The organism is Brevundimonas sp. GW822-FHT03E11 (assembly GCF_058801445.1).
On sequence record NZ_JBXANG010000002.1, the window covers coordinates 331,182 to 386,248 of the forward strand.

Consider the following 55,067-nt stretch of genomic DNA (forward strand, 5'->3'; position numbering starts at 1 on the left):
CCGCCACCGGCAACAAGGATGTGATCACCGTCGATCACATGCGCCGGATGCGCAACAACGCCATCGTCTGCAACATCGGCCACTTCGACTCCGAGATTCAGGTCGCGGGCCTGAAGAATTTCAAGTGGGACGAGATCAAGCCCCAGGTCCACCACGTGGAGTTCCCGAACGGCAACAAGATCATCCTGCTGTCGGAAGGCCGTCTGGTGAATCTTGGCAACGCCACGGGCCACCCCTCCTTCGTGATGTCGGCCTCCTTCACCAACCAGACCCTGGCCCAGATCGAACTCTGGACCAACAAGTCGGCCTATGAGACCAAGGTCTACACCCTGCCCAAGCACCTGGACGAAAAGGTCGCCGCCCTGCACCTGGGCAAGCTGGGCGCCAAGCTGACCGTGCTGAACAAGGAACAGGCCGATTACATCTCCGTGCCGGTCGAAGGGCCGTTCAAGCCCGAACACTACCGCTACTAAGAACCGCCTTCCGGAGCCGGTCTCGTGAGCCGGGCGTCGTTCGACGTCCTGGTGGTCGGGGCCGGCGCCGCCGGCATGATGTGCGCCGCCGAGGCCGGGCGGCGCGGCCGTCGGGTCCTGGTCGTCGATCACGCGGCCCATCCCGGCGAGAAGATCCGCATCTCCGGCGGCGGACGGTGCAACTTCACCAATCTGGGCTGCGGGCCGGCGAACTTTCTGGGTGAAAACCCCCGGTTCGCCACCTCGGCCCTGCGCCGTTTCACGCCCCAGGACTTTATAAAACGGGTCGATCAGGCGGGCATCGCCTGGCATGAGAAGACGCTGGGCCAGCTGTTCTGCGACGGCAGCGCCAAACAGATCATACGCCTGCTGACCGACGCCCTGACCGAGGCCGGGGTCGAGCTGCGGATGAAGACTGGGCTGGACCGGATCGCCCGAAAGGGCCAGGGCTGGTCGATCGGCCTGTCCGACGGGTCCGAGATCGCGGCGGCCTCGCTGGTGGTCGCCACAGGCGGAAAGTCCATTCCCAAGATGGGGGCGACCGGCTGGGCCTATGAGGTCGCGCGCCAGTTCGACATCCGCGTGACCGAGACCCGCCCGGCCCTGGTGCCGCTGACTTTCGAAGCCGGACTTCTGGAGACCCTGGCGCCGCTCGCCGGGGTGGCGGTGGAGGCCCGCGTGGCCTCGGCCCCGGCCGAGAAGACCCGCAAGGCCCGGTTCGACGAAGCCATGCTGTTCACCCACCGCGGCCTGAGCGGCCCGGCCATTCTCCAGATCAGCTCCTACTGGCGCGAGGGCGAACCCATAGTCGCCGCCATGGCCCCGGATCACGACGTGTTCGAGGCGCTGAAGACCGCCAAGGCGGCGAACGGACGCCAGGCGGTCCACACCGCCCTGTCCCAGATCGTGCCGCGTCGGCTGGCCGAGAGCCTGTGCGCGCGCGAAGGCGTGGCGGGCAATCTGGCCGATCTGTCGGACAAGGCCCTGCGGCGACTGGACCAGGCGGTCAACGCCTGGACGGTGAAACCGGTAGGGTCCGAAGGCTACCGCACGGCCGAGGTCACCCTGGGCGGGATCGACACCGCCGCCCTGGACCAGCAGACTCTCGCCGTGAAGACCGTCCCCGGCCTCTATTTCATCGGCGAGGCGGTGGACGTCACCGGCTGGCTGGGCGGCTATAATTTCCAGTGGGCCTGGTCTTCAGGCTGGGCCGCCGGCCAGGTCTGCTAGAGCCTGATCCGTTGAGGAGGAACCGCTTCGCGGTTCCGCTGAAACGGTGAATCAGGCTCCAGATTAAAGCGAGAGCAGGATCAAGCCGCGCCCTGTGGCGCCACGACGCATGGCGGCGCAGACGCCGACCCCCTAGCTTGGGTTTGCGGAACGGGCCCCTCTGGCGTCGTCGCGGCCGGGTTCCCCTCCCCTGGGCGTGCGATGCGATGTCGGACCGCACGGGTGCATCGACGCGACGGGTCTCGGACCCCCTGCCTTCCCGTCGCGTCGCACCCGATCGTCAACCGACCCGGAGCCCCGCCATGCCCCTTCTGATGTGCCCCAACGACAACAGCCCGATGCAGAGCCTGGATCGGAACGGCGTCCAGTTCGACATGTGCCCGACCTGTCGCGGCGTCTGGCTGGATCGCGGCGAGTTGGAAACCCTGATGGCCTCGGCCGTCGATGAAGGACGCGCCGCCGCCTCCGCCCCCTCGCCGCAGACCCGCCCCTGGAACGCGCCGTCCGACTATGGAGAGGTCAAGGGCTACAGGGACGATCGCCGCCGCGACGACGGCTATCACTACAAGAAGAAGAAGCGCGACAGCATCTTCGACATTTTCGACTGACGCCTAAAGCCGAATCCCGGCGGCCGGCATCAGGGCGTTCAGCGCGGCCGACGCCTCGGGCTCGACGCTCAGGGCGTCCTTGACCTCGGACGCGCGCAGCATGCGCAGCGCTTCCGCCCGGGCGCGATCGGCGGCCGGTCCCAGAGGCGCCGTCTCGCCGGCCGCCATTCTCAGCAGGACGCCCAGCTTCTGCGTCACGGCGGCCGAGGCGCGGGCGATCTGGCTGATCAGGCCGGCGTCCGCCTCCAGGGTTCCGCCCAAGGTCCCGATCGAGGCGGCGATCTCACGCTCGTCGATCTCTCCCAACTGCACCGCGCGCACCGAGCGCTGCAGCCGCGCCAGAGTGAGCAGTTTCTGCGAGGCGTTCGAACCGCCCGGCGTCGATTGCCGGAGCTCGGCCTCAAGCCGCACCGATTTGACGCAGCCGCTCAGCCATCGCGCCGCCGCCCGCTTGTTGGCGGCGCCGGTCACATTCTCGCAAAGCCGCGTCAGATGTTCGGCCTCGGCCAATACGGTCGCGCATGACTGAACATAGGAGGCGACGAAATCGGGCGTGACCAGGCTCCTGGACCGATCGACGAAGGCGTTCTGCACCTCCTCCAGGGTCAAAAGCCGACCCGAGGCGGACGTCAGGGCCATAGCCAGGGTCCGAAGAATATCGATCTCGCCCGCCGGATCAGAGGGGCGCAGGCGGCGGGAACTGGACAGTTCGCGCGTTATGAATCGGGCCAAGGCGGCCGACAGACGCGGAAAGTCGCCGGCGGCGATCCGGCTGCCGAGCCGGGCTGCGGGGCCATCCACGGTCGGGGTCAGAAGCCCCATCCGGGGATCCACGGCGATCAACCGCTCCACCTCCTTGGGCGCCACCATCCGCACGAGGGCCGCCAGACTGGCGCCGAGATCCAAGGACGGCCCCAGGATGTCAGCCAGATTTGACCGGATCGCCAGCATCTCCGTCGCAATCTGCTCGACGACGCTCACCACCAGGGCGCGCGGCGGCCCTTCCGTCGGCGCGCCATCCATCAGATCCATCAGCCGGTGCAGCCGCGCCCGTGCGCCCTGACGATCGGCCAGGGCCTGGGCCGCCACGCCGCCCATGATGAAGGCTCGGTCGGCCGATCCCGACAGGCGATGGGCCACATCGGCGATCGAAAGATCGTCCAGTGACGGAAACTGGCCGCTTCGGCCCGCCTTCATCAGCTGGGAGATCGTGGCGTCGGCCAGCCGCTGGTAGTGGCGCACCATCCCATGCAGATCCTGGCCGCTGGCCTGGCTTTCGGGCACGGCCACCTTCTGAACGGCATGTTGAAGTTCGACGCCCGAGGCGTCCAGCCGTTCCGCCAGATCCGGCCGGTGCAGAAGCTCGAAGGCGGTCACCCCGTGCCGCTTCAGCCAGTCCTCGAGGACGCGGCCGATCAGGGCCCGAGCATGGGGCGCATAGAGTTCCTTGGGCGAGCCGCAGGCGGGACGGGCCGCCGCTTCCGGCTTCTTCTTCGACTTTTCTTCCGGCAGCCCGAGATTCAGAATCGTCAGGCTGTTGAACTCCATCGTCTCGGGGTCCAGCGTCTCCTTGGTGACCCGCACCGCGACCGCCTGTTTGGCCTGAAACTGCTCTTCGGCGGTTTCCAGTGCGGCTTTTCGGTCTTCGGTCGCGATCAGCAGGGTCCAGGCCGCCGGGGCGGTCCTTCGGACATAGACTTCATAATGGATTGGGCCGGCCATGCGACCACCCTAGGCGCCAAGGCTTTAAGGCGGGGTTGCCCGGTAAATTGTCAGTTTTTGACCCATCCGCCTATCGCCGTCGTTGAAACCTGCGGCTTGGCGGCCCATCTGTCTTGGCCCTAATGTAACCGCGATCGAACGGTTACGCTTGCCGTGCGTTCTCGGTTTCGGGAACGGGAAGTTCAGGAGAAGACCCCTTGGCCAATATCACCCTGGTCGACGACGACGAGAACATCGTGACGTCCGTCTCGCTGGCGCTGGAAAGCCATGGCCATAAGATCACCGCCTATCACGACGGCGCATCGGGTCTGGCGGCCTTGGAGAGCACGCCGCCCGACCTGGCCATTCTCGACGTGAAGATGCCGCGCATGGACGGGATGGAGGTGTTGCGCCGGCTGCGCCAGACCTCGCAGCTCCCGGTCATCATGCTGACCTCCAAGGACGAAGAGATCGACGAGATTCTCGGCTTCAACCTCGGCGCCGACGACTATATCCACAAGCCGTTCAGCCAGAGGCTGCTGATCGAGCGGGTCAAGGCCCTGCTGCGTCGCACCGGCGCCGACGGCGTCGAGCCCGAGCCCTCGGCCGAGGTCTCCGGCAAGGCGATCAAGCGCGGCAAGCTGAGCATGGACCCGGCCCGCCACGAATCGACCTGGGACGGCAAGCCGGTGAAACTGACCGTCACCGAATTCCTGCTGCTTCAGGCCCTGGCCCAGCGCCCCGGCTTCGTGAAGAGCCGCGACAATCTGATGGACGCGGCCTATGACGATCAGGTCTATGTCGATGACCGCACCATCGACAGCCACGTGAAGCGGATGCGCAAGAAGTTCCGCGCCGTGGACCCCGAGTTCGACGCGATCGAGACCCTGTATGGCGTCGGCTACCGATACCGCGAAAGCTGATCTTCCCGGCCGCGAGGCCGAGGAAGAGCCTCATCGACGGCCGCTGTTCCGCTTCGGCGGCTCGCGGCTCGGCGGCTTTATCCTCGCCCTCAATCTGCTGAGCCTGCTGATCCTGTTCGGCGGCGCCCTCCTGCTCAATGAATGGAGCAAGGGGTTGATTCAGGCGCGCCAGGAATCGCTGAAGGTCCAGGCCGAACTGCTCGGCAATGTGCTGGGGCAGCTCAGCATCACGCGAGGCGAGCCCACCCCGGAGCTGGACGTCGGCGAGGCGGCCCGCTGGCTGCGCGACAACTTCGTGCCCGAGGGGCAGCGGGTGCGCCTGTACGACATCAACGGCCTGCAGGTCATCGACAGCTATCAGGTCACCGAAAACATCCCCGGCCAGGCCTTGCCGCCCGCCCGCCCGGCGGGCTCCAAAGCGCCCGGCGATCTGGCGCGCGTCAACGCGCGTCGGGCCGAACAGAAGGACGCGGCGGAGCGCGAGGTGACGGCCGAGGTGGAGCTGGCACTGGCCGGCGCGCCCCAGACCACGCTCCGGCGCAATGAGTCGGGCGATCGCGTCGTCTCCGTCTCCATTCCAATCCGACATGTGCGTCAGGTCTTGGGGGTGCTGACGCTTGAGGCCGGCAATGTCGATGAGATCCTCGGCGCCCAGAGGCGCGCCCTGGTGCCCTTCGCCCTGGTGGCCCTGGGGGTGAATCTCCTGGCCTCCCTGCTGCTGCATCTGTTCGTGGCGCGACCGATCATGCGGCTTTCGGCGGCGGCGGACGGGGTCAAGCTGCAACGGGCCCGATCCATCTCTCTTCCCGATCTGGAAGACCGCAAGGATGAGATCGGCGACCTGGCCCGGTCGCTGGAATCGATGACCGACACCCTGTCCACGCGGATGGACGCGATCGAACGGTTCGCCGCTGACGTGTCGCACGAGATCAAGAACCCCCTGACCTCGATCCGCTCGGCCCTGGAGACCCTGCCCCTGGTGAAGACGGACGCTCAGCGCGAAAAACTGACCGCCCTGCTGCAGCAGGACGTGCGGCGCCTGGATCGGCTGATCACCGACATCTCCAACGCCTCGCGGCTGGATGCGGAACTGTCGCGCGATCGGCCCCGCCCCATCGCCCTGAACACCCTGCTGAGCGACATCGTCAACGTCTATGAGACGACGGCCAAGCCCGGCGACATTCCGGTCCTGTATGATCCGCCGGCTCAGGCGCTGCGGGTGGTGGGGCGCGACGGGCCTCTGGGCCAGGTCTTCCGCAATCTGATCGACAACGCCCGCTCCTTCAGTCCGGCCGACGGCGCGGTGCGCGTGATCCTGGAAGAGACGGAGGGCGAGCTGCCGATCCGGATCCGCATCGAGGATCAGGGGCCGGGGGTGCCGCCCGAAAATCTCGAGACGGTATTCGAACGCTTCTACACCTCGCGACCCAAGGGCGCGGCCTTCGGATCGAACTCAGGTCTGGGCCTGTCCATCGTCCGCCAGATCGTCGAGGCGCACGGGGGACGCGCCTGGGCGGAGAATATGACGGAGGACGACCGCATCCTGGGCGCTCGTTTCGTGGTGGCCCTGCCGGCGAACGGCCGCCGTCCGTGACCGAGGCCGCCCCTATCCACGCGACCACGGTGGCCCGGCGCGGACCGGACGAGGCGGCGTGGCGGGCGGTGATGATCCTGGGGCCCTCAGGCGCCGGAAAAAGCGATCTGGCGCTGCGGCTGATCGGACGCGGTTGGCGATTGGTCAGCGACGACTACACCCGAGTCTGGGCCTCAGGAGGCTCGCTTTACGCTACGGCGCCCCAGTCGATCGCCGGGCGGATCGAGGCGCGCGGGGTCGGAATCGTGTCCGCCAGAACACGTTGGATCGCCCGTGTCGTCATGGCCGTCGCCTGCGTGCCCGAGGCGGTCGAACGCCTGCCCGAACCGCAAACCCGCCGGTTCGCGGGGGTGGATCTGCCGCTCCTGGCGCTGGACCCCCGCCCCCCGTCCGCCGTCGAGATGGTCGCAGTCGCGCTCGGAACGCTTTGAACCGGCGCGCAACGAGTCTATGACACGGCCCTTGCGGTCCCGAGGTGGGCGCGTCCGGCCTCCCTGTCGGACAGGGAGAGGTCCGGGGATGGTTCGGGGGATGCGAGTGACGTTCTCATGATTGGCCTTGTTATCGTCACCCACGGGGGACTGGCCTCGGAGTTTCTTTCGGCGATGGAGCATGTGGTCGGCCCGCAGCGCGGGGTGGCGGCCATCTGCATCGGGCCCGAAGACGACATGGAGCGCCGTCGGCGGGACATCGTCGACGCCGCCGCCGCCGTGGACGACGGCGACGGCGTCATCCTGCTGACCGACATGTTCGGGGGCACGCCGTCCAATCTGGCGATTTCGGTGATGGAACAGACCCATGCCGAGGTCATCGCCGGGCTGAACCTGCCCATGCTGATCAAACTGGCCAGCGTGCGCGGGCGTGAGACGCTGGAGGCCTGTGTGGCCCATGCCCAGGACGCCGGTCGCAAATACATCTCCGTCGCATCCTGGGTGCTTGCAGGCGAGAAATGAGCGTCACCGCCACACTGGACATCTGCAATGCGCGGGGGCTGCACGCCCGCGCCTCAGCCAAGTTCGTCAAGCTCGCATCCAGCTTCGACAGCGAGATCCATGTCTCGCGCGACGGCGTCACCGTTGACGCCCGGTCGATCATGGGCCTGCTGATGCTGGGCGCCGGGATCGGCTGCCAGATCGAGGTCTCAGCCGAAGGCTCCGACGCCCAGGAAGCGATTGAGGCCCTGACGGACCTCGTCGCCCGCAAGTTCGACGAGGATCAGTAGAACCGGCGGGTCCTAGAGCCCGAGGGCGCGGCGGATGTCGCGCCAGTCCACATATTTGAAATTCTGGGTCCCGACGTCGTTCACATCGTCCTGGATCACCACCACCCCTTCGGGGAAGGGGCCGACCGCGCCGCCGGCGGCGGCCAGGCCGTCGGTGCCGGTGATCCCGTCCACCGCCCCGTCCACGACCTTGAACCGCCCCTGGTATTCGGGCGCCGCGCCGTCGATGCGCCAGACGGGGAAGGTCGAATCACCCTGGCTGGAGGCGATCAGATAACGTTTGTCGCCATCGGTCAGGGTCGTCAGCCCTTCGGCGTCGGCGACAAGGCGGTCCTTGGCGATCGGCTGGACCAGGGTGCGCGCGGCGCCCGTCGCCGGATTGAGGCCATAGCGCCACAGGCCGACATTCTCCTCGTTGATATAGAGGGCGTCGGTCGCCTCGTCGGCGGCGCAGCCTTCGGAGATCGAACCGATCTCGGCCCGGCGCACCTCGCGCGACGCCGGACGGCCGGCGGCGTCCACGCTCAGGATGAACTGGCGCAGCTCGCCCTCATGCCCGACCAGGATCGCATGGACCTCATCGCCCCGACGCGCGAAGCAGAAACCATAGGGTTCGACCACGTCCGTAGCGATGGCGCCCCAGGGCCGCACGCGGTTGTCGCCGGTTCCCGCCGGGTCGAACAGATACAGAGACACCCCCGTCTTGCCCGGCGTGCGGTCGCTGGCGCCCAGGACGATCTGCGGACGGCCCTCGACGGTCAGACCTTCGACCAGATCGACGTTGTTCAGCAGGCCCTCCGGCAGGAATTGCAGGATCCGCCCGTCGAGGCCGTAGATGTAAAGACCCGACTTCTTGTCCGTGCCGGCGACGAAACCGAGCGTGGTCTGGCCCATGACCGTCACAGGGGTTGACGACGCCCAGACGGCCGGGTCGTCGGCGGCGTCCTGGCCCGCCGTGCCGACCGAGGGGGTCTCCAGCACCGCCTGAACCTCCGCTCCCGGCCCCACGAAGCCTTCGCCCTCGCCCTGGAAATCCACCTCATGGGTCGCGCAGGCCGCGAGCAGGAGTGCGGAGATCGAGATCCCTGACCAAACGGCGCCCAGCTTGACCTTCATGATATTCCCCCTACGAATGAGAAGCGCCCTGATCCGCAAGACGACGCAGGGCGTCAACGGCGAATGAGTGACGTTTTCACGACGACAGAACGTTGATTCGCCAGCTTACTGACGATTTGTCACACCAACGACGCCGAACCGATCCGCAAGCGTCGCTGAACCGTCGCGATCCTTTCGCCGCTCGGCGCTAAGCGCGGCTGTATTCGTCGGGATTGAACCCGGCATTGGGGACATCGTCATGAAATTCCATCTCCTCGCGGGCGCCTCGCTCGCGTCGCTCGCCGCTGTGACCGCCGCCCTGCCGGCTCACGCCTATGAGGGCTCCGCCCTGGCCGCCTCGGTCGCCGTCGCCGGCGAAGTGGTTCACGGTCGGGTCACCAACGCCGCCGGCGACGCCCTCCCGGGTGCGGAGGTGGTCGTTCGCGCCACCGGCCAACGCGCCGTGACCAACACCCAGGGCGAGTTCGACCTGGTTCTGCCGACCGGTACGGCGGTGTTGGACGTGCGCTACATCGGCCAGCCCTCGGCCAGCCAGACCGTTAATGTGGTTCAAGGTGGGACCGAAGTCGCCATCGCGCTCGGCGCGGCCGAGGCCGCCACGGTCAGCGACGTGATCGTCACCGGCGTCATCACCGACGGCGTGGCCCGTTCGCTGAACCAGCAGAAGAACGCCGACGGCACCATCAACGTCCTGTCAGCCGACGCCATCGGCCGCTACCCCGACCCCAACGTCGCCGAGTCCCTGCAGCGCGTCCAAGGGATCGCCATCCAGCGCGACCAGGGCGAAGGCCGCTACATCAACGTCCGCGGCGCGCCGTCCAGCTTCACCGCCATCTCGGTGGATGGGGTGGCCGTCCCCGCCGTGTCGCCGTCGACCCGCGCGGTCGATCTCGACACCCTGCCGTCGGACATCGTCTCGACCGTCGAGGTCTCCAAGACCCTGCGCCCCAGCCAGGACGCGGATTCCATCGCCGGCGCCGTGGACATCAAGACGCGCTCGCCCTTCGACAAGCGCCGCCTGGCGCTCAGCGGTTACGCGGGCGGCAGCTACAATGATTACGGCGGCGAGGACTATCGCGGCGGCCTGACGGCTTCCAACGTCTTCGGCCCGAACCAAACCTTCGGCGCCCTGGTGTCGTTGAGCTATTCCGAAACCAACCGCCGTCCCGACAACGTCGAGAACGGATGGGTGCTGATCAACCGCAACCCCGCGCAGGGCGGCGGCCAGATCTGGGGTCTCGAGAACACCCTGTTCAAGGACTACGAGACCGAGCGCACACGCAAGGCGGTGACGGGCGCCCTGGAATGGCGTCCCAGCGAGGCGACCCGCGTCTGGCTGAAGGGCTCCTACGCCCAGTTCCGCGACGACGAGTTCCGCAACACGCTGAACTTCACCTACAGCGACGGCACGCTGCAACCGGGATCGACCGACACCAGCGCCACCTTCAACAACGCCCGCATCTACAAGCAACTGCGTCACCGCACGCAAGAGAACGACATCTCCACCGTGCAGTTGGGCGGCCAGCGGACGTTCGGCAACGGGGCGGTCTGGGATGCCGTCCTGTCGTTCGCCGACAGCGAGCAGACCTATCCGCACCGTGACGAACTGGTCTATCGCTCGGACCCGGTGCCGACGATGTTTTACAACACGGCCGACCACTATCAGCCGACCTATTCGGTCTTCAGCGACCCGACCGGCTTCTACCTGAACTCCAACAACTATAAATTCCGCGAAAACACCTTCCGGTCCAACTCGACCGAACAGGACGACGTCGCCTTCAAGACCAACTTCGAACTGCCCACGATCATCGGCGGACGAGAAGTCGAGCTCAAGTTCGGCGCCAAGTACAGCGCACGCGAAGTGACGGCCGATGAGGAGCGTTTCCGCGACCGCTCCGCCGCCGCAAATCCGGGTACCCTGGCTCCGCTGCTCAGCGATCGTCCGTCGCAGAACTACGACTATAACCTCGGCTTCAAATTCGACGCCGGTTTGGTGACGGACTATTTCGACCGGGTTCGGGCTGGCTCGACCAACCCGGATTCGGCCGCTGGCGTGCGCCGCATTCCCCAGTCGATCACCGCCGACTACACCGCAAAGGAAGACATCCTGGCGGGCTACGCTCAGGCCAGGTTCGACCTCGGCGCGACCGATGTCCTCGTGGGCCTGCGCGTCGAGAAGACGGACTTCGAGGGGTCGGCGACCAGCGTCGCCCTGTCGGGCGCCCAGACCCCGGTCACGGTCGATCGCGATCAGACGGACTTCTTCCCCAATCTGACGCTGCGCCACAGCTTCAGCGATCAGTTGATCGGCCGCTTCGCCCTGACCCGCGCCATCTCGCGTCCGGACTATACGGACATCGTCCCGCGCGTTCTGGAAACGACCGACAGCGGCCGCACGACCGTGACGCGGGGCAATCCCGATCTGAAGCCGACCCTGTCGAACAACGTCGATCTGGGCCTGGAATACTATCTGCGTCCTCTGGGCGTGATCTCGGCCAACGCCTTCTACAAGGACCTGTCCAACTACCGCTTCACCCTGGTGACGGACAATGTGCCCTACGTCACCCCGACCAGCACGGTCGCCCAGGTGACCGAGGCCCGCAACGCTCGCGACGGCCACATTGCCGGCGTCGAGTTCAACTGGCAGCAGACGTTCGACTTCCTGCCGGGCTGGGCGTCCGGCTTCGGCGTCTTCGCCAACTACACCCTGACGGATGCGGAAATCAAAACCAGCCGCGCCTTCGCCGGTCGCGACACCTTCGCCCTGCCGGGTCAGTCGGACGAAACCTACAACGCCGCTCTCTTCTATGAGCGGTACGGGTTCAGCGCGCGGATCTCCTACACCCACCGCGGAGATTTCCTGGAGGCGATCGACGCGACCAATCCGGGCAAGGATCTCTATGTCGAAGGTCGCGGTCAGCTGGACTTCACCACCAGCTACGACTTCGGCAACGGCGTCGAAGTGTTCGGCGAGGCCAAGAACCTGACCGACTCGGCGGGCGTCCGCTACTACGGGGTCAAGGAACGGACCTATGAGTACGAGAAGTTCGGCTACAACGTCTTCTTCGGCGTTCGCTTCAAACTGTAAGGCTCAGCCGAGCCGCGAATAGAGGTGGCCGGGCGGCGACGTCCGGCCCCTTTTTCGTTGGGGCTGAGAGGGTTGGAACGGCTTGACGAGGCCTGTCGCGATGTCGTGTGGTTAACACGCTAAGTCTCCGCTTCACCGGTTCGCCTTTTGCACGGGGACGCCGATGCGGGGGATGTGAGCCCCAAATTGAGACGGATCGACTGATGTTCCTCGAAGGCGAGGTCAACTGGACCCTGGTGCTTGGACTCCTGGCGGGCTTCGGCAATGTCGCGGCGGTCATCGCCATCTGGTTCGCCATCGCCAACCGGGTGCGCCACGCCAGCGCGACGGATCAGCTGGACATCGTTCAGAAGGTGGCGGAGTCCTCGGATCGCCGCCTGTTCGAAACCCTGAACGCCGTTCCCGTCGCCATGGTCGAGACGGACCAGACGGGCAAGTTCGTCTTCGCCAACCGCGCCGCGCATCAGTTGCTGGGCCGTCGCGACGCCGAACTCCTGGGGCTGCGGTTCCACTCCGCCACCTGGGGCATCACCTTTCCGGACGGCAAGACCGTGCCGCCCGACCTCCTTCCCAGCGCACGGGCTCTGCGGGGCCAGACGGTGCGCGGCTTTCAGCACCTGATGGTCAATGCGGCGACCCGCAAGAAGATGCTGGTTTCGGTGACGGCCATGCCGATCGAGAACGAGCACGGCCAGATCACGGGCTCGATCGCCGCCATCGTCGAGACGGACGTCCTGACCACCCCGGCGATCGAACCGATGACGCCTCCGCCGGCGCCCCCGGCCGCGCCCTCGGCGCGCCCGGCGGGACCGAGCCTGTCCGACCGCGTCTTCGACGCCGCCTCCAGCGCCCTGGTGGTGGTCGGGGCCGACGGCGCGATCCGCCAGGCCAACCGCGCCGCCCTGGTCATGCTGGGCCGCAGCGAGGGCGTGGCGGGGGCCGATTTCGCCGACCTGTTCCTGCCGCCCGACCGCCGGGTCGAGGCTCGCCAGACCCTCAGAGCCGTTCTGACCGCTCCGAGCGAGGATATCCCTCCGATAGAGACGATCGACGCCGAGGGCGCGGCGATCCGCTGGACCCTCCTGCCTCTGACCGACGAGGCGGACGCTGCGGATGCGATCCTTCTGGCCGGCTCGCCCGTATCCGAGGCCCAGGATACGGCCCCGGCTGCGCCCGCCCTCGCCGAGGCAAACGACGATGCGGCCGCCTCCGACGCGGTCGCCGCCGCCCTTACCGCCGCCCAGGCCGAATTCTCCCGCCGTCAGGAGGCCCAGGCGCTCGCCCATGAAAAGGCGCTGGCCCAGGCGGAAAAGGCGGAGCGCGATCTGCGTGAGGCCTTGGAGGCCGAACGCCGCATGGCCAATGTCGGCCGTTTGGCGGGCGGGGTGACGCAGGATTTCGCCGCCCTGCTGAACGTCATGACCTCCGCCCTGGACATGCTGTTGCGCCACTCCGACGATCCTGACCGCGTCCGCCGGCTGGGCCAGGCGGCCCTGACGGCGGGGCGACGCGGCGAACAGATGACCCGCCGGCTGAGCGCCTTTTCTCAGGACGAGGACCGCACCCTGCTGCGGCGCCTGGACCTGGGCGTACTGTTGGCGGGGCTGGAGGGCCGGCTGCGCCAGATCGCCGGACCGGACGTCGATCTGATGATCGAGACCCCGAACCAGCCCGCGCCGGCGCGGGTCGATCCCGTCGCATTCGAGGCGGCGGTCATCGCCTTGACCCGCAATGCGGTCGAGGCCTCGAACGGCGCCGGATCGGTCGCCGTTCGTCTGGCGATCGCCTCGGCCGGCGACCTGCGGCTCAGCGTGCGCGACTCCGGCCCCGGCATGGATTCGGACACTCTGCGTCGCGCGCCCGAACCCTTTTTCACCACCCGAAGCGACGCGGCGGGGCTGGGTCTGTCTCAGGCCTTCGCCTTCGCCCGACAGGCGTCCGGCGCCCTGACCGTGGAGAGCGCCCCGGGCGAGGGGGCTGAGGTGGCCATCACCCTGCCGCTGGATTTGACGCCTGAAGGCGCCGCCGGCGCCCAGCCCGAGCCGTCGCCGCAGGAGCAGACCAGGGCCGAGCCGGTCGTCTGACCCCCTGCAAAGGTCGATTCCGCGCCCCATATGATGCGCGGCGGTTGACCCGTGCGGGGTCGGCGCTAGTGTCCGCGCGCTTTTCCCGCGCGCCAGAAGACCAGAGGATATCATGGCCGAAGCCCCCGCTCCCTACGACGTCGTCATCATCGGCGGGGGGCCCGGCGGCTATAACGCCGCCATCCGCGCCGGCCAGCTGGGCCTGAAGGTCGCCTGCGTCGAGATGCGCGCCACCCTGGGGGGCACCTGCCTGAACGTCGGCTGCATGCCGTCCAAGGCCCTGCTCCACGCCTCGGAAATGTTCGACGCCGCCAACAGCGAGTTCGCCAAGATCGGCATCGAGGTCCAGCCCAAGCTGAACCTGGGCCAGATGCACAAGTCCAAGGACGACAGCGTCACCGCCCTGACCAAGGGGATCGAGTTCCTGTTCAAGAAGAACAAGGCCGACTGGATCAAGGGCAAGGGCAAGATCGTCGGAAAGGGCAAGGTCGAGGTGACCGCCGCCGACGGCTCGGTCCAGACGGTGGAGGCCAAGAACATCGTCATCGCCACCGGCTCGGAGCCCACTCCGCTGCCGGGCGTCGCCTTTGAAGCGGGCAAGGTGATCGATTCCACCGGCGCCCTGTCCCTGCCGGCCGTGCCCAAGAAGCTGATTGTGGTCGGCGCCGGCATCATCGGCCTGGAGCTGGGTTCGGTCTGGCGCCGCCTGGGCGCCGAGGTGACGGTGGTCGAGTTCCTGGACCGCATCACCCCCGGCATGGACACCGAGGTCGCCACCGCCTTCCAGCGCACCCTGACCAAACAGGGCATGGCGTTCAAACTGGGCGCCAAGGTCACGGCCGCCAAGTCGGGCAAGGACGGGGTCGAGCTGACGGTCGAGCCCTCGGCCGGCGGCGCCGCCGAAACCCTGAAGGGCGACGTCGTCCTGGTCGCCATCGGCCGCCGGCCCTATACGGACGGCCTGGGTCTGGAGACCATCGGCGTCACGCCGGACAAGCGCGGCTTCATCGACCATGATCACTTCAAGGTCGCCGACGGCGTCTGGGTGATCGGCGACGTGACCCATGGCCCGATGCTGGCGCACAAGGCGGAGGAAGACGCCGTCGCCGTGATCGACACCATCGCCGGCAAATACGGCCACGTCGACTACGCCCTGGTGCCCAGCGTGGTCTACACCTTCCCCGAAGTCGCCTGGGTCGGTCAGACCGAGGATCAGCTGAAGGCCGCAGGCGTCGCCTACAAGAAGGGCAAATTCCCCTTCACCGCCAACAGCCGCGCCAAGATCAACCACGAGACCGACGGCTTCGTTAAGGTTCTGGCCGACGCCGCCACCGACAAGGTTCTGGGCGTCCACATCATGGGCCCCCAGGCCGGCGAAATGATCCACGAAGCCGCCGTCACCATGAGCTTCGGCGGCGCCTCGGAAGACATCGCCCGCACCTGCCACGCCCACCCCACCCGTTCGGAAGCCGTCCGTCAGGCGGCCATGGACGTCGAAGGCTGGATGATGCAGGCCTGATCCGGCCCCCGTCGACCTGTCAGTCGATGTGACAAGGCCCGCCCGGAGGATCCGGGCGGGCCTTTCATTTGCGCCTGTTCGATCCCGCTCAGGCGGCCCAGACCGTCCGTTCGTCCTGAGCGTCGCCGTATGGCGCCCCGTCGCCCAGACGGAAGCGCGACACCAGTTCGGCCAGCCGTTCCGCCTCCTGGCTGAGCGCCTGGTTGGCGGCGGTGGTCTGTTGGACCATGGCGGCGTTCTGCTGGGTGGTCTGGTCCATCTGGTTGACGGCCGTATTGACCTCGGCCAGCCCCTCGGCCTGCGCCTTGGCCGAGGCGGCGATCTCGCCGGCCAGCTGGTTGATTTCGGCCACCTGGCCGATCAAGGCGGTCAGGGCCGCACCGGTCTGGGACACCAGTCGAGCGCCCTCGCCGACGCTGGCGCTGGAGGCGGCGATCAGACCCTTGATCTCGCGCGCGGCCCCCGCCGACCTCTGGGCCAGGGCGCGAACCTCTGAGGCCACCACCGCGAAACCGCGACCGGCCTCGCCCGCCCGCGCCGCCTCGACCCCGGCGTTCAGGGCCAGGAGATTGGTCTGGAAGGCGATTTCGTCGATCACCCCGATGATTTCCCCGATCCGGCCCGAGGTCGCCTCGATCTCGCCCATGGCGGCTGTGGTCTCGGCGATGATCTGTTCGCGCGTCGCGGCGCCGCTTCGGGCCTCGGCGGTGATGTCGGCGGCGGACCGGGCGCCTTGCGCAGTCTTGCGCACCGTGACCGTGATCTGATCGAGGGCGGCGGCGGTCTGTTCCAGGGCGGCGGCCTGTCTTTCGGTGCGGCGCGACAGGTCGTCGGTCGCCGTCGTCACCTCCGATGTTCCCGCCCGCATCGCCTCAACCAGGTCTACGATGTCGGCCATGGTCGCCGCCAGCGTGTCCACGGCGGCGTTATAGTCGTCCTTCAGCTTGCGGCTGCGCTCGGCGAAGTCTGCGGTGATCCGATGGCTCAGATCTCCGCGCGCCAGGGCCGCCAGACCTTGTCCGAGCGCCTCCGCCACCAGGGCGTCTTCCTCAGCCAGACGGTCCCGTTCCGCTTCTCCCGCCTCTTGCGTCACACGGGCGGCCTCGCGCATGGCCTCGGTCTCGGCTTCCGCGGCCTTCTGGCGCACCGCAGCGTCGCGGAAGGCGGCGACGGCGCGGGCCATCTGGCCGATGTCGTCTTCACGCATGGCCCAGGGCGTGTCGAAGTCGGTTCGGCCCTGGCGCAGGGCTTCCATCCGCTCGCACAGAGCCTTGAGAGGCGAAAACATCCGGCGGGAAACGATCAGACACAGCCCGACCCCCAGCAGGGCGGCGGCCAAGCCGCACACGAACAGGGCGATCATCACCTGGTTCACCGAGGCCATGAAGTCCGCCTTGGGAATGCCGACATACAGCACGCCGATGGTCTGGCCGGCCCTGGTCTTGATCGGGTCGTAGGCGACGAAATAAGGCTTGCCCAGAATGTCGGCCTGGCCTCGATAGGGTTGGCCCGCCTTCAGCACCGCATCATAGACGGGGCCGGGCTTCAGCCGAGTGCCGACGGCGCGCGAGCCGTCGTCCTTGACCACATTGGTGGTCACGCGCAGATCGTTCAGAAAGACGGTGGCCGTACCCCCGACCAGGGTCTTGATCCGGTCCACCGGCTCGACGAAGTCGTTCATCGGGGTCGATCCGACATACAGCCTGCCGTCGCGCGCCGTGAAGCCGTCGCCGTAATCGGCCAGCACGTCCCAGGCGACCCGCATATTGGCTTCCTGACGCTCGGCGGCCTGGGCCTCAGCGTCGCGGGTCAGCAGGACCGCAGCGACGGCCGTCAGCACCAGGGTCAGGACGCCCAGGGCCGTAATGACCATCAAGGCCGTCTTGCCGGAAAGGGAAAGCGCGCTGGGCTTCATGGCCGATCCTCAGCGATTCGGTCTGGCGGACCACGACTGTTACCGAACAGGGTCTGGATTTCTATCCCTGGCAAGGGCCGACCTTCTCAGTCAGCCAGGCTCTTCAACCTGTAGAGGGTCTCCAGAGCCTCGCGCGGCGTCAGGGCGTCGGGGTCCACCGCCTGCAAGGCCGCCTCCAGCCTGGAGGGCGCGCGCGCCGGCTCCGGCTCGGCCACGGCGAACAGCGGCAGGTCGTCCAGGCGGGCCGCAGCGGCCTTCTCCCCTTCCAGCCGCTCCAGCACCGCCTTGGCCCGCGCCACCACCGCGGCCGGCGCCCCGGCCAGCTTGGCCACCTGAACGCCGTAGGACCGGTCCGCCGCCCCCGGCGCCGCCTCGTGCAGAAAGACCAGGTCGCCGTTCCACTCCTTGGCCGTCATGGACAGGTTGCAGACGTGGTCCAGCCGCGTCTCCAGCTGGGCCAGCTCGTGATAGTGGGTGGCGAACAGGGTGCGGGCGCGGTTGACGTCGTGCAGGGCCTCGGCCGTGGCCCAGGCGATGGCCAGGCCGTCATAGGTCGCCGTGCCGCGGCCGATCTCGTCCAGAACCACGAAGCTGCGCGGCGTGGCCTGGGTCAGGATGGCGGCGGTCTCGACCATCTCCATCATGAAGGTGGATCGGCCGCGCGCCAGGTCGTCGCCGGCGCCGACGCGGCTGAACAGCCGGTCGACCACGCCCAGACGCATGGCCCGCGCGGGCACGAAGGCCCCGGCCTGGGCCAGGATCACCAGAAGGGCGTTCTGGCGCAGGAAGGTCGACTTACCGGCCATGTTCGGCCCGGTGACGATGGCCAGCCGGGCGCAGTCCGATCCAGCCCCGTCCAGCCGGGCGTTGTTGGGCGTATAGGGATCGCCGGCCGCCTTGACCGCCGCCTCGACCACCGGATGCCGCCCGGCCTCGACCGAAAAGACCAGACTGTCGTCCACCACCGGCCGGGTCGCCCCGGCTTCCTGGGCCCATTCCGCCAGGGCCGCATGGGCGTCCAGCTCCGCCAGGGCCTCGGCGACCGCCTGCAGCGGCTGGGCCAGGCGGGCGACCTCGCGCCGCCAGCCCTCGAAGGTCTCGGCCTCGATGGCCAGGGCGCGGTGACCGGCCTGGCTGATCCTGGCGTCCAGTTCCGACAGTTCGACGGTGGTGAACCGCACCTGGCTAGCCAGGGTCTGGCGATGGATGAAGGGGCTGTCCGGCCCGGCCCGCAACAGACCCTCCGCCGCCTTGGCCGAGGTTTCCAGGAAATAGCCGAGGACGGCGTTGTGCTTGACCTTGAAGGGCACGCCGGACTCGGCGACCGCCCGCGCCTCCAGATCGGCCACCACCCGGCGGCTGTCGTCGCGCAGGGTGCGGGCGGCGTCCAGTTCAGGCCGATAGTCGGGGCGCACGAAACCGCCGTCGCGGGCCAGATGGGACGGTTCGTCCACCAGGCCGTCGATCAGATCGGCCTTCAGCCGCGACACCTCGGGCGACAGGCTCAGTCGGTCCAGAGCCAGGGCGATGCGGCGCGGCTGGCCGGTGAGCGGGTCCACCTGGCCGATGAACAGGCCCGCGATCCCCTCGGCGACGGACAGGCCCACCCGCACCGCCGCCAGATCGCGCGGACCGCCGCGCCCCAGGGCCAGCCGCCCGACCGCCCGGGCCACATCGGCCGAGGCCTTCAGACTGTCGCGCAGATCGCGCCGCAGATCGCGCCGCTCCAGCAGCCATTCGACGGCGTCGAGCTGTTCATTGATCGCCAGGGGGTCGCGCAGCGGCCGGGCGATCCGTTCCGCCAGGGCCCGGGCCCCGCCCGAGGTGACGGTGCGGTCGATACAGGCCAAGAGCGAGCCTTCGCGTTCGCCCCTCTGCGTCCGGTCGATCTCCAGACTGGCCCGGGTCGCCGGGTCGATGGCCAGAAAACCGCTCTCGCCCAGACGGCGGGGCGGGGCCAGGGCCGGAACCTTGCCGGCCTGGGTCGTCTCCAGATAGGCGGCGATCAGGCCGAGCGCCGAGACCTCGGCCTCCTCGAAGGCGCCGAACCCGTCCAGGGCCGCAACCCCGTACAGCCGCTCGACCCGCGTCCGCGCCGCCTGGGGCTCGGCGATGGCCGAGGCCAGGGCCTGAACCACGCCGCCGGACCCGTCCAGGGCGTCCCGCGTCGTCGGGTCGGAATAGATGCGGTCAGTGACCAGGACCTCGGACGGGCGGAAGGCGGCGAGCGTCGCCCCGAGATCCTCCAGCGCACAGGCGACGCTGTCCACCGCGCCGGAAGACAGTTCGACCACCGCCACGGCCGCGCGACCCTTGCGCACCGCTGCGGCGGCCAGCCGGTTGGCGCCGCGCGCGTCCAAGAGACTGTCCTCGGTCAGGGTGCCGGGCGTCACCACCCGCACCACGCCGCGCTGGACCACGGCCTTGCCGCCGCGCTTCTTGGCCTCGGCCGGGTCTTCCAGCTGTTCGCAGATGGCCACCTTGTGGCCCAGGCGGATCAGCCGGGCCAGATAGCCCTCCATGGCGTGGACCGGCACCCCGGCCATGGGGATGTCCTCGCCCTGGTGCTTGCCCCGCTTGGTCAGGGTGATGCCCAGAGCCGCCGCCGCCACCTCGGCGTCCTTGAAGAACAGCTCGTAGAAGTCGCCCATGCGGAAGAACAGGATGGCGTCCGGCTGACCGGCCTTGGCCGTCAGATACTGGGCCATGAAGGGGGTGGCGCCCTCCAGAGAGGCGGCGATGTCAGGCGGGTGAGAGACAGGGGCGTTCATGTTGCGACAGGGTGACGGATCGCGTCCTGGCGCTCAAGCCCGTTGACCGGCTCTTGCACAGGCTTGTCGCCCCTGCGATAGGCCGGATCAGGCGGTTAAGGGAACACGGTGAGACACCGTGGCTGTGCCCGCAACTGTAGGCGGCGAGAGCGTCGTCCGTCCGGGGTCTAGACCTCGGCGCCACTGGGTGACTGGGAAGGCGAGGACGGCGGTTTATGACCCGCAAGCCAGGAGACCTGGCCGCCGACGTCGCTCGCTCCTGTCCGGGACCAGACAGAGGCGCGGTTTCTCCGTGGAAGCGACCCGATCTTGCGTCGTCCCGGCCTCGCGGCCGGGCGGATCGGCTCGCTGGTCACGACCCTGCGCGCGCATTCGCCGGGCCGATACGGGGACATCGCTCACAATGAAGCGCTCCATTCTTTCATCGACGGCGGCCATGGCCGCCGTCATCGCCGCACCCGCTTTCGCCGATGAGGCGACCCAGCTGGACGAGGTCGTGGTCACCGCCACCCGCCTGCCCGCCATCGTCGCCGAGACGCCCGGCGCCCGGGTCATCGATTCTAGGATCATCGAGCAACGCGGCGCCGTCTTCGCCGCCGACATCCTGTCCGACGTGCCTGGCCTGTCGGTGACGCGAACGGGGGCCTTCGGCGGGATCGCCCAGGTCCGCATGCGCGGCGCGACGCCGGGCAAGACCCTGGTGCTGGTGGACGACGCGCCGGTCAATGATGCGGCCGAACCGAACGGCGCCTATGACTTCTCCAGCTTCGAACTGGCCGACATCGACCGGATCGAGGTGCTCAGCGGTCCGCAGTCGTCCCTGTGGGGATCGGACGCCATCGGCGGGGTGATTTCCTTCACCACGCGTGAAATCGACGGCGTTCGCGCCGAGGCCGAGGCCGGCAGCTTCGACACGGTGCGCGGCCGCCTGTCGGCCGGCGTCGCCAATGAGGCCTACGCCTTCAGCGCCTATGTCTCGCGCTTCCAGACCGACGGGATTTCCGCGGCGGACAAGGCGGACGGCAATCCCGAGACCGACGGCTTTCGCAGCACGACCCTGGGCGCCAAGGGCCGCTATGTCCTGTCCCACACGGTCAAGGTCGAAGGCGCGGCGCGCTGGAACGACAGCCACGCCGACATCGACGGCTTCCCCGCGCCTGACTATGTGCTGGCCGACACCGGCGACGCCCAGGACAGCGAACAGTGGTCGGGCTTCGGTCGGGTGACGGCCCAGGCTTTCGGTCTTGATCATCAGTTCAGCATCTCGGCGTCCGATCTGGAGCGCACCTCCTACAGCGACGGCTTCGGCTCGACCTTCAGCGGCGACCGTCAGGCCTACCGCTGGCAGGCGGACGGTCAGGCGCAAGGCGTGGACTACGCCTTCGGCGTCGAACGCAACGAGGCCTCGGCGGCCCTGTCGTCAGGTCTGTCGCGCGACTTGTCGATAACCTCGGTGTTCGGCGTGGCCCGGTATGACGCCGGCCCGCTGAACCTGAGCGGCGGATTGCGGTACGACGACACGGACGATTTCGGCTCAAAGACCACGGGGCGGATTTCGGCGGCCTATGATCTGGCCGGCGGCTTCATCCTGTCGGGCGCCTATGGCACAGGCTTCAAGGCCCCGACCGTCAGCCAGGCGGTGTGCGACTATTGTTTCGCGCCCCAGCCGTGGCCCGCGCTGAAGCCGGAGACGGCCGACAGCGTCGAGATCGCCCTGGGCTGGGCCTCCGCCGACGGTCGATTCGAGGGACGCGCGACCCTGTATCGGCTGAACGTCGAGGACCAGATCACCTATTCCGCCGGCCGCTACGTCAACGTCGCCAAGACGCGGTCGGACGGGCTCGAGCTGGAAGGCCGCGCGCGCCTCGGCGCCGGTTTCGACCTGACCTTGGCCTACGCCTGGACCGACGCTGCGGACCGCACCACGGGCGCCCGGCTGCTCCGCGTGCCCGAACACGCCGGTTCGGCGACCCTGGGCTGGACGGGGGATCGACTGTCGGGCGCCCTGACCGTGCGGGCGGAAGGCGAGCAGGACGATTCCGGCGGCTTCTCGACCGTGGTCCGCAAGGGTTTCGTCACGGCCAATCTGAACGCGGCCTACGCTTTGACGGACAAGGTCGCCCTGACGGCGCGGATCGAGAACCTGGGCGACGAACACTATCAGCAGGTGTTCGGCTATGGAGAGCCCGGCCGGTCGGCCTATGTCGGGGTCAGGCTGCGCTACTGATCAGGCTGCGGGCGTCGGCGGCGAAGGCCGCCGGCGCCTCCAGCGCCAGTTCCGACCAGTCCAGGTCGGGGCCGGGCGCATGGGCGGCCGCCAATATGGCGCGCAGCTCGGCGGCGGAGGCCACGCTGGCCACCACCCGGTCCACCGCCTTCAGAGAAAAGGCGTAGGCCAGGGCGGCCTGCATCGGATCGCAGCGCCGTTCCGCCAGGCGCCGTCGGATGCGCGACAGCGCCTGATCATAGCCCGTCAAATGGGCCGGCAGATCGTCGCCGGGGGCGAACAACAGGCCGCCGGCGAAGACCGAAGACAGGTGGACCTGGGCCCCCAGAGCCTTGATCTCATCCAGAATTCCCTCGGCCGCCGCACGCTGGTCCAAAAGATTGCAGGCGACCTGAACCACATCGGCCTCCAGGCGTCGCGCCAGCAGGACCGGTCCGTCCTCGACCGTGGCGCAGAAGCCGATGCTGCGAAACAGGCCGCGGGCCTTCAAGGCCTGCAGCCGGTCCCACAAGGCCCGTCCCTCGGCGCCGGCCAAGTCGGCGGGATTGTTGACCAGCAGGGCCTCGCCACGCGGCAGACCCAGACGTTCCAAGGAGCGGCGCGCCCGCGCCTCGACCCGATCCAGTCCTTCGCCCAGGCCGACGGTGCGAACCGTGACGCGGAAGGGGGAGGGGAAGGGCCAGGCCTGGCCCAACAGCCGTTCGCCGTCGCCGGTCGGCTTGGTCGCGATCACCTTGACCCCCGCGTCCGCTCCCGTCTGCAACAGGAAACGCATCGCGTCCTCGCGGGCGCCCGACGGGGCGGCCATGAGGAGCTTGGCGGCGCGCTCGGGCTCGGTCACCACGGCCAGGGCCAGGCGATCGACCGGCGACGGCGCCGAGGGAGAGGGTGGGGACTGCGTCACCCCGCGATCATGCGCCCCAAAGCTTAAGGGAGGTTGATCAAGACCTTACGCGAGTCTTACTCATCGACCGCCGATATGGATCGGGCGCGCTCAGCCGTCGGCGTCGGGCTGCCGATCCGGGTGGGCCGCCTGAAAGGCCGGATGGTCCTGGGCGGCGGCCTCGACCGCCAGAAGGCGCGGCCAGGGCGTCAGGTCCAGATTGAACCGCCGCGCCGAATAGAGCTGCGGGATCAGATAGCAATCCGCCAGACCGGGACGATCGCCGAAACTCCAACCCGCGCCGTGGCGCGCGACCAGGACCTCCAGAGCGTCGAAGCCCGGCGTGATCCAGCGCCCCGCCCAGGCGTCGACCGTCGCCTGATCGGCGCCGAACTCCTGACGCAGGGCGGTCAGGACGCGAAGATTGTTCAGCGGATGGATGTCGCAGCCGATCAGGGCCGCCATGGCCCGGACCTGGGCCCGGTCCTGGGGGTCCTTCGGCAACAGGGGCGGCTCGGGATGGGTCTCCTCCAGCCATTCCAGGATCGCCGGACTTTGGGTCAGGACCGTCTCCCCCTGCTGCAAGGCGGGGGTCATGCCCTGGGGATTGATCGCCAGAAAGGCCGGGGCCTTCTGTTCGCCCTTGCGCAGATCAAGGGCCGCAGTCTGATAAGCCAGTCCCTTCAGCCCCAGGCCGATGCGGACCCGATAGCTGGCGCCGGACCGCCAATAGCCGTGCAGGATCATCAGACGATCTCGAAGCTCAGGGGCGCCAGACCCTCGATGGCGACCGCCACCTTGTCGCCGCGCACGACCGGCCCGACGCCGGACGGGGTTCCGGTGAAGATCAGGTCGCCCGGCTGAAGCGTCCAGAGCCCGCCCGCCGCCGCGACGATCTGGTCCGGGTTCAGGATCATGTCGCTGAGGACGCTGGATTGGCGGGTTTCGCCATTGACGGTCAGGACGATGGACCCGTCCGGGTTCGGCAGGGCGCCAAGGGTTATGGCGCCGCAGGGCGCCGACTGATCAAACCCCTTGGCGGCGTCCCAAGGGCGACCGGCCGCCTTGGCCTGGGCCTGCAGATCGCGTCGGGTCAGATCGCACCCGGCGGCCCAGCCGACGATCCGCCCGCCTTCGCCGATGGCCGCCACCAGCTCGGCCTCATAGTGCAGCTGGGCCGTCGCGGACGGGTAGGCCGGATCGGCGCCGTCGGTCACCACGGCGTCGGCCGGCTTCGAAAAGAAGAAGGGCGTCTGCTTCTCCGGATCCGACCCCATTTCGCGCGCATGGGCGGCGTAGTTCTGGCCCACGCACAGAATCCGCCGCACCGGAAACCGTCGCGCATCGCCGATGATCGGCAGGCTGGGCTGGGGTCGGGGCTCGAACAGAAAGGCGGTCATGGCGCCAATCTAAGGCGCCGGGACGGAGGTGACGAGGCCTTCACCGACATTGGCGACGACGGAACCTCGACAGGGGTGTGGCGTTGGCAGACGGGGTTCCCTATTCTAATGCCAAGCTTGAAACTGGAGCGCGCATCATGGCCACCACCAAGGCTCGAGAAGACATCAAGGCCGATCTGAAGACCCTGAAGGAGGATCTGAAGGCCGGCGCTCGCGAAGAAACCCAGCGCCTGCGCGAAAAGGCCGAGGAGGCCGAGGCCCGCCTGCGCGCCAAGAGCGAGGAAGTGCGCGAACAGGCCCGCACCTATTACGACGCCGCCCGCGTTCGGGGCCGCGAATATTACGACGACGCCGCCGAGCGCCTGGACGAAGCCCAGCGCTATGTCGTCGAACGGGTGCAGGAGCGTCCGCTCCAGTCCACGGCCATCGCCCTGGGCGTCGGTCTGGTGCTGGGCATGCTGCTGGCCGGTCGCCGCCGCTGATGTTCAAGGGCATCCTCAAGCGCGCCGTGGCGACCGCCGTGGTCGCCGCCAGCGTCTTTTTGGCCGTCATCTTCCTGGGCGTCGCTGTGTTCTACGCCCTCCAATTGATGACCACGCCCTTGGGCGCGGCGGCCATCACCTTCGGCCTGTTCGCCTTGACGGCCCTGATCGTCGCCCTCGTCTTCCTGAAGCGCGCCGACGGGGGCGATGAGGACGAGGAGGACGAGCCGGAGGGTCTGGCCGGCAAGATCCTGCATATGGTGCGCGAGCGCCCCGTCATCGGGGTGGTCGGCGGACTGGGGGCCGCCTTCCTGCTGCTGCGCAATCCCGCCCTGGCCGCGATCGTGGCCGGCATGGTGGCGGACCGCAAGATGGAGCATCGCGGCTACGGCCGACGCCGCCGGCGATAGTCTTTCCTTTCTCTGTCGCGGGCGGAACGCCCCGCGACCGGGAACGTTGATCCACCGACGGACGAACGGCTGCGAGGCCGCCGTCGGAAACATCAACGCAGGAGAGCTAAACCCATGATTCGCTGGGCAATTATCTTCCTGGTCGTGGCTTTGATCGCAGCCGTTCTCGGCTTCGGCGGCATCGCGAACTTCTCGTTCGAGATCGCCAAATTCATCGCCGTGATCGCCATCATCCTGTTCGTCATCGCCCTTGTGGCCGGCGGACTTCGCGGACGCGGCGCGCCTCGATTGTAAAGGGCGTCGAGCTTCAAAACGGAAAGGGCCGGAACGCGAGTTCCGGCCCTTTCTTCATGCCGAGGTCCTTATGGGCCGTGGCCGAGATGGAAAGGCGGCGTCAGACCGCCGCCTTTTCCAGCATGCCCGGCGCGTTCGGATCGGGCGCCGTCGCCGCGCGGCGGGTGTCTTGGCGACGCGGAAGCCTCCACACCTGATGCGGCCTGTAGGCCGCGCCGTCCCAGGCCAGGGCGGTGACCGTGATGGTCTTGGCGTCCCACTCCACCTGATTGAAGCCGGGCGGCGATCCCCGCTCCCGATGCGACAAGGTTCCGCAACCCACCGCATAGGAACAGCGATCCGCCAGGTCGATCGCCAGGGCGAAGGGCACATGGACATGGCCCGTCATGATCAGATCCACGCCCGCCTCGGCGAAGATCAGCGCCGCCTCGTCCCCGCGCTTGACCTCACCGGTCATCGGCGCCCCGATCATCTCGATCAGCGGATGGTGACAGGCGAGGATGCGCAGCGCCCCGATCGGCGCCTGCCGCAGGGCCTCGGCCGCGCGCCGGGTCTGGTCCAGATCGATGACCCCCTTTGACCAGTTGGGCCGAGCTTGCCAGCCGCGCGCCGTGACGACGCCGCGCACCATGACGGTCTCATTGCAGAACTGGCCGTCGTGGGCCGGAAACCCGGTCGCCGTCTCGAACGCTTTCCAGGGATGGAACAGCCTTGCGACCGCGTCCCAGTAGGGGACGTCGTGGTTGCCGACGATGACGAAGCGCGGCTCGGGCATGGCGCGCATCCAACGACCCGCCGCTTCGAACTCCCTGGGATAGCCCTTCTGGGTGATGTCGCCTGTGATCAGGACCAGGTCGTTGGGCGTGGCGTGGGCGTATTCCAGGGCGGCGGCGACCGCCCCCTTGTGCTCACATCCGAAATGAACATCGGAAAACTGGAGAATACGCCCCATTACAGACTGTCCTCGGCGGCGGGGGGTTTGGGCGCCAGGGCGCGAAACGCCTTGGGAATGAACCGCACCGTCGCCTCGGGGCTCAGAAGGAGGGGTTCGCCGTCGATCACGGCGGGAATCTTGGACCGGGCGCGGACGTCGATCCGCTTGGCGGGGCGGGTCGAGACCGCGGGATCATGGCGCCAGTCGCTGAAAAGGGCCGTCGCCGCCAGTCGGAAGGCCTGGCTGGCGTCCGACGGGTCCAGGGCCGCCGCCTCAAGCCCCGTCGGCGCCTCCATCGCCTTGGAGATCATCGGGCTGATCAACACCAGGGCTTCGGCGCGGCGACGGCCGCCTCCGTCCAGGCTGAACCTCAATCGGCCGGAAAAGGCTCGCCTCAACGCCCGTCGAGCATAGGCCCAGGCCAGTCTCAGCTTTCCGGTCCGCATCGCCTCGCGCGCCGGGGCCCACAGGGCCGGCGACCCCAGGATGGCCGCGCAGTAGAAATATTCCCCGCCGACCTCGCCGCCGGACACCGTCTGGGGCTCGCCCTCCTCCAGGGCGTGGCGCAAGGCCGCCTTCCAATCGCCGGTGCCGTAAAGCGCCTTGGGCAACATATTCATGGTGCCCCCGGGCAGGGGGGCGATCATCGGACCGTCCGGCCTGGCCTTGGCCGCCACCGAACGGGCCGTGCCGTCCCCGGCGAGAACGAAGATGACGTCGGGCGTTGCGGCGAAGGCGTCGGCGATGGCCTGGTCGAAGCCGCCGCCTTGCAACAGCATGACCTGGCTCTCCACCTGATAGTCGGCCAGGATCGCCTCGACCTCTGCGACGGCGCGCGATCCGACGCCGCCTGACAGCGGATTCACCAGAATGACCAACCGCTTCAGCGACGCATGAGGCGTCAGGACGCGGCCCGCGTCCGGGCGCGGCCCGCCCTCCCCTGTGTCGGGCTCAGAGCTCAGGATGTCGGTCATGTCGGGCCGAACGCCTGCCAAGCCGAGCCGTTCCCCTCAGCATGACTCGAACGTCGCTTTGACGCCTCAGCGGCTGGGGCTGGGCGTTCGGCCGATCAAGGCCTGCCCGTGGGCCCAGGCCGTCGCGATCCATCCGTCCATGGTCCGGCCGGCGGTCTCGACCGAACCCGCCCTGATCGACAGAACCAGCGTCAGGGCGCCGATCAAGGCCAGCAGAACCAGCAGAGTGTTGACCAGGGACGCCGCCGAGACTCTGCGCTTGCGTTTGCGAGGCCGCGACCAGATCGGTCCCTCGGCGCCGGCCGAAGCCCGCGTCAGTGTGGAAAATCGCATCGTCCTGCCCCCATAAGCTTGACTGCCGTGCGGCGATTTTAGCCGCTTCAGCGGAACAGTGATAGACAAGGGAACCGGTGCGGGAGTCCAGCGTTCTCGTATTCGGGGCGAACCCAGGATAAAGGAATTCACCATGAACAAGGCCATCATCGCCATAGCCGGCGCCGGTCTTCTGGCTTCGGCCTGCGCCAGCGATCCTTACGGCGGCACCAACCAGACGGTGCGCCAGGGCGCCATCGGCGCGGGCCTCGGCGCCGTGGCGGGCGCGGTCATCGGCAACAATGTCGGCGGCGGCAATGCGGCCACCGGCGCCCTGATCGGCGGCGCCCTGGGCGGTGCGGCCGGCGCGGTGCGCGGCTCTCAGGCGGACCGCAACAACCAGCAGCGTTATCGCGACAGCCAAGGTCGCTACTACTACTGCTACGACAACCGCCAGGACGAATGCTACTGGGACAATGGCCAACGGCGCTATTGAGCCTCAGGGTTTCTGAACGGGCGCGAGACGGCTCGCGTCCGTTCAACCGGGCGGCTCGTCGGCGACGGGCCGCCCTTTTTGCGTCTCAGACGCACAACCGAGGGGGACGGCATGAGATATCTGACGATTTCGGCATTGGGTTTGGCTGCGGCCGTGTCGGCCTGCGCCACGACGCCTTCCCGCGAAGCGATCGTGACGGGCGAGTCCCTGTGCGCGCCGGTGCGGTTCGACATTTATTTCCGTGAGAATGAAGCTCGTCTCACGCCCGCGGCCGATCAGGCGATCACGGCGGCGGCGAATGTGCTAAAGCCCTGTGACGTGCGTCGGGTCCAGGTGCTGGGCCTCGCGGACGCCACGGGCGGGTCTGCGGCCAACCTCAGCCTGTCTCAACAGAGGGCGCGGTCCGTGGCCCAGGCCTTGAACACCGCCGGCCTGCCCGCCCCCGTCTTCGACGTGGCCGCCGCCGGGGACGTCGGCGCAGTCACGACCGAGGGCGCTGCCGAGCCGTTGCGCCGCCGCACCGAGGTGGCGATCGACGCCCATCCTCGCTGATCCCGTAAAGGCGCCCTGACAGGGGCGGTCTCCCGGCCTAAAAGGCCGATCATGCGCCTTCTTTTCTCCATCCTGTTCAAGGCCGGCCGGCCCCGCGACGGCTCCAGATTCGGGGTGCGCCTGCTGCTGGTCTTGAACCTGGGCCTGCTGCTGGGCCTGGCCTCTCCGGCCCTGGCCCAGGTCCGAAGCCAAGCCCCCGTCGAGACGGGCGCTCAGGGCGCGCAGAACATCCGGGCGGAACTCATTCCTCTGGCGCGCTGGGCGGCGCCGGGCTCCACCGCCGTGGTGGCGGTGCGACAGCAGATCGCCGAGGGGTGGCACACCTATTGGCGCAACCCCGGCGATTCCGGGGGCGCCACCACCCTGAACTGGCGCCTTCCGGCGGGGGTCGAGGCCGGCGACATCGTCTGGCCCCTGCCGGCCCGTCAGCGGCTGATGAGCCTGGTCAACTACGGCTATTCGGGCGAGGTCTATCTGCCCGTGCCGATCGAGATCCCGGCCTCGGCCCGGCCCGGGACCACCCTGCCCCTGGTCGCCGACGCCCTGTTCCTGGTGTGCAGCGACCAGATGTGCGTGCCGGTGCAGATGAGCCTGAGGCTGGACCTGCCGATCCGGGAGGGGGCGCCGCCGCTGGACCCGGATCACGGCCGGGCGCTCCAGGCGGTGCTCGAGGCCGCGCCCCGCCCTGCGGGGATCGAGGCGCGCGCCGCGCTCGAGAACGGCGTCCTGACCCTGTCGGCGGCGGGCGGGCCGCTGGCGGAGATCATGGGCGGCGCGCCGGGCGTGACCCAGGCCTATTTCTATCCCTATGACGGCGGCGTGATCGACCATGCGGCGGCCCAGTCGGGCCAGGCCGGCCCCCGGGGGCTGAGCCTGACCCTGACTCCCGGCGCCGATCTGAAGGCCCAGGGCCTGACCCGACCGGTGTCCGGCGTCCTGGCCACCGACGCCGGCGCCTGGGAGATCACGGCCCGGCCCGGTCCCCCCCTGCCCGGAACGGCCGGCGGCGCGGCCCTCAGCGGCGAGGTCGTCCCCCCCGCCGAAGGGGCCGGCGCGGGCCTGATCCTGCAGTCGATCCTGTTCGCCTTCGTCGGCGGACTGATCCTGAATCTGATGCCCTGCGTCTTTCCCATACTGGCGATGAAGGCCGCCGCCCTGGCCGCCTCGGCCCATCAGGCCGGCGAGGCCCGGCGCGACGGCCTGCTGTTCCTGGCCGGGGTCCTGTCCAGCTTCCTGGTCCTGGCGGGCGCCCTGCTGATCCTGCGCGCGGGCGGCGAGGCCATAGGCTGGGGCTTCCAGCTTCAGTCGCCGGCGGTGATCGCGGGCCTGGCCCTGCTGATGCTGGGCGTCGGCCTGAACCTGTCGGGCGTCTTCCATGTCGGGGCAGGGCTGCAGGGGGCCGGCGCCGGTCCCCTGTCGCGGCTGCCCGGCGGCGTGGGGGCCTTCTTCACCGGGGTGCTGGCCGTGGTCGTCGCCGCCCCCTGCACCGCCCCCTTCATGGCCGCCGCCCTGGGCGCAGCCCTGCTGGCGCCCTGGCCCGCGGCCCTGGCGATCTTCCTGATGCTGGGCCTGGGCCTGGCCCTGCCCTATGTGGCGATCAGCCTGTCGCCCGGCCTGTTGCGACGCTTCCCCCGGCCGGGGCCGTGGATGGAGCGGCTGAAGGCCCTGCTGGCCTTCCCCATGTACGGCGCGGCCCTATGGCTGGTCTGGGTCTTTTCGCGCCAAACGGGACCCGACGCCTTGGCCCTGGTCCTCGCTGCGGGCCTGATGCTGGCCTTCGGTCTGTGGCTGTCCGGTATGAACCAGGCGCGCCGGGCCCAGGGCGGGACCGCCGTGGTCAGCGCCGTCGCCGCCACCCTGGCCCTGCTCTTCGCCGTCGGTTTCGCCGGTCTGGCCGCCACCCGGCCGCCGTCCGCGGCGGCGGCCGAGACCGGTTCCCTCACAGCCGCCCCCTGGTCGGCCGAGGCCGTCCGCGCCGCCCAGGCCGCAGGCCGTCCCGTCCTGGTCAACTTCACCGCCGACTGGTGCGTCACCTGCAAGATCAATGAGCGCGCCGCCCTGTCCTCGCCCCGCGTCGCCGAGGCCCTGAAGGCGTCGAACACCCTCTATCTGGTCGGCGACTGGACCCGCCGCGACGACGCCATCAGCCGTGAACTGGAGCGTCACGGCCGCTCGGGCGTGCCCCTGTATCTGTTCTATCCCGCCGCCGGCGGCGAACCCCGCATCCTGCCGCAGTTGTTGACCGAGGGTGTGGTGGTCGAAGCGCTGACGGGACGGTGAAGACGCGGCGAGCGTCGGATGCGGCGGCTCAGTGGCGGATGACCAGCGTCCTCCGGATTTCGACCGCCTCCAGGCGGTCGATGCCGTTCAGCACCACGATCCAGGACTGGCCGTCCGGCGGCGTGCTGTCGAAATGGACCTCGGCCTCGGGCCAGCGGTCGTCGACGACCGGCTGCATCTTTCGAACCCGCACCCGGCCCTCGGTCGGCTCTTCCTGATAGACGGTGTTCTTCAGCCGAACGCCCAGCAGCCGGTCCAGCGGCAGGTCGGCCAGGGCGCGTCGCGGATCAGCGCAATCTTCCGGCTTGTCCGAACGACATGACAGGGCGAACCCCAGTTCGTCGGGGCCGGCGGCCCGCGCCATCGCCCGCGTCAGCCGGTCGAGCATCCGCAGGGTCGGTTCAAGCTCGCGCTCCGGGGCGCCGATCCAGCCGCCCTCTGACAGACACCCCGCATCAGAGGCGAGGTTCGGATAGGTCGGGGCGTAGAAGACGACGGTCTGAAAAGGCGTCAGCGCCAGCGGCGTGTCGTCGGCCGCCTCCTCGCCCACGCGCGGCGCCCCGGCCGAGGCGACGTGGGAGGTGCGGCGGCACAGGCCGTCCGAATGGACGCTCGGGCGCTCGTCGAAGCGAATGAAATAGCTCTGACCCGGAAGCCACTGTCGCCGGACGAGGCCGCCCTCGATCCGCGCCGCCGTCTCCGGCGGCAGTATCCGCTGCGCCAGGGCGACCGGCTCGGCCCCGCGCACCGCGCCGAGCGGAACGGTCGCGGATTCGACCATTGACGCGGCCATTGATGCGGCAACGGCGATCAGGGGCGCAAGACCAGCCATGGGGACTCCGGAAACGGTTTCCCCCAGCCTGCACCCGCACCGTCACCCCCGCAACCCGCAACCCGCAGAGGTCGGGGTTTCGCTCGCTAGACCTCAGGCTGAGGCGGGGCGGTGATCACTTCGACATTGTCGTTCAGCAAATAAGACAGTTCCGACAGGGCCGTAGCGCGCTCTGCGGGGGTAGCGGCGGCCTGAACCGCCTGGACCTTTTTCGGCATGTCCTCGGAGATGCCGCGCAGGATGCATTTCAGATCGCCGTCGGTGCCCCGTTCCTTCAGAATCAGATGGCCCTGCAGGTCCAGGGCCGCCAGTTCGTCCGCCTGGGCCTTGAAGCCGGTGAAGGCCTGGCTGGTGAAGAAACCAGCGTCGTCCGCAGCCTTTGACGCCGCCCAGCCGTCCACCATCGCCTTCAGCCTCCCGGACCGGGCCACGATGTCGGCGAACAGGGGCTCGGCCGCCACGGACACGGGGGCGCCGGCGGCCGCAGCGGGCTGATCAGCCGCCAGGGCCACGGCGGGATTGGACAGGGTCAGGGCGATCGTGAGAGCAAGGCCGCAGGACATGGGTGACTTCCTGTTTCAGCGTCGGCTAGGACGTTGAACCGGCATACGCTCGACCCGTAAACGAGTGTTTACCTTCCTTGTCTTCCCAAGATTTCTCCTCCCGAGGACGACTGATGACCCGCAACGACGCCTGGACCGCCTTCGACGCCGCCGCCGCAACGGCGGGCAAAGCCCGTATCGTGGACCAGTTCGCCGCCGATCCGGACCGTCTGGCGCGGATGTCGGTCGAGGCGGCGGGTCTCTATCTGGATCTGTCGAAACAGAGCTGGACCCGGGACGCCTTCGAGGCCTGTCTGGACCTGGCCCACGCCTGCGACGTCGAGGGCCGTCGCGCCGCCCTGTTCGCCGGCGAGGCCGTCAACCTGACCGAGGGCCGGGCCGTGCTGCATCCGGCCCTGCGGGCCCCGGCCGGCGCCGACTTCAAGGCCCTGGGCGAGCCGGTCTCGGCCGAGGTGGACGCGGTGCGCGCCGACATGAAGACCTATGCCGAAGCCGTGCGCGCGGGCGCCGAGGCGGGGGCGACGGGCAAACGGTTCAAAGCCATCGTCCATGTCGGCATCGGCGGCTCGGACCTGGGTCCGCGCGTGGTGTGGGACGCCCTGCGGCCGCTGGAGCCGTCCATCGACCTGCGTTTCGTCGCCAACATCGACCCCCGCGACATGGCCGAGGCCCTGACGGGGCTCGATCCCGAGACCACCCTGGTCGTGGTGGTGTCCAAGACCTTCACCACCCAGGAAACCCTGGCCAACGCCGAGGCGGCCAAGGCCTGGCTGGCGGCCGCCCTGCCGGTCGAAGGCATGACGAAACACTTCATCGGGGTGACGGCGGCGCCGGACAAGGCGGCGGCCTTCGGCTGCGGCCGCACCTTCGCGTTCAGGGACTGGGTCGGCGGACGCTATTCGCTGTGGTCGGCGGTCAGCCTGTCGTGCGCCATCGCCCTGGGCTGGGACGTGTTCGAGGCCATGCTGGCCGGGGCGGCGGCCATGGACGATCACTTCGTCTCGGCCCCGCTGGAGCGGAACGCCCCGATCCTTCTGGCCCTGGCCCAGGTCTTCAACGTTGACGGCCTGAACCGGCCCGCCCGCACCGTGGCGCCCTACGCCCACGCCCTGCGTCGCCTGCCGTCTTTCCTGCAGCAGCTGGAGATGGAGTCGAACGGCAAGCGGGTGCATCGCGACGGCGCGCCCGTGACGCGCCAGACCTGCCCCGTCGTCTTCGGCGAGCCCGGCACCAACGGCCAGCACGCCTTCTTCCAACAGATCCACCAGGGCCCCAAGATCGTCCCGGCCGAGTTCGTCATCGTGGCCAAGACCCACGGAGACGCGCCGGAATCCCCCCTCTGGTCAAACGCCCTGGCCCAGGGTCAGGCCCTGATGCTGGGCAAGACCACCGAAGCCGCCAAGGCGGAAGGCCTGGCCCAGGGCCTGTCGGAAGAAGAGGCGACCCGTTTGGCGACCCACCGGACCTTCACCGGAAACCGCCCCTCGACCGCCATACTGATGGACCGTCTGACGCCCCAGACCCTGGGCGCCCTTCTGGCCCTCTATGAGCACAAGACCTTCGTCGAGGGCGTGATCTGGGACATCAACAGCTTCGACCAATGGGGCGTGGAGCTGGGCAAGGTCCTGGCCAAGGCGATCCTGAAGGACGTCCACGCCGGCGGTCCGTCGGCCGATCTGGACCCTTCCACGGCCGGCCTGATGACGCGATTGATGGACTGAGGCTCAGGCCGGCGCGGAGTCGATCGTCAGGACGCGCCGGGGGGTGCGTCTCCCGGCCGGCGGCGAGCGGTGCAGGACCACCGGCAAGTCCGGCCAGGCCTGCCAGCCCGGCGCCGCGCCCTTGATGACGGCGACGTCGCCGGGATGAAGCGTGCGCACCCGGCGGCGCGTGCCGATCTTGCGTCCGTCCAGATCCTCGCCGATCTCGCCGGCGAAGGCCCATTCGGGCCCCGGCCCCTCATAGGCGACGATCAGGCGCACCGGAACGGCGTCCTGATGAAACCGCGGGCAGGCGCGCCGGGTCACGGTCTCCCACCGCGCGCGCCAGGCGTCGTATCCGCTGATCGCCGCCACAATCTCCGCCAATCCCTCGATATCCTGCAGCAACCATTCGGGCGCCGGGCCGGACGTGGCGATCCAGCGCCCGTCACAGTCGGCGGTGAAGTCCGGAGGGGGTAAGGCGTCCGGCGGCATCGGACTGGGCCGCGACCAGATCGCCATCCGCACCTGCGGCTCGAACAGGGTGGTGAAGACCGTGGGCGCCTGCCCCTGGACGACTGCGCCGACCGCCATGGAAAACCTTGCTGACTATGCTTGTTATAATATAACGTAACTCTCACAGTCGCCGGGCTGTGGTCAAGCTCGGCGCAGCAGCGTGGAGCGCCGTCATGTCCGAGTTCAAGACCCTGCCCGTCACCGTCCTGTCCGGCTTTCTCGGGGCCGGCAAGACGACCCTGCTGAACCACGTCCTGGCGAACCGCGACGGGCTGCGGGTCGCGGTCATCGTCAACGACATGAGCGAGGTGAACATCGACGCCGCCCTGGTGCGCGACGGCGGCGGGGCGGACCTGTCGCGGACCGAGGAACGGCTGGTTGAGATGTCCAACGGCTGTATCTGCTGCACCCTGCGCGAGGATCTGCTGATCGAGGTCGGCAAGCTGGCGCGCGAGGGGCGGTTCGACTGTCTGCTGATCGAATCGACCGGAATCTCCGAACCCATGCCGGTCGCCGCCACCTTCGACTTCCGCGACGAGGACGGCTTCAGCCTGTCGGATCTGGCCCGGATCGACACCATGGTGACGGTGGTGGACGCCTTCAACTTCCACCGCGACTATCCCTCGACCGACCGGCTGAAGACCCGCGGCGAGCATCTCGGCGAGGATGACGAACGCACGGTCGCCAATCTGCTGATCGACCAGATCGAGTTCGCCGACGTCATCGTGCTGAACAAGTGCGATCTGCTGGAGGAGACGCAGCTTGGGACGCTGAAGGCGATGATGGCCCAGTTCAATCCGCGCGCCCGGATCATCCAGGCGGTGCGCGGCGCCGTGCCCCTGGATCAGGTCGTCGGCACGGGCCTGTTCGACATGGAACGGGCGGAACAGGCCGCCGGCTGGTCCCAGGCCCTGCGCGGCGAGGTCACGCCCGAGACTGAGGAATACGGCGTTTCAACCTTCGTCTACAGGGCGCGCAGACCCTTTCATCCCCGGCGCTTTTACGATCTGCTGCAGCGCGAATGGCCCGGCGTCTGGCGCTCCAAGGGCTTCTTCTGGCTGGCCAGCCGGATGGACTATGTCGGTTCTTGGAGCCAGGCGGGGGCGGTGACCGAGCATGAATGGGGCGGACTGTGGTGGGCCTCGGCGCCGCGCGACCGCTGGCCCGACGACAATCCCGAATGGCTGAAGGCGATCGAGGCCGTCTGGCGTCAGCCCTACGGCGACCGGCGTCAGGAGATCGTCCTGATCGGCAAGGACATGAACCGCGATCTGCTGACCTTGATGTTCGACGCCGCCCTCTTGACCCGGTTCGAGATGGAACGCGGACCCAGGGGCTGGGCCAGGCTGGAGGACCCTTTCCCGCATTGGGGGCCGCGTCGGGACGCGGCATGACAAAAGGGGCGCCTCGATCGGCGCCCCTTCTTCATTCAGGCCTGTCGCCTACCAGCGGCGATCGTAGCGGTAGTCGCGCCGGTCATCGCGACGGTCGTAACGTTGGTCGCGGCGATAGTCGCGATAGTCGCGGCGCTGCTCCCAGCGCGGATCGCGGCTGTTGATGCCGTGTTCGCGCTCCCAGTGGCCCTGGTTCCGGTAGCAGCGGCCGCCGCGATAATAGCCGCAGTCCGATCCGCGGTTGGACGAGGCCGCCGCGCCCAAGGCCGCGCCGGCCAAGGCCCCGCCCGCAATATAGGTTCCGTCGCCATTGCCGTAGACGGCGCCCGCCAGTCCGCCGACGGCGGCGCCGATCAGGGCGTTGCGGGCGGTGTCGTCGCGGTCACGCGACTGGGCCGAAGCCGGGGCGGCGGTCAGGGCCAGGGCGGCGGCGGGGGCGACGACGGCGGCGGTGATCTTCAACAGCTTGGACATGGTCCGTCTCCTCTGAATCGTCTCGCGTCTTCCGGGGATCGCGAGCGTTGAGGTCGTTTTAGCGGGCGCCGTTTGAACGGGTTCGGAGGCCGACGTTCATCGCGGGTTCATACGTCGCGGAAGTTTCACACGCGGCAGCGCTTGACGCTCCGCCCCCCTCTGACTAACTCCCGCTCGCGTTAGCACTCTCTGTGGTCGGCTGCTAAAACGGCGGTCGCGGAGAGGCTGACCCATTGTTCAAATCGCCCCATTCGGGGGATCAAGGGAGACAACCGATGGCGTTTCGTCCGCTCGGCGACCGCGTGCTGGTCAAGCGCGTTGAAGAAGAATCCAAGACCAAGGGCGGGATCATCATCCCCGACACCGCCAAGGAAAAGCCTCAGGAAGGCGAAGTCGTCGCCGTCGGCCCCGGCGCCCGCGACGACTCTGGCAAGGTCAACGCCCTGGAGCTGAAGGCCGGCGACCGCATCCTGTTCGGCAAGTGGTCGGGCACGGAAGTGAAGATCGACGGCGAAGACCTGATCATCATGAAAGAGTCGGACGTGCTTGGAGTGCTGAGCTAAGGCTCAGCCCTCAGTGGCGAGTGATCAGTGGCGAGTGGCGAGCAGGTTTCCGGACGAAACCGCCGCCGTCGCCCCAATCTCAGATCCTCGCCACTCGCCACTAACCACTCGCCACTCACACAAAAGGAGCTGCCCGCATGGCCGCTAAAATCGTACAGTTCAACACCGACGCGCGCGACAAGATGCTGCGCGGCGTCAACGTCCTCGCCAACGCCGTCAAGGTGACCCTGGGTCCGAAGGGCCGCAACGTCGTGATCCAGAAGTCCTTCGGCGCCCCGCGCTCGACCAAGGACGGCGTCTCGGTCGCCAAGGAAATCGAGCTGGAAGACGCCTTCGAGAACATGGGCGCCCAGATGATCCGCGAAGTCGCTTCGAAGACGAACGACAAGGCGGGCGACGGCACCACCACCGCGACCGTTCTGGCTCAAGCCATCGTGCAAGAGGGCCTGAAGGCCGTCGCCGCCGGCATGAACCCGATGGATCTGAAGCGCGGCATCGACAAGGCCGTCGGCCTGGTGCTGGAAGAGGTCAAGACCAACTCCAAGCCCGTCTCCAACAACTCGGAAATCGCCCAGGTCGGCACCATTTCGGCCAACGGCGACTCCGAAATCGGCGAGCTGATCGCCCAGGCCATGGCCAAGGTCGGCAATGAAGGCGTGATCACCGTCGAAGAAGCCAAGACCGCCGACACCACCGTCGACGTCGTCGAAGGCATGCAGTTCGACCGCGGCTATCTGAGCCCCTACTTCATCACCAACGCCGACAAGATGGAGGCCGTTCTCGAAGAGCCGCTGATCCTGCTGTTCGAGAAGAAGCTGACCTCGCTGCAGGCCATGCTGCCGATCCTGGAAGCCGTGGTGCAGTCGGGCCGTCCGCTGCTGATCATCGCCGAGGACATCGAAGGCGAAGCCCTGGCCACCCTGGTGGTCAACAAGCTGCGCGGCGGCCTGCGCGTCGCAGCCGTCAAGGCGCCGGGCTTCGGCGACCGCCGCAAGGCCATGCTGGAAGACATCGCCATCCTGACGGGCGGCCAAGTCATCTCGGAAGACCTGGGCATCAAGCTGGAGAGCGTCACGCTCGACATGCTCGGCAAGGCCAAGAAGGTCTCGATCACCAAGGACGACACCACCATCGTCGAAGGCGTGGGTGAGAAGGCCGACATCGAAGCCCGCGTGGCCCAGATCAAGCGCCAGATCGAAGACACCACCTCCGACTACGACAAGGAAAAGCTGCAGGAACGTCTGGCCAAGCTGGCCGGCGGCGTCGCGGTTCTCCGCGTCGGCGGCTCGACCGAAGTCGAAGTGAAGGAAAAGAAGGACCGCGTCGACGACGCCCTGAACGCCACCCGCGCTGCGGCTGACGAAGGCATCGTTCCCGGCGGCGGCATCGCCCTGTTGAAGGCCTCCAAGATCCTGGCCGACGTCAAGGGCGACAACGCCGACCAGAACGCCGGCATCGCCATCATCCGTCGCGCCCTGCAGGCCCCGATCCGTCAGATCGCCGAAAACGCCGGCGTCGAAGGCTCGATCGTGGTCGGCAAGGTGCTGGAGAACAACGACGCCTCCTTCGGCTTCAACGCCCAGACGGAAGAGTACGGCGACCTGGTCAAGATGGGCGTCATCGACCCCGCCAAGGTCGTCCGCACGGCCCTGCAAGACGCCGCTTCGGTGGCCGGCATCCTGATCACCACGGAAGCCGCCGTCGCCGACGCCCCCAAGAAGTCGGGCGGCGCCGCCGCTCCTGACATGGGCGGCATGGGCGGCATGGGTGGCATGGACTTCTAAGTCCAAGCCTTCCGACGCTGAAATGCAGAAGGGCGGGACCGCGAGGTCCCGCCCTTTTCTATTGTCGCGCCCGTTCTGTGAGCGTCTGGATTATCGCGCTCAGAATTCGGAGATCGCCCCCGGCCGGCGCGACCGGCTCTTCAGCCACATGACGCCCAAGAGATCGGCGAAGGCGACCTTCAGCCGGCCCCAGTTGGTGTATTTCGACCGGCCGGTTTCGCGGTGGCGGTGATCGACGTCCAGATACTGGTTTCGGTAACCCTCGCGGATCATCAGGGCCGGCAGATAGCGGTGGATGTGATCGAAATAGGGAAGCCGCAGGAAGACGTCGCGGCGAAAGGCCTTCAGCCCGCAGCCGGTGTCGTCGGCGTCGTCGCCCAGCAGCCGACGACGGATGCGGTTCGCCCAGACCGAGGCCTGGCGTTTGGCGGCGCTGTCCTGGCGCTTGGCCCGTCGCCCGCCGATCAGACCGACGTCTGCGGGGGCCGCAAGCAGGGCGTCCACCAGCCGGGGCGCATCGGCCGGCGGGTTCTGACCGTCGCCGTCCATCGTCACCACCACCGATCCCCGCGCCGCCAGCACCCCGGTGCGCACCGCCCGGCTCTGGCCCGCATTGGTTCCGTGGGCCAGAACCCGCAAGGTCGGCAGTTCGGCCATGGCCGCCTTCAGCTCGGCCAAGGTCGCGTCCCTGGAGGCGTCGTCGACGAAGATCATTTCATAGGACCGGCCGGCGAAGGCGGCCGCGATTTCACGCGCCAGGGGCACGGCGGCGCCGGCCTCGTCGTGAACGGGAACCACGACGGAGATCTGGGGCGCGTCAGGAGCGATTTGGGCGGTCATGCCGCTCCATAGACGAGATCGACGGCTTAGGGGAGACGGCTGACGCCGGCCCGGTCCCCGTGTAAGGAGTCTCTCATGAAGAGCTTCGATCTGGATCGCCGCATCGCCGGCTGGAGAGGCCCCCTGCTGGCGGCCCTGTTGACGCTGGTCGCCGGCCTGCCGGGCCTGCTGCTCCTGCCGCCGCTGGATCGGGACGAAAGCCGCTTCGCCCAGGCCACCGTCCAGATGCTGGAGAGCGGCGACTATGTGGACATCCGCTTCCAGGACGAGCCGCGCTGGAAGAAGCCGGTCGGCATCTATTGGCTGCAGGCCGCCGCCGTCGCCCTGACCTCGGACCCCGAGGATCGCGAGATCGCCCCCTATCGGATCCCCTCTCTCCTGGGGGCCATGCTGGCCGCCTGGGCTGTCGCCTGGGCGGGTTCGGCCCTGCTGGGCGCGCGCGTCGGCTTCTTCGGCGGCGCGATCATGGGGGCGACCTTCCTTCTGTCCACCGAGGCCGGGATCGCCAAGACGGACGCCATGCTGTGCGGCGCCACCACCCTGGCCATGGCCGCCCTGGCGCGAATCTATATGGCGACCCGAGCCGGGGAACGCCCGATCCGGCCCCACAAGCTTCTGTTCTGGCTGGGCCTGGGGCTGTCGATCCTGATCAAGGGGCCGATCGGCCTTCTGGTCGTGGCCCTGGCGATCCTGGCCCTGTCGATCTGGGACCGCGACGTCCGCTGGCTGGGCCGGCTGGGCTGGGGCTGGGGCCTGCCGCTGGTGGCCCTGATGGTCGGCCCCTGGGCGATCGCCATCACCATCGCCACCGACGGGGGCTTCTGGCGCGAAGCCATCGGCGGCGACCTGGCGCCCAAGATCGCCGGGGCCCATGAAAGCCATTCCGGCTTCCCGGGAATGTATGTGCTTCTCGCGCCCCTGCTGTTCTTCCCCTCCACCCTGCTGCTGCCTGCCGCCGTCGCGACCGGCTGGTCCCGTCGGGCCGAGCCGGCCATTCGCTTCCTGGTCTGCTGGCTGGTTCCCGGCTGGCTGATGTTCGAACTGGCCCCGACCAAGCTGTGGCACTACACCCTGCCGACCTTCGGCGCCCTGGCCCTGTTGGCCGCCGCCGCCCTGGCCCGGCCGATCGGCAAGGTCTCGCGGATCACCGGCGCGGCCCTGGCGGTATTCGCCGCCGTCCTGATCTGCGGCATCACCGTCTATGGCTTGACCGTCTACGGCACCTCGACGGCCCAGACCTGGGCGGCCCTGACGGTCGGTTCGGCCCTGGCGGCCGCAGCCGTCGGCGGTTTTCTGCTGCTGAACCGGGCGCCGGCGGCGGCGCTCGTCGCCTCCCTGGCCTTTGGGATCGTGGCCCACGCCGCCCTGTCGGGCACGATCCGGCAGCTGCGTCCCCTGGCCATCGCACCTCGGCTGGAAAAGACCCTGGAGGCGGCCGACCTGCATCCCCGCCAGGGCCGCACGCCCGGACCGGTCGCCATCACCGGCTTCCATGAGCCCAGCTTCGTCTTCCTGACCGGTCGGGACACGGATCTGACGGACGCCCAAGGCGCCGCCCGCGCCCTGGCCGAAGGGCGGCCGGCCATCGTCGAAGGGCGAGACGCCGACGCCTTCCGCGCCGCCGCCGGGCGGCTGGGTGTGGCGGGCCGGGCGGTCGGCGTGGTGCGGGGCTACAACTATTCCGCCGGAGACGAGGTGAGCCTGACCGTCTATGCGCCTCCGCCCCGCACGGCGGAGCCTGCGACGCAAGCCGCCCCCGCGACGGCGGCGACGCGATGAGCCGCCTCATCCAGATCGTCGAGGTCGGGCCCCGTGACGGGCTTCAAAACGAAAAGGCCGTGCTGGACCCCGCCGTCCGCGCCGAGCTGGTGCGGCGGCTGGAGGCGGCCGGAGCCCGGCGGATCGAGGCCGTCTCCTTCGTCCATCCTAAATATGTGCCGCAGATGGCCGGGGCGGAAACGGTGATGGCGGCCCTGCCTCACGAAGCCGGACGCAGCCGCATCGGTCTGGTGCTGAACGGCCGAGGCTATGATCGCGCCCTGACCACGGCCGTGGACGAGGTCAATGTCTCGCTTTCCGCCACCGACGGCTTCGGCCTGAAGAACCAGGGCCTGGCCGTCAAGGACCAGCTGGCTATGCTGGGCGAGATCGTCGCCCGCCGTCACAACAGCCAGACGTCCGACGTTGTCCCCTCTCTGTCGGCGACCCTGTCATGCGTCTGGGGCTGTCCGTTTGACGGAGAAGTCTCGGTTCAGCAGGTCGGCGACCTTGTGGGGGCGATCGGCGCCTTGGGCGTCGGTGAAATCGCCCTGGCCGACACCATCGGCGCCGGAGATCCCTGGGCGGTCACGCGCAAGGTCGAGGCCGCCCGCCGGGCGGCGCCGGATGCGCGCCTTCGCCTGCACTTCCACGACACGCGCAATACGGGGCTGGCGAACGCCTATGCCGGGGTGGAGGCGGGGGTGGAGGTGCTGGACGCCTCGGTCGGGGGCATAGGCGGCTGTCCCTTCGCGCCGGGCGCCACCGGCAACATCGCCACCGAGGATCTGGTCTATATGCTGGAGCGGGCCGGGTTTCAGACCGGCTATGACCTGGCCGCCCTGATCGAGACGGCGCGCTGGATCGGTGCGGCCCTGGGCCGCCCGGCGCCGTCCGCCCTCAGTCGCGCCGGCGGCTTTCCCCGCACGTGACGAACGGTCGCAATAGGGTTAATCAGGCTTGAGAAGCGCAGCCGTTGCGCCGGGGAGAGGAGCCGCCATGCTGATCGCCATACCCCTGCTGCTGATCCCGGTGGTCCTCTACAATATCGTCGTGCTGTTCGGCGCAGACGGAAACGGCGGCATGAGCCAGGCCGACGCCCTGCTGCGTGATCCGCTGTTCTCCATTCCCATGGCGTCAGGGGCCCAGTGGAATGTGGGCTCGGGCGACCTGATCCTGTTCGTCGGCCTGATCCTGCTGTTCTTCGAACTGGTGAAATCGACGTCGAGCCAGAGGGTGGCCATCGTCAATCACGCCCTGTCGATGGTCCTGTTCATCATCGTCCTGGTCGAATTCCTGCTGATCCGCGGCTTCGCCACCTCGACCTTCTTTCTGATCGTGGTGATGATCCTGCTGGACGTGCTGGCCGGCTTCATCGTGACCATCATCGCGTCGCGCAAGGATTTCGACCTAGCCAACTGACGGCCGGTGCGCGGGGCGGCGAAAAGACGATTTAGGAAAAGGCGGTGAAGATCAGCGCCACGACGGCGACGTCGAAGACCTTGGCGGCGAGGCTGAGGGCGGCGGGCATGGCGTGTCCTGGCGGAGGCGTTTCGATACGCCTTCAGCAAGTTCCGTGCCGCCCGACGCCTAACGCCCGATCAGACGTCGGTCTTGGACGCGCGCCCGACCGGCGGCCGTCGCTCGGCCTCGCCCGAATACTCAGCCCCCAAATAGGCGGCGCGCGCGGCGTTCAGAACCGGAGGACCGCCCTTCAGGCCGCGCCTTTGCCCCTTCTGGCCCATCTGCTGGGCCACAAAGGCCGCCGCGCCGGGTTCGCCGGCCGTATGGACGGCAGGTCTTGCCGAGGACCCCGTTGCAGCCTCGGCCTCAGCCTCGGTCAGCGGCGCCGGGACCAGGGCCTTGGCCGCCGCCTGCTGAGCGCGCCGTTCGCGCTCGCGCCTTTCGCCTTCGCGGCGATCCACGCGCTCAGGTCCGCTGACCGCCTGGATCCGATCGGTCATTTCGGCTTGGACTCGGCGAGACGGTCGATCTGGGCGCGCATTTCGTCCATCTGGCGGCGCATCTCCTCCAGGGCGTCGCTGTCTGCGGCCGCCTTGGTTTCCGCCGCCGGCGGGGCGGCCGGCTCGCTTCGGCCATAGCCGAAGCCGGGGAACATCTGCATCGCCCGTTCGAACACGGCCATATTGGTCTTGGCCGCCTCCTCGATCAGGGTCGCGCCGGCGCCGGCGCCGAAGGCCCGGCTCATCTGACTGGCGAACTGCTCCTGCTGACGGCTGAAGTTGGTCAGGGACATTTCCAGATAGGAGGGCAGAACGCCCTGCATCGAACCGCCGTAAAAGCCGATCAGCTGACGCAGGAACTGGACCGGCAGCAGGGCCTCGCCCCGGCTTTCCTCTTCGAAGATGATCTGCGTCAGGATCTGGCGCGTCAGGTCGTCGTTGGTCTTGGCGTCATAGACCACGAACTCGGTCCCTTCGCGCACCATGGCCGCAAGGTCGTCCAAGGTCACATAGGTGCTGCTGCGCGTATTGTAGAGACGCCGGTTCGCATACTTCTTGATGACGACCTGATCGCCCTCGCCGGTCTTTCCGCCCTTGGTGTTTTCGTCAGCCACGCTTGTTCTCGCGATTTTGCAACGCACCACTATCGTCCGTTGCGGCGCGAAGCGCTAGAGGCTGATCTCAAGGGCGACGCAAGGCCTCAGTGGCTCATGGCCGGAGCCAGGACGACGCCGACCAGGACGGCGGTCCAATGCACCGTCGCCCCGGTGACGACGAACCCGTGCCAGATGGCGCGGCGGAACGGCACCTTCGGGCTGATGAAGACCAGCACCCCCGCCGTATAGATCAACCCGCCCAGAACCAGCAGGGCCAGGGCGACGGGGTGGACCGTCTCCACCATCGGCTTCAGAGCCGCGACGGCCAGCCAGCCGAAAACGACATAGACCGCGCTCCAGAACCGGTCGGATATGCGCGGCGCGAACAGCTTCACCCCGGCGCCCACGAAGGCCAGGGTCCAGATCAGGGCGGTGAAGCCGATCGACCAGAGACCTTCGAACCTCTGGGTGGTGAAGGGGGTGTAGCTGCCGGCGATCATCAGGAAGATGGCCGCCTCATCCAGGCGACGCAGCACCGGACGGGCCGCGCACGGGTTGGTCCAGTTATACAGGGTCGAGGCGGTCAGCATGCCGATCAGGCACAGGGCGTAGATGGCCGTGGCCAGCACCCCGCCGACCCCCGTATAGACCCCCGCCAGACCCGCCAGAACGACCCCGCCGACGGCCGCCAGCATCAGACCCACGGCATGGACCCAGAGGTCCGCCAGCCTTTCGGCCCGGGTCTGATAGTGCTCGATCATGTCCAGCTCGTCCGGCGTGCAGACATGGGTGACAAGGCGTTTCAGCGTTCCCAGCATGGCCAATCAAATCCAAGATCGTCCCTATCGTTCCGACACAATGCGCCGTCAGGATGACGAAGGACTGAATCCGAGGCGGTGTTTGCTCCGACAGGTGACGAAGCCGCCCATATGCGGCAAAAGAGCCACTCGATAATTCCGCAGAGAGTGAAATCCCATGACCGAGGTCGTCATCGTCTCCGCCGCCCGCACCCCCGTCGGGTCGTTCCTCGGCGCCCTGTCGTCCTTGCCCGCCTCCAAGCTGGGCGAGATCGCCATCAAGGCGGCGCTGGAGCGGGCCGGCGTCGCGGGTGATGAGGTGGACGAGGTGATCCTGGGCCATGTGCTTCAGGCTGCGGCCGGCCAGGGCCCGGCGCGTCAGGCGGCGGTCGGCGCCGGCGTGCGCCAGTCCGCCCCGGCATGGAGCCTGAACCAGATCTGCGGTTCCGGCCTGCGGGCCGTCGCCGTCGCCGCCCAGCAGATCGCCCTGGGCGACGCCGGGATCGTGGTCGCCGGCGGACAGGAGAGCATGAGCCAGGCGCCCCACGCCCAGCAGCTGCGCACGGGCCACAAGATGGGCGACGTCGCCCTGATCGACACCATGATCAAGGACGGGCTGTGGGACGCCTTCAACGGCTATCACATGGGCCAGACCGCCGAGAACATCGCCGACAAATGGGGCATCACCCGCGAGGCCCAGGACGAGTTCGCCCTGGCCAGCCAGCACAAGGCCGAGGCGGCGCAGAAGGCCGGCAGGTTCGCAGACGAGATCGCCCCGGTGGTCATCCCCGGCAAGAAGGGCGACGTGGTCGTGGACCAGGACGAATACATCCGCCACGGCGCCACCCTGGAGCTGATGCAGAAGCTGCGGCCCGCCTTCGCCAAGGACGGCAGCGTCACCGCCGCCAACGCCTCGGGCCTGAACGACGGCGCCGCCGCCCTGGTGCTGATGAGCGCCGAAGAGGCGAAGGCGCGCGGGCTTGAGCCCCTGGCCCGCATCGCCGCCTCCGCCACCGCCGGGGTCGATCCGTCGATCATGGGCACGGGGCCGATCCCCGCCTCGAAGAAGGCGCTGGAAAAGGCGGGCTGGACCGTCGCCGACCTGGACCTGGTCGAATCCAACGAAGCCTTCGCCGCCCAGAGCCTGTGCGTGGTCAGGGAGCTGGGTCTCGACCCGGCCAAGGTCAACGTCAACGGCGGCGCCATCGCCATCGGCCATCCCATCGGCGCCTCGGGCGCCCGCATCCTGACCACGCTTCTGTTAGAGATGAAGCGGTCCGGCGCGAAGAAGGGCCTCGCCACCCTGTGCATCGGCGGAGGAATGGGCGTGGCGATGTGCGTGGAGCGGGGGTGACCTGAAACTTCCTTCTCCCTTTGGGAGAAGGTGGCCGCGAAGCGGACGGATGAGGGACAGGCGGTGCGCCAAGTCGCACCCACCGAACCCTCACCCTTCGGCTGCTTCGCGCCGCCCTTCGGATCGCACAAAGACGACGGCTCCGCCGCCGTGTGCTCAAGCCCTCTCCCGCCGGGAGAGGGAGTCCAACTTCAGTCCGCCGGATATTCGAAGGGATCGGTCGGCGTCGGCTCGGTCGGCAGGGGCATGCGCGGCAGGGGCTCGTCGCGGTTGGCCGCGTTCAGCAGGAAGCTGGCCAGGATAATCGCCGCCTGACGCATGTCCTCCGGCTTCAGGTGGTCATAGCTGTCGATACTGGTGTGGTGCAGGCGACTGGAATAGTCGAGCGGGTCCTGAATGAACTGATACCCCGGCACGCCGACCGTCTGCATATAGACGTGGTCGGTGCCGCCCGAAGGGCGCAGGGACACGGTGGTCGCCCCCATGTTGGCGAAGGGCGCAAGCCATTCCTGGAAGATCGGAACTGCGGCCACATTGCCCTCGGCGTTGATGCCCCGGATCTTGCCCGAGCCGTTGTCCAGGTTGAAATAGGCGACCAGATCCCGATAGCCTTCGCGCGGCTGGATCGGCCAGCGGCTGCGCCAGGTTCGGTTGTTCGGCAGGTTCGCCAATGCTGGATCGTTCGAGGGCGCGCGAGTGGCCAGATGCCTGTCGACATAGGCCAAAGAGCCCAGGATGCCCTGTTCCTCGCCGCTCCATAGGGCGAAACGGATGGTGCGTTTGGGCCTCACGTTCAGGGTCTTCAGGATGCGTGCGGCCTCCATGACCACTGCGCTGCCGGCGGCGTTGTCCACCGCTCCGTCCGAAGCGACCCAGCTGTCCAGATGGGCGCCCGCCATGACGTATTCGCTGGTTCCCCCGCTGCCGGGGATGTCGGCCAGGATGTTGTAGGCGTTGACGTCCTCGTCATGGAACTGGACCTCGCTCATCAGTTCCAGCGTGGGCGGCGTATCGGTCAGGGCCAGTCGGGCCAGACGACGATAGTCCTCAGCCGCCAGCTCCATGCCCGCCAGCTTGGGCGTCGCGCCGACCTGATAGGTATAGCCCGTGCCGTGCAGCAGGCCGCCGTCCCGCTGGGAAATCCTCACCCAGGCCAGGGCGCCCTGTTCGACCAGGAAGGCGTCGAGCCGCGCCGCGAAATCGGCGGTCTTCAGCTGACGCTCGATCGCAGCGGGCGAATACTGGGGTTGGACATAGGTGTTGCGCTCGGCCAGCTCGGCGCTGGTCCAGCGTTTGAAGGCCGGCTCGGTCGGTTCGGACCCCGTGCCGGGCTGGGACAGCATGACGATCTTGCCCGACAGCTTGCCCCGCCATTTGTCGAAATCCTCGACCTTGGAGATCGGCGCCACGATCACGCCGCCGCTGATCACCCCGTTGGTCGAAGGGGTCCAGGCCACCGGAATGGCCCTCAGGTCCAGCGGTCGCGGCGCCGTCATGCGGGCGCTGGAGCGGACGATGGACCAGCCCCGCCCGAACTCGAACCCCTCGGCCCGGACGTTCGACAGGCCCCAGTCGCGGAACTGCTGCTGGGTCCAGCGTTCCGCCTCGCGCATCTGCGGCGAATTGGTCATTCGCCCGCCGATCCGGTCCGTCAGATAGGCGGCCGTCTGCATCACCTGGCTGTGGTTCAGCCCCTGGTCGATGATGCCGTTGACGGTGGTCCGGTTGACGGACTGGGCCGCGACCGGCGTGGCCAGAAGAGCGGCGGCGGAAACGAAGGCGAGCAGACGCGACATAGGACCCCCTGATTGGCTTAGAGCATGATCGTTTCGGACGGAACCGCTTCGCGGTTCCGACAGAAGCGTGAATCATGCTCTCGCTTCAATCTGCTATCTGACGGAATCCTCGACTGAAGTGCAAATCCAAAAGGCCCGGCGCGACGCTCAACCCCAGGGACCGCGCGGTTCGGCCGGCGTGGCGGGCACGCCTGTCGTCAGGCGCCGATGCGTCGCGGGGACCGCCGAGATCGGAACCGCCGGGGCGGACGCGGGCGCCGCCTGGCGCGGCCGCATCCCCATCTTCGCGCCCAGTTCCACCAGAGCCCGAACGCGATTTCCGGTCGCCGGGTGGGTCGAGAACAGATTGTCCGCCCCGCGCCCGGCCAGGGGGTTGATGATGAACAGCTGTCCGGAGGCGGGATTGCGCTCGGCCGTCGGATTGTGGATCCGCTTGGCGTAGGCCTCGATCTTCTGCAGGGCGGAGGCCAGGGCGTGAGGGTCATTGGCGATCTCCGCCCCGACGCGATCGGCCTCATATTCGCGGCTGCGCGAGATCGCCATCTGCACCAGGCCGGCCGCCATGGGCGCCAGGATCATCAGGGCCAGGGTTCCGATAAGGCCGCCCGAACCGCTTTCCTGGCGCTCGCGGTCGTCGCCGCCCTGGAAGAACAGGGCGAAATTGGCCAGGGCGGCGATGGCCCCGGCGATGGTGGCCGTCACCGTCATGATCAGGGTGTCGCGGTTCCTCACATGGGCCAGCTCGTGCGCCATCACGCCGCGCACCTCGTCGCGGGTCAGCATGTCCAGAAGACCGGTGGTGGCGCAGACGGCCGCGCGCTCCGGATTGCGGCCGGTGGCGAAGGCGTTGGGCTGGTCGCTGGGGATGATGGCGACCTGGGGCTGGGGCAGGCCGGCGTCGCGCGCCATCTGGCGCACGTCGGCGACATAGTTGCGGACCACCGCATTGGGATGCTGCTCATCGACCGGCTGGGCCCGGTACATCTTCATGACGATCTTGTCGGCGTTCCAGTAGCTGAACAGATTCATGCCGCCGGCGAAGACCAGGGCGATCGCCATGCCGGTCGCGCCGCCGATCAGATAGCCCAGCCCCCCGAAGAGCGCCGTTAGGGCGGCCAGAAGAATGAAGGTCTTCAGATGGTTCATCGTCGTTCCGTCGCCGTCGGCGGCTTTTTGTGGCGTCGCGGCTTTGATCGACTATTTGAGGCCATGAGCCACCGTCCTCAAGGGAGCCGACCTGTGACCGAACATCCCACCCCCGATCCGGCCGAAGCTGCGGCGGAGGATGGGGAAACCCCCGCCTTCAACCAGGACGTCCCCCACGCCACGCCCGAAAGACCGCTGAGCACGGTCGCCCGCCGCGCCCTGCTGGAGGCGGCCGAACGCCGCATGGCCGAGGAGGGCGCGGCGGCCGCAACCGAATACGGCGGTCCGACGGGGCCTGAACCGACCCGCTACGGCGATTGGGAGAAAAAGGGTCTGGCCGTCGATTTCTGACGGGCGCCGACGGCGCGACAATTGCCGAGACAAGACTCAAGTCAAGGAGTCTGTCCCGCAATGACACAGCCCATCATCGCCGCCGCGTCTGCGGTCCTCCTGCTTTCCGCCGCACCCGCTCTGGCGGGCGGTCCTTCCGGCGCTCACGGCGGCTGTGGAGGCTGCGGCGGCGGGCATCAGGGCGGACACCCCGGCGGGGGTAATTACGGCGGCGGCCACAACAGCAACGTCAATGTGAACGTGAATGCGAATGCGGTGGCCAACGCCTCGGCCTACGCCGGGGCTTCGGCCTATTCGGCGATCAACGCCCGCGCCTATTCCCAGTCGTCCAGCTTCAGCCGTCACGGCGGAGGCGGAGGCGGGGGCGGGGTCGTTTATGTCGGCGGCGGCTATGCCGAGGGCGGCGCCGTCGGCGGGAGCTATGCGTCCGCCCCGGCGGTGGTCTTCGTGGGGCCTGCGCCCGTCAGCGCCCCTGTCGGCTATCCGGTCTATGGCTTCGGTCGCGACTATATCGGCTGGCGCCCCTATCGGCCTCACCCGCCGATCGACTGCGGCTGCCGCCCGCCGTATCCCGGTCACGACCGCGAGATGCGCTACGAGGATCGGCGCGACCTGAGCCGCCGAGACGCCTATGAGGCGCACGTCTACGAAGAGCGCGCCTATGAAGAGCGGGCCTATGAGGCGGGCGGCTATTATAGGGAGGAAGGGTCCGTTCCGGCGCCGACGCCCTATGTCGAACACCCGCCGATCTACGGGGAGCCTGAACCCCTGCCGCCGCCTCCCCCTCCGCCGCCGCCGCCGCCGCCGCCGACGACGACGGACTATTACGGCGACCTGCCGCCGCCCGGCAATGTTCCGCCGCAAGCCCCGCCCCGCCAGTACTACGCCCAGGAACCGGGCGAGCGCGGCTGATCAGATCAGGGCGATGCTTTCGGCGACGGCCAGGGCGGCGGCGCGGGGGTCGGCCGCCGCCGTGATCGGCCGGCCGATCACCAGATGGGTGGCGCCGGCCTGAAGCGCAGCCTCGGGCGTGGCGGCGCGGGCCTGATCGTCCAGGGCCGACCCCGCAGGCCGAACGCCGGGCGTCACGATCAGAAAGTCGGGCCGGCCGGCGGCCTGTGCGATCTCGCGCACCCGGGCCGCCTCCTGCGGGCTGGAGACCACCCCGTCGATCCCCGCCTCAAGCGCCTGCCGCACACGCAGCTCCACCAGATCGGCCGGCGACAGACTGTGGTCGTCCGCCGCCAGATCCTCGGCCGTCAGGCTGGTCAGAACGGTCACGCCCAAAACCTTGAGCCCTGATCCGGCCACGCCCCGCGCCGCCGCCGCCATGACCTGGGGCCGGGCGTGGACGGTCAGGAGGTCGCAACCCGAGGCCGCCAGATTCGCCGCCGCCTTTTCGACCGTCGCGCCGATGTCGTGCAGCTTCCAGTCCAGAAACACCTTGCGGCCCTCGGCCTTCAGGTCGCGCGCCAGCTCCATGCCGCCGACGGCGAACAGCTGCAGTCCGATCTTGTAGAAGCCCGCCGCATCCTGAACCCGCCCGACCAGGGCGGCGGCCTCTGCGACCGTCGGCACGTCCAGGGCGCAGATGATCCGTTCGTCGGGACCGCGATTGGGGGCGACGGTTTGGACCTGGGTCATCGACGGACTCGCGCTGAGCGGCTATGCCGGAACGCTGAAGGTGCGTCGGCGCGGCCGGCGTGTGGAATTTCAAGAGCGAGGCGAGGCGATGAACGCGGTCGATCTGGGTGTCAACCTGTTCGTGACCCTGTTCGCCCTGTTGGACCCGATCGGCAATCTGCCGATCTTCGCCGCCGCGACCGCCGGGGCCACCCTGCGTCAGCGGATCTCGGTCTCGGCCCTGATCTGCCTGTTCGCCATGCTGTTCCTCAGCTTCTTCCTGTTCACGGGCTTGGGCCTGCTGCAGTTCTTCGGCATTTCCCTGGCGGCCTTCCGCATCGCCGGGGGCATTTTGCTGCTGTTCCTGGGGCTGGACATGGCGCGCGGGGACTTTCTGGCGATGTTCGCCGACAAGGACGCCTTGAGCGACAGCAAGGATGTGCGCGGCTACGCCCGCCGGCGGTTCCAGCGTCTGGTCGTGCCCTTCGCCATCCCGCTGATGATCGGTCCGGGCGCCATCTCGGCCGTGATCATCAATGCGGGCGAGGCCGCTCAACTGGGTTACGCCGGCATGGCGGGCTCGGTCGTCGCCATCGCCGCCGCCTGCGTCGTCTCCTGCATCTGTTTCGCCCTCACCGGCTATCTGAGCCGGGTGCTGGGCGAGGTCGGCATGGCCATCATCGTCAAGGTGCTGGGCCTGATCCTGTGCGCCCTGGCCATCCAGTTCATCCTGCTGGGCCTGGGCGAAGCCATACCCGGCATGATCTCCGGCGCCGTGACCACCCCCTATCCCGCCGCCTCCTGAAGCTTCAGTCGGCGGCGTCCTCGATGGCGTGGATGTCGTCGTCGGACAGGCCGAAATGGTGGCCGATCTCGTGGATCAGGACATGGGCGATCAGCTCGGCCAGGCCCACGTCGCCGCGCTCGCACCATTCGTCCAGTATGGGGCGGCGATACAGGAAGATCCGCGAGGGCTCGGGCGCCGGCCCCAGGCTGTCGCGCCGCCCGATGTCCACCCCGTAGTAGAGGCCGGTCAGTTCGAAGGGGTCTTCGATCTCCATCTCGGCCAGGGTCTGTTCGTCGGCGAAGTCGTCGATGCGGAACACCACCTCCCCCGCCGCCGCCCTGAACTCGGCCGGCAGGGCGTCGAAGGCCTGACGGGCCAGACGCGCGAAATCGTCCAGGGAGGGGGCGAAAAGGTCGGGAGCGGGCTCTGTCATCCGTCCGCTATCGCCCCGGTCGGCGGGGCGCGCAACGGGGCGCGATGACGCGATCGGAGGGTCTGACTTTTTCGTGCTGCATTGAGGTATGGTAAAGGCGAATCAGGGCGCGGGACTCAAGGACAAGAATGGCCGAGGCCGACATCGCCTATGTCGCCACTGCAGGCGCAGCCGGACTGGCCTTGGGCGTCAGCGCCTGGGCCTTGCGGCTGCGCGCGCGTCTGAGCGCCGCCGTCGCCGCCGCCGAGCGGGACCGTGACGCCGCCCAGGGCGATCTGAGCCGCCACGACAGCATGTTGCGCGCCTTCGACGACGTGAGCCTGGCCTTGACGGCCGAAGGCGAGGCGAGCGGCGCGCCCATCGGCCCCGCCGAACTGATCGCCCGACTGACCGCCTCGGACGCCGCCGTGGGGTCGGGCATGGATCAGGGCGAGGCGGGCCAGGCCATACTGACGCGGCTGAGGTTGAGCCATGCGGTTTCGATCGAGGCCCTGGTCGAGGCCGGAAAGGCGTTCGAGAGCCTGATCGACCTCGGCGACATCGAGCCTTGGCGCGTCGAAGGCCGGGTCGCCGGCGGGGTCGCCTGGCTGCGCCTGTCGCCGGCGTCCCGCGTGGTCCTGACCGGAGCCGATGCGACCGAGAGCGGCCTGTCTCTGCTGGGCGACGCCTCGCCGATTCCGACCTGGATCGTGGACGGCGCCGGACGACTGGCCTGGGCCAACCGCGCCTGGTTGAGCGAGCTCGGCGCCCAGTCGGTGGATGAGGTGCTGGACAAGGGCCTGTCATTCGACCGCGGGGCCGACGCCCTGATCGCCGAGGCGGGCCGGCTGGGGCTGCGTCAGGAAGGGTTCCGCTGGACGACCGGCGGCGGCCATCGCCGGGCCTGGCGGATCATCGCCGAACCGGCGGCCGGCGGCGCCGTGACCGCCTTCGCCATCGAGGTGACGGAGGCCGAAGAGACCCGCGACACCCTGCGCCGCCACGTCGACGCCCACGACGAGACGCTGAACCACCTCGCCGATGCGGTCGCCATCTTCGGCCCCTCCAAACGCCTGGCCTTTCACAACACCGCCTTCCAGACCCTGTTCGACCTGGACCCCGCCTGGCTGGACGAACGGCCGACCCATGCCGAGCTGCTGGACCGGCTGCGCCAGCGCCGCCGCTTGCCGGAGGTCGTGGACTACGCCGGATGGAAGGCCCGCGAACTGGAATTCTACGGCGCGTCTCAGGCTGCGCCGGACGACAGCTGGTCCCTGCCCGACGGGCGGACGCTCCGGGTCGTGCGCCAGCCCCATCCGCTGGGCGGCATATTGCTGATCTTCTCGGACATCACCGACGAACTGAATCTGCGCAGCCGGTTCAACGCCCAGATCCAGGTGCAGAGGGCGACGCTCGACAAGCTGAACGACGCCGTCGCCGTCTTCGGCTCGGACGGACGGCTGCGGCTGCACAATGAAGCCTTCGAAAGCTTCTGGCGTCTGCCCAGCGATCGGATCGCCGCCTCGATCGACTTCGACGCCCTGGCCGAACTGTGCAAGGCCGTCCTGCCCGATCCGGCCCTGTGGCTGGGATTGAAGGCCCGCGTCGCCGATCCGGACCCCGAAAGCCGCATCGCCATCTCGGGCGAGGGGCGCACGATCGACGGCCGCATCGCCGCCTGGCAGACCCGCCCCCTGCCGGACGGCGCCACCCTGGTCGCCTTTTCCGACGTGACGGCCCGTCGGGGCCTGGAACAGGCCCTGGTTCAGCGCGAACAGGCCCTGGCGGAAAGCCAGGCCTTGAAGCGCGAGTTCGTGGGCAATGTCTCCTATGAACTCCGCACGCCTTTGACGACGATCGTCGGCTATTCCGAACTGCTGGAGACGATGGGCGATCTGCCCGAGCGCAGCCGCCAGCATGCGGGCGCCATCCGCGTCGCCGCCGTCCAGCTGGCCCGCTCGATCGACGACGTTCTGGACATGGCCCAGATCGACGCCGGCGAGATGGAGCTGTCGCTGGGCGACGTCCGGGTCTGCGACCTGCTGAACGAGGCGGCCGAAAAGGTCCGGCCCAAGGTCGAGGGGCGCGGCGCCGTCCTGACCGTCGCCTGCGCCGCCGATCTCAGCCCCATTCGGGCCGACGAGCACCGGATCGGCCAGGCCCTGGATCATCTGCTGGAAAACGCCGCCCGCGCCGTTTCCGAAGGCGGGGCCGTCACCCTGACGGCCGAGGCCGGCGCGTCGGAGGTACGGCTGACCGTTTCCGACACCGGCCGCGGCATCCCCTATCATCTGCAGGCCCATGTGTTCGATCGCTTCGTCCGGCGCGA

52 protein-coding genes and 1 riboswitch (2 of these 53 cut by a window edge) are annotated in these 55,067 nt (G+C 68.5%); of the genes, 30 read left to right on the plus strand and 22 right to left on the minus strand.

Annotated features, from left to right (window positions below):
- The 3 genes from ahcY to AC1RKE_RS04510 form a co-directional block, all read left to right on the plus strand.
- Nucleotides 1–473, plus strand: partial view of an adenosylhomocysteinase gene (gene ahcY, locus AC1RKE_RS04500; protein ID WP_182713753.1) — the final stretch only. Its footprint begins 919 nt before the window's first position; 473 of the gene's 1,392 nt are visible here — the last part of the coding sequence; the start codon falls outside the window, past its left edge; the stop codon is at nucleotides 471–473.
- A 24-nt stretch (nucleotides 474–497) separates the two neighbouring features.
- Nucleotides 498–1,703 carry a BaiN/RdsA family NAD(P)/FAD-dependent oxidoreductase gene (locus tag AC1RKE_RS04505; RefSeq protein WP_348685405.1) on the plus strand — a complete coding sequence of 402 codons (1,206 nt, stop codon included), beginning with the start codon at nucleotides 498–500 and terminating at the stop codon, nucleotides 1,701–1,703.
- 302 nt (nucleotides 1,704–2,005) lie between these two features.
- On the plus strand, nucleotides 2,006–2,311 hold the full coding sequence (locus AC1RKE_RS04510) for a TFIIB-type zinc ribbon-containing protein (RefSeq protein WP_054764343.1): 306 nt from the start codon (nucleotides 2,006–2,008) through the stop codon (nucleotides 2,309–2,311).
- A 3-nt stretch (nucleotides 2,312–2,314) separates the two neighbouring features.
- Here the strand turns inward: AC1RKE_RS04510 and AC1RKE_RS04515 are convergent, their stop codons facing one another.
- Nucleotides 2,315–4,033 (minus strand): hypothetical protein, encoded by a 1,719-nt coding sequence (locus tag AC1RKE_RS04515; protein WP_395941844.1) that lies wholly within the window; start codon nucleotides 4,031–4,033, stop codon nucleotides 2,315–2,317.
- 197 nt (nucleotides 4,034–4,230) lie between these two features.
- On the opposite strand from AC1RKE_RS04515, the gene chvI reads away from it, so the two are divergent.
- The 5 genes from chvI (at nucleotide 4,231) to AC1RKE_RS04540 (ending at nucleotide 7,751) form a co-directional block, all read left to right on the plus strand.
- On the plus strand, nucleotides 4,231–4,935 hold the full coding sequence (gene chvI / locus AC1RKE_RS04520; RefSeq protein WP_054764344.1) for a two-component response regulator ChvI: 705 nt from the start codon (nucleotides 4,231–4,233) through the stop codon (nucleotides 4,933–4,935).
- Nucleotides 4,904–6,529, plus strand: a complete 1,626-nt coding sequence (gene chvG, locus AC1RKE_RS04525; protein WP_348682915.1) for a two-component sensor histidine kinase ChvG — start codon at nucleotides 4,904–4,906, stop codon at nucleotides 6,527–6,529. The genes chvI and chvG overlap by 32 nt, the downstream gene beginning before the upstream one ends.
- Nucleotides 6,526–6,960 (plus strand): HPr kinase/phosphorylase, encoded by a 435-nt coding sequence (locus AC1RKE_RS04530; RefSeq protein WP_228184900.1) that lies wholly within the window; start codon nucleotides 6,526–6,528, stop codon nucleotides 6,958–6,960. Before chvG ends, AC1RKE_RS04530 begins: the two co-directional genes overlap by 4 nt.
- 117 nt (nucleotides 6,961–7,077) lie before the next feature.
- Nucleotides 7,078–7,482: a PTS sugar transporter subunit IIA gene (locus AC1RKE_RS04535; protein ID WP_054764347.1), complete on the plus strand. Its 405-nt coding sequence runs from the start codon at nucleotides 7,078–7,080 to the stop codon at nucleotides 7,480–7,482.
- Nucleotides 7,479–7,751: an HPr family phosphocarrier protein gene (locus AC1RKE_RS04540; RefSeq protein ID WP_054764348.1), complete on the plus strand. Its 273-nt coding sequence runs from the start codon at nucleotides 7,479–7,481 to the stop codon at nucleotides 7,749–7,751. Before AC1RKE_RS04535 ends, AC1RKE_RS04540 begins: the two co-directional genes overlap by 4 nt.
- A 12-nt stretch (nucleotides 7,752–7,763) precedes the next feature.
- On the opposite strand, the gene AC1RKE_RS04545 is transcribed toward AC1RKE_RS04540, so the two are convergent.
- Entirely contained in the window at nucleotides 7,764–8,867 is a 1,104-nt protein-coding gene (locus AC1RKE_RS04545) for a phytase (RefSeq protein WP_336969617.1), read from the minus strand.
- Nucleotides 8,868–9,105: 238 nt separating this feature from the next.
- On the opposite strand from AC1RKE_RS04545, the gene AC1RKE_RS04550 reads away from it, so the two are divergent.
- From AC1RKE_RS04550 to lpdA, 3 genes are all read left to right on the plus strand, one after another.
- The gene (locus tag AC1RKE_RS04550; protein WP_348682916.1) at nucleotides 9,106–11,955 is read left to right on the plus strand and encodes a TonB-dependent receptor; all 2,850 of its coding nucleotides are present in this window, start codon (nucleotides 9,106–9,108) and stop codon (nucleotides 11,953–11,955) included.
- Nucleotides 11,956–12,158: 203 nt separating this feature from the next.
- Nucleotides 12,159–14,039: a PAS domain-containing sensor histidine kinase gene (locus AC1RKE_RS04555; protein ID WP_182713761.1), complete on the plus strand. Its 1,881-nt coding sequence runs from the start codon at nucleotides 12,159–12,161 to the stop codon at nucleotides 14,037–14,039.
- 112 nt (nucleotides 14,040–14,151) lie between these two features.
- A complete protein-coding gene (gene lpdA, locus AC1RKE_RS04560) occupies nucleotides 14,152–15,558 on the plus strand; it encodes a dihydrolipoyl dehydrogenase (RefSeq protein ID WP_054764351.1) in 1,407 nt (468 codons plus the stop codon).
- Nucleotides 15,559–15,646: 88 nt separating this feature from the next.
- On the opposite strand, the gene AC1RKE_RS04565 is transcribed toward lpdA, so the two are convergent.
- Entirely contained in the window at nucleotides 15,647–17,473 is a 1,827-nt protein-coding gene (locus tag AC1RKE_RS04565; RefSeq protein WP_348682917.1) for a methyl-accepting chemotaxis protein, read from the minus strand.
- 86 nt (nucleotides 17,474–17,559) lie between these two features.
- Nucleotides 17,560–20,244, minus strand: a complete 2,685-nt coding sequence (gene mutS / locus AC1RKE_RS04570; protein WP_348682918.1) for a DNA mismatch repair protein MutS — start codon at nucleotides 20,242–20,244, stop codon at nucleotides 17,560–17,562.
- A 50-nt stretch (nucleotides 20,245–20,294) separates the two neighbouring features.
- Nucleotides 20,295–20,502: riboswitch (cobalamin riboswitch) on the plus strand.
- Nucleotides 20,503–20,647: 145 nt separating this feature from the next.
- On the opposite strand from mutS, the gene AC1RKE_RS04575 reads away from it, so the two are divergent.
- Nucleotides 20,648–22,471 (plus strand): TonB-dependent receptor plug domain-containing protein, encoded by a 1,824-nt coding sequence (locus AC1RKE_RS04575; RefSeq protein WP_348682919.1) that lies wholly within the window; start codon nucleotides 20,648–20,650, stop codon nucleotides 22,469–22,471.
- Here AC1RKE_RS04575 and AC1RKE_RS04580 read toward each other — a convergent pair.
- The 3 genes from AC1RKE_RS04580 to AC1RKE_RS04590 all read right to left on the minus strand — a co-directional run bounded on the left by AC1RKE_RS04580 (nucleotide 22,455) and on the right by AC1RKE_RS04590 (nucleotide 24,754).
- Complete coding sequence (locus tag AC1RKE_RS04580) at nucleotides 22,455–23,375, minus strand: aldo/keto reductase (RefSeq protein ID WP_348682920.1); 921 nt, start codon at nucleotides 23,373–23,375, stop codon at nucleotides 22,455–22,457. The two genes, AC1RKE_RS04575 and AC1RKE_RS04580, sit on opposite strands and share 17 nt — an antisense overlap.
- Nucleotides 23,376–23,465: 90 nt before the next feature.
- Entirely contained in the window at nucleotides 23,466–24,101 is a 636-nt protein-coding gene (maiA, locus tag AC1RKE_RS04585) for a maleylacetoacetate isomerase (protein WP_348682921.1), read from the minus strand.
- Nucleotides 24,101–24,754 carry a fumarylacetoacetate hydrolase family protein gene (locus AC1RKE_RS04590; protein ID WP_348682922.1) on the minus strand — a complete coding sequence of 218 codons (654 nt, stop codon included), beginning with the start codon at nucleotides 24,752–24,754 and terminating at the stop codon, nucleotides 24,101–24,103. The genes maiA and AC1RKE_RS04590 overlap by 1 nt, the downstream gene beginning before the upstream one ends.
- A gap of 137 nt (nucleotides 24,755–24,891) precedes the next feature.
- Between AC1RKE_RS04590 and AC1RKE_RS04595 the strand changes: the two genes are divergently transcribed.
- The 3 genes from AC1RKE_RS04595 (at nucleotide 24,892) to AC1RKE_RS04605 (ending at nucleotide 25,940) form a co-directional block, all read left to right on the plus strand.
- Nucleotides 24,892–25,236 (plus strand): ElaB/YgaM/YqjD family protein, encoded by a 345-nt coding sequence (locus AC1RKE_RS04595; protein ID WP_054764358.1) that lies wholly within the window; start codon nucleotides 24,892–24,894, stop codon nucleotides 25,234–25,236.
- The gene (locus tag AC1RKE_RS04600; protein WP_201463446.1) at nucleotides 25,236–25,646 is read left to right on the plus strand and encodes a hypothetical protein; all 411 of its coding nucleotides are present in this window, start codon (nucleotides 25,236–25,238) and stop codon (nucleotides 25,644–25,646) included. The genes AC1RKE_RS04595 and AC1RKE_RS04600 overlap by 1 nt, the downstream gene beginning before the upstream one ends.
- Before the next feature lie 114 nt (nucleotides 25,647–25,760).
- Nucleotides 25,761–25,940 carry a DUF1328 domain-containing protein gene (locus AC1RKE_RS04605; protein WP_008262305.1) on the plus strand — a complete coding sequence of 60 codons (180 nt, stop codon included), beginning with the start codon at nucleotides 25,761–25,763 and terminating at the stop codon, nucleotides 25,938–25,940.
- A 100-nt stretch (nucleotides 25,941–26,040) separates the two neighbouring features.
- On the opposite strand, the gene AC1RKE_RS04610 is transcribed toward AC1RKE_RS04605, so the two are convergent.
- From AC1RKE_RS04610 to AC1RKE_RS04620, 3 genes are all read right to left on the minus strand, one after another.
- Complete coding sequence (locus AC1RKE_RS04610) at nucleotides 26,041–26,892, minus strand: metallophosphoesterase family protein (RefSeq protein WP_348682923.1); 852 nt, start codon at nucleotides 26,890–26,892, stop codon at nucleotides 26,041–26,043.
- Entirely contained in the window at nucleotides 26,892–27,848 is a 957-nt protein-coding gene (locus AC1RKE_RS04615; RefSeq protein ID WP_348682924.1) for a diacylglycerol/lipid kinase family protein, read from the minus strand. The genes AC1RKE_RS04610 and AC1RKE_RS04615 overlap by 1 nt, the downstream gene beginning before the upstream one ends.
- A 66-nt stretch (nucleotides 27,849–27,914) precedes the next feature.
- A complete protein-coding gene (locus tag AC1RKE_RS04620) occupies nucleotides 27,915–28,181 on the minus strand; it encodes a hypothetical protein (RefSeq protein WP_182713769.1) in 267 nt (88 codons plus the stop codon).
- A 133-nt stretch (nucleotides 28,182–28,314) separates the two neighbouring features.
- Here AC1RKE_RS04620 and AC1RKE_RS04625 point away from each other — a divergent pair, with 133 nt between their 5' ends.
- From AC1RKE_RS04625 to AC1RKE_RS04635, 3 genes are all read left to right on the plus strand, one after another.
- Complete coding sequence (locus AC1RKE_RS04625; protein ID WP_054764362.1) at nucleotides 28,315–28,656, plus strand: YMGG-like glycine zipper-containing protein; 342 nt, start codon at nucleotides 28,315–28,317, stop codon at nucleotides 28,654–28,656.
- Between the two features lie 111 nt (nucleotides 28,657–28,767).
- Nucleotides 28,768–29,208 carry an OmpA family protein gene (locus AC1RKE_RS04630; RefSeq protein ID WP_348682925.1) on the plus strand — a complete coding sequence of 147 codons (441 nt, stop codon included), beginning with the start codon at nucleotides 28,768–28,770 and terminating at the stop codon, nucleotides 29,206–29,208.
- A 51-nt stretch (nucleotides 29,209–29,259) separates the two neighbouring features.
- Nucleotides 29,260–31,488 (plus strand): protein-disulfide reductase DsbD family protein, encoded by a 2,229-nt coding sequence (locus AC1RKE_RS04635; RefSeq protein WP_395941843.1) that lies wholly within the window; start codon nucleotides 29,260–29,262, stop codon nucleotides 31,486–31,488.
- A 28-nt stretch (nucleotides 31,489–31,516) separates the two neighbouring features.
- Here the strand turns inward: AC1RKE_RS04635 and AC1RKE_RS04640 are convergent, their stop codons facing one another.
- Both AC1RKE_RS04640 and AC1RKE_RS04645 read right to left on the minus strand, forming a co-directional pair.
- A complete protein-coding gene (locus AC1RKE_RS04640; RefSeq protein WP_348685300.1) occupies nucleotides 31,517–32,269 on the minus strand; it encodes a hypothetical protein in 753 nt (250 codons plus the stop codon).
- A 137-nt stretch (nucleotides 32,270–32,406) separates the two neighbouring features.
- The gene (locus AC1RKE_RS04645; RefSeq protein ID WP_054764365.1) at nucleotides 32,407–32,883 is read right to left on the minus strand and encodes a hypothetical protein; all 477 of its coding nucleotides are present in this window, start codon (nucleotides 32,881–32,883) and stop codon (nucleotides 32,407–32,409) included.
- A gap of 113 nt (nucleotides 32,884–32,996) precedes the next feature.
- On the opposite strand from AC1RKE_RS04645, the gene pgi reads away from it, so the two are divergent.
- Nucleotides 32,997–34,604 carry a glucose-6-phosphate isomerase gene (gene pgi / locus AC1RKE_RS04650; protein ID WP_395941842.1) on the plus strand — a complete coding sequence of 536 codons (1,608 nt, stop codon included), beginning with the start codon at nucleotides 32,997–32,999 and terminating at the stop codon, nucleotides 34,602–34,604.
- Nucleotides 34,605–34,607: 3 nt separating this feature from the next.
- Here pgi and AC1RKE_RS04655 read toward each other — a convergent pair whose 3' ends face one another.
- Complete coding sequence (locus AC1RKE_RS04655; RefSeq protein ID WP_395941841.1) at nucleotides 34,608–35,177, minus strand: DUF1826 domain-containing protein; 570 nt, start codon at nucleotides 35,175–35,177, stop codon at nucleotides 34,608–34,610.
- Between the two features lie 95 nt (nucleotides 35,178–35,272).
- Here AC1RKE_RS04655 and zigA point away from each other — a divergent pair, with 95 nt between their 5' ends.
- Nucleotides 35,273–36,493 (plus strand): zinc metallochaperone GTPase ZigA, encoded by a 1,221-nt coding sequence (zigA, locus tag AC1RKE_RS04660; protein WP_348685343.1) that lies wholly within the window; start codon nucleotides 35,273–35,275, stop codon nucleotides 36,491–36,493.
- A gap of 48 nt (nucleotides 36,494–36,541) precedes the next feature.
- On the opposite strand, the gene AC1RKE_RS04665 is transcribed toward zigA, so the two are convergent.
- Nucleotides 36,542–36,967 carry a YMGG-like glycine zipper-containing protein gene (locus AC1RKE_RS04665; RefSeq protein ID WP_287397702.1) on the minus strand — a complete coding sequence of 142 codons (426 nt, stop codon included), beginning with the start codon at nucleotides 36,965–36,967 and terminating at the stop codon, nucleotides 36,542–36,544.
- A gap of 275 nt (nucleotides 36,968–37,242) precedes the next feature.
- Between AC1RKE_RS04665 and groES the strand changes: the two genes are divergently transcribed.
- Together groES and groL are read left to right on the plus strand one after the other, a co-directional pair.
- The gene (gene groES, locus AC1RKE_RS04670) at nucleotides 37,243–37,530 is read left to right on the plus strand and encodes a co-chaperone GroES (protein WP_054764370.1); all 288 of its coding nucleotides are present in this window, start codon (nucleotides 37,243–37,245) and stop codon (nucleotides 37,528–37,530) included.
- Nucleotides 37,531–37,667: 137 nt separating this feature from the next.
- Nucleotides 37,668–39,314, plus strand: a complete 1,647-nt coding sequence (groL, locus tag AC1RKE_RS04675) for a chaperonin GroEL (RefSeq protein ID WP_054764371.1) — start codon at nucleotides 37,668–37,670, stop codon at nucleotides 39,312–39,314.
- A gap of 99 nt (nucleotides 39,315–39,413) precedes the next feature.
- Here groL and AC1RKE_RS04680 read toward each other — a convergent pair whose 3' ends face one another.
- Nucleotides 39,414–40,154, minus strand: coding sequence for a glycosyltransferase family 2 protein (locus AC1RKE_RS04680; protein WP_054764372.1), 741 nt, complete (start codon nucleotides 40,152–40,154; stop codon nucleotides 39,414–39,416).
- A gap of 75 nt (nucleotides 40,155–40,229) precedes the next feature.
- Between AC1RKE_RS04680 and AC1RKE_RS04685 the strand changes: the two genes are divergently transcribed.
- The 3 genes from AC1RKE_RS04685 (at nucleotide 40,230) to AC1RKE_RS04695 (ending at nucleotide 43,334) form a co-directional block, all read left to right on the plus strand.
- Nucleotides 40,230–41,933 (plus strand): ArnT family glycosyltransferase, encoded by a 1,704-nt coding sequence (locus AC1RKE_RS04685; RefSeq protein WP_348683893.1) that lies wholly within the window; start codon nucleotides 40,230–40,232, stop codon nucleotides 41,931–41,933.
- Nucleotides 41,930–42,844: a hydroxymethylglutaryl-CoA lyase gene (locus AC1RKE_RS04690; RefSeq protein WP_348683891.1), complete on the plus strand. Its 915-nt coding sequence runs from the start codon at nucleotides 41,930–41,932 to the stop codon at nucleotides 42,842–42,844. The genes AC1RKE_RS04685 and AC1RKE_RS04690 overlap by 4 nt, the downstream gene beginning before the upstream one ends.
- A gap of 67 nt (nucleotides 42,845–42,911) precedes the next feature.
- Nucleotides 42,912–43,334: a hypothetical protein gene (locus AC1RKE_RS04695; RefSeq protein ID WP_054764375.1), complete on the plus strand. Its 423-nt coding sequence runs from the start codon at nucleotides 42,912–42,914 to the stop codon at nucleotides 43,332–43,334.
- Nucleotides 43,335–43,513: 179 nt separating this feature from the next.
- Here AC1RKE_RS04695 and AC1RKE_RS04700 read toward each other — a convergent pair whose 3' ends face one another.
- The 3 genes from AC1RKE_RS04700 to trhA all read right to left on the minus strand — a co-directional run bounded on the left by AC1RKE_RS04700 (nucleotide 43,514) and on the right by trhA (nucleotide 45,290).
- A complete protein-coding gene (locus AC1RKE_RS04700; protein ID WP_054764376.1) occupies nucleotides 43,514–43,876 on the minus strand; it encodes a hypothetical protein in 363 nt (120 codons plus the stop codon).
- Nucleotides 43,873–44,490 carry a polyhydroxyalkanoate synthesis repressor PhaR gene (gene phaR / locus AC1RKE_RS04705; protein WP_287104030.1) on the minus strand — a complete coding sequence of 206 codons (618 nt, stop codon included), beginning with the start codon at nucleotides 44,488–44,490 and terminating at the stop codon, nucleotides 43,873–43,875. The genes AC1RKE_RS04700 and phaR overlap by 4 nt, the downstream gene beginning before the upstream one ends.
- An 86-nt stretch (nucleotides 44,491–44,576) precedes the next feature.
- Nucleotides 44,577–45,290: a PAQR family membrane homeostasis protein TrhA gene (trhA, locus tag AC1RKE_RS04710; RefSeq protein ID WP_054764378.1), complete on the minus strand. Its 714-nt coding sequence runs from the start codon at nucleotides 45,288–45,290 to the stop codon at nucleotides 44,577–44,579.
- A gap of 157 nt (nucleotides 45,291–45,447) precedes the next feature.
- Between trhA and AC1RKE_RS04715 the strand changes: the two genes are divergently transcribed.
- Entirely contained in the window at nucleotides 45,448–46,623 is a 1,176-nt protein-coding gene (locus tag AC1RKE_RS04715; RefSeq protein WP_348683888.1) for an acetyl-CoA C-acetyltransferase, read from the plus strand.
- Between the two features lie 191 nt (nucleotides 46,624–46,814).
- Here AC1RKE_RS04715 and AC1RKE_RS04720 read toward each other — a convergent pair whose 3' ends face one another.
- A complete protein-coding gene (locus tag AC1RKE_RS04720) occupies nucleotides 46,815–48,419 on the minus strand; it encodes a M20/M25/M40 family metallo-hydrolase (protein ID WP_348683886.1) in 1,605 nt (534 codons plus the stop codon).
- A gap of 147 nt (nucleotides 48,420–48,566) precedes the next feature.
- Nucleotides 48,567–49,565, minus strand: a complete 999-nt coding sequence (gene htpX, locus AC1RKE_RS04725) for a zinc metalloprotease HtpX (RefSeq protein WP_348683884.1) — start codon at nucleotides 49,563–49,565, stop codon at nucleotides 48,567–48,569.
- 93 nt (nucleotides 49,566–49,658) lie between these two features.
- On the opposite strand from htpX, the gene AC1RKE_RS04730 reads away from it, so the two are divergent.
- Nucleotides 49,659–49,916, plus strand: a complete 258-nt coding sequence (locus tag AC1RKE_RS04730; protein ID WP_224761134.1) for a DUF1674 domain-containing protein — start codon at nucleotides 49,659–49,661, stop codon at nucleotides 49,914–49,916.
- Nucleotides 49,917–49,976: 60 nt separating this feature from the next.
- On the plus strand, nucleotides 49,977–50,828 hold the full coding sequence (locus AC1RKE_RS04735) for a hypothetical protein (RefSeq protein ID WP_395941839.1): 852 nt from the start codon (nucleotides 49,977–49,979) through the stop codon (nucleotides 50,826–50,828).
- Here AC1RKE_RS04735 and pyrF read toward each other — a convergent pair whose 3' ends face one another.
- Nucleotides 50,829–51,560, minus strand: coding sequence for an orotidine-5'-phosphate decarboxylase (gene pyrF, locus AC1RKE_RS04740; protein ID WP_348684194.1), 732 nt, complete (start codon nucleotides 51,558–51,560; stop codon nucleotides 50,829–50,831).
- 88 nt (nucleotides 51,561–51,648) lie between these two features.
- Between pyrF and AC1RKE_RS04745 the strand changes: the two genes are divergently transcribed.
- A complete protein-coding gene (locus AC1RKE_RS04745) occupies nucleotides 51,649–52,344 on the plus strand; it encodes a MarC family protein (RefSeq protein WP_054766783.1) in 696 nt (231 codons plus the stop codon).
- A gap of 4 nt (nucleotides 52,345–52,348) precedes the next feature.
- On the opposite strand, the gene AC1RKE_RS04750 is transcribed toward AC1RKE_RS04745, so the two are convergent.
- Nucleotides 52,349–52,759 (minus strand): metallopeptidase family protein, encoded by a 411-nt coding sequence (locus AC1RKE_RS04750; RefSeq protein WP_152949231.1) that lies wholly within the window; start codon nucleotides 52,757–52,759, stop codon nucleotides 52,349–52,351.
- 128 nt (nucleotides 52,760–52,887) lie between these two features.
- Between AC1RKE_RS04750 and AC1RKE_RS04755 the strand changes: the two genes are divergently transcribed.
- A protein-coding gene (locus tag AC1RKE_RS04755; RefSeq protein ID WP_348684192.1) for a sensor histidine kinase crosses the window boundary here: on the plus strand, nucleotides 52,888–55,067 show its 5' portion. 193 nt of this gene lie beyond the right edge of the window; only the first 2,180 of its 2,373 coding nucleotides appear in the window; the start codon lies at nucleotides 52,888–52,890; the stop codon falls past the right edge of the window.

Bases quoted from the DNA above. Each gene is read 5' to 3' on its own strand.
- AC1RKE_RS04510 (WP_054764343.1), top strand. From the start codon at position 2,006: ATGCCCCTTCTGATGTGCCCCAACGACAACAGCCCGATGCAGAGCCTG.
- AC1RKE_RS04515 (WP_395941844.1), bottom strand. From the start codon at position 4,033: ATGGCCGGCCCAATCCATTATGAAGTCTATGTCCGAAGGACCGCCCCG.
- chvG (WP_348682915.1), top strand. From the start codon at position 4,904: ATGGCGTCGGCTACCGATACCGCGAAAGCTGATCTTCCCGGCCGCGAG.
- AC1RKE_RS04535 (WP_054764347.1), top strand. From the start codon at position 7,078: ATGATTGGCCTTGTTATCGTCACCCACGGGGGACTGGCCTCGGAGTTT.
- AC1RKE_RS04540 (WP_054764348.1), top strand. From the start codon at position 7,479: ATGAGCGTCACCGCCACACTGGACATCTGCAATGCGCGGGGGCTGCAC.
- AC1RKE_RS04545 (WP_336969617.1), bottom strand. From the start codon at position 8,867: ATGAAGGTCAAGCTGGGCGCCGTTTGGTCAGGGATCTCGATCTCCGCA.
- AC1RKE_RS04550 (WP_348682916.1), top strand. From the start codon at position 9,106: ATGAAATTCCATCTCCTCGCGGGCGCCTCGCTCGCGTCGCTCGCCGCT.
- AC1RKE_RS04555 (WP_182713761.1), top strand. From the start codon at position 12,159: ATGTTCCTCGAAGGCGAGGTCAACTGGACCCTGGTGCTTGGACTCCTG.
- lpdA (WP_054764351.1), top strand. From the start codon at position 14,152: ATGGCCGAAGCCCCCGCTCCCTACGACGTCGTCATCATCGGCGGGGGG.
- AC1RKE_RS04565 (WP_348682917.1), bottom strand. From the start codon at position 17,473: ATGAAGCCCAGCGCGCTTTCCCTTTCCGGCAAGACGGCCTTGATGGTC.
- mutS (WP_348682918.1), bottom strand. From the start codon at position 20,244: ATGAACGCCCCTGTCTCTCACCCGCCTGACATCGCCGCCTCTCTGGAG.
- AC1RKE_RS04575 (WP_348682919.1), top strand. From the start codon at position 20,648: ATGAAGCGCTCCATTCTTTCATCGACGGCGGCCATGGCCGCCGTCATC.
- maiA (WP_348682921.1), bottom strand. From the start codon at position 24,101: ATGATCCTGCACGGCTATTGGCGGTCCGGCGCCAGCTATCGGGTCCGC.
- AC1RKE_RS04590 (WP_348682922.1), bottom strand. From the start codon at position 24,754: ATGACCGCCTTTCTGTTCGAGCCCCGACCCCAGCCCAGCCTGCCGATC.
- AC1RKE_RS04595 (WP_054764358.1), top strand. From the start codon at position 24,892: ATGGCCACCACCAAGGCTCGAGAAGACATCAAGGCCGATCTGAAGACC.
- AC1RKE_RS04600 (WP_201463446.1), top strand. From the start codon at position 25,236: ATGTTCAAGGGCATCCTCAAGCGCGCCGTGGCGACCGCCGTGGTCGCC.
- AC1RKE_RS04605 (WP_008262305.1), top strand. From the start codon at position 25,761: ATGATTCGCTGGGCAATTATCTTCCTGGTCGTGGCTTTGATCGCAGCC.
- AC1RKE_RS04610 (WP_348682923.1), bottom strand. From the start codon at position 26,892: ATGGGGCGTATTCTCCAGTTTTCCGATGTTCATTTCGGATGTGAGCAC.
- AC1RKE_RS04615 (WP_348682924.1), bottom strand. From the start codon at position 27,848: ATGACCGACATCCTGAGCTCTGAGCCCGACACAGGGGAGGGCGGGCCG.
- AC1RKE_RS04620 (WP_182713769.1), bottom strand. From the start codon at position 28,181: ATGCGATTTTCCACACTGACGCGGGCTTCGGCCGGCGCCGAGGGACCG.
- AC1RKE_RS04625 (WP_054764362.1), top strand. From the start codon at position 28,315: ATGAACAAGGCCATCATCGCCATAGCCGGCGCCGGTCTTCTGGCTTCG.
- AC1RKE_RS04630 (WP_348682925.1), top strand. From the start codon at position 28,768: ATGAGATATCTGACGATTTCGGCATTGGGTTTGGCTGCGGCCGTGTCG.
- AC1RKE_RS04635 (WP_395941843.1), top strand. From the start codon at position 29,260: ATGCGCCTTCTTTTCTCCATCCTGTTCAAGGCCGGCCGGCCCCGCGAC.
- AC1RKE_RS04640 (WP_348685300.1), bottom strand. From the start codon at position 32,269: ATGGTCGAATCCGCGACCGTTCCGCTCGGCGCGGTGCGCGGGGCCGAG.
- AC1RKE_RS04645 (WP_054764365.1), bottom strand. From the start codon at position 32,883: ATGTCCTGCGGCCTTGCTCTCACGATCGCCCTGACCCTGTCCAATCCC.
- pgi (WP_395941842.1), top strand. From the start codon at position 32,997: ATGACCCGCAACGACGCCTGGACCGCCTTCGACGCCGCCGCCGCAACG.
- AC1RKE_RS04655 (WP_395941841.1), bottom strand. From the start codon at position 35,177: ATGGCGGTCGGCGCAGTCGTCCAGGGGCAGGCGCCCACGGTCTTCACC.
- zigA (WP_348685343.1), top strand. From the start codon at position 35,273: ATGTCCGAGTTCAAGACCCTGCCCGTCACCGTCCTGTCCGGCTTTCTC.
- AC1RKE_RS04665 (WP_287397702.1), bottom strand. From the start codon at position 36,967: ATGTCCAAGCTGTTGAAGATCACCGCCGCCGTCGTCGCCCCCGCCGCC.
- groES (WP_054764370.1), top strand. From the start codon at position 37,243: ATGGCGTTTCGTCCGCTCGGCGACCGCGTGCTGGTCAAGCGCGTTGAA.
- groL (WP_054764371.1), top strand. From the start codon at position 37,668: ATGGCCGCTAAAATCGTACAGTTCAACACCGACGCGCGCGACAAGATG.
- AC1RKE_RS04680 (WP_054764372.1), bottom strand. From the start codon at position 40,154: ATGACCGCCCAAATCGCTCCTGACGCGCCCCAGATCTCCGTCGTGGTT.
- AC1RKE_RS04685 (WP_348683893.1), top strand. From the start codon at position 40,230: ATGAAGAGCTTCGATCTGGATCGCCGCATCGCCGGCTGGAGAGGCCCC.
- AC1RKE_RS04690 (WP_348683891.1), top strand. From the start codon at position 41,930: ATGAGCCGCCTCATCCAGATCGTCGAGGTCGGGCCCCGTGACGGGCTT.
- AC1RKE_RS04695 (WP_054764375.1), top strand. From the start codon at position 42,912: ATGCTGATCGCCATACCCCTGCTGCTGATCCCGGTGGTCCTCTACAAT.
- AC1RKE_RS04700 (WP_054764376.1), bottom strand. From the start codon at position 43,876: ATGACCGATCGGATCCAGGCGGTCAGCGGACCTGAGCGCGTGGATCGC.
- trhA (WP_054764378.1), bottom strand. From the start codon at position 45,290: ATGCTGGGAACGCTGAAACGCCTTGTCACCCATGTCTGCACGCCGGAC.
- AC1RKE_RS04715 (WP_348683888.1), top strand. From the start codon at position 45,448: ATGACCGAGGTCGTCATCGTCTCCGCCGCCCGCACCCCCGTCGGGTCG.
- AC1RKE_RS04720 (WP_348683886.1), bottom strand. From the start codon at position 48,419: ATGTCGCGTCTGCTCGCCTTCGTTTCCGCCGCCGCTCTTCTGGCCACG.
- htpX (WP_348683884.1), bottom strand. From the start codon at position 49,565: ATGAACCATCTGAAGACCTTCATTCTTCTGGCCGCCCTAACGGCGCTC.
- AC1RKE_RS04735 (WP_395941839.1), top strand. From the start codon at position 49,977: ATGACACAGCCCATCATCGCCGCCGCGTCTGCGGTCCTCCTGCTTTCC.
- pyrF (WP_348684194.1), bottom strand. From the start codon at position 51,560: ATGACCCAGGTCCAAACCGTCGCCCCCAATCGCGGTCCCGACGAACGG.
- AC1RKE_RS04745 (WP_054766783.1), top strand. From the start codon at position 51,649: ATGAACGCGGTCGATCTGGGTGTCAACCTGTTCGTGACCCTGTTCGCC.
- AC1RKE_RS04750 (WP_152949231.1), bottom strand. From the start codon at position 52,759: ATGACAGAGCCCGCTCCCGACCTTTTCGCCCCCTCCCTGGACGATTTC.